The organism is Streptomyces sp. NPDC001348 (genome assembly GCF_053597535.1).
Map to the genome: position 1 here is coordinate 1 of NZ_JBSFIK010000017.1, position 40,756 is coordinate 40,756.

The following is a 40,756-nucleotide window of genomic DNA, read 5'->3' on the forward strand; positions in this document are numbered from 1 at the left end:
CCGTGACGAGCACCGGCACGACTGGATGCGTGCGGCCCTGGACGTCCTCCTCGCCGCCCGCCCGGACACCGTCGTGGTCGAGATGGGCGTACCGCCCCTCGAGGGGCGGGGCGCCGGCCCGACCGGTCACCGGCCGACGCCCGGGAAGAGGTGCAGGAACGGCTCCGCCGACGCCGCGATGCCCCGGCTGTAGGGCGCGTCGAAGTCCCAGATCAGGAAGAGCAGGAAGGCGATCAGCGCGGAGAACAGTCCGGCGAGGACCAGTTCCCGCGCCGTACGCCTGATCTGCAGCGCGAAGACCATGCAGATGGTGACCACGGCACCGGTCAGCAGCCCGAACCAGACCACGCCCGGCATGGTCGCCCCGGTCGAGTCGGCCCGGGCGTTGCGCGCCTGGTCGGCTGCGGCCACCTGATCGAGGAGCGGCTGGTAGGCCTGTGCCTGGAAGTCCGTCTTCGGCTGGTAGTCCGTGACGTCCTCGCGGACGCGCTGCAGCAGTTCGGTGCCGCGCTCGGTGACCCGGCCGTGGTCGGCCATGGTCTTCCACTCGGTGGTGACGACGTGTCCGACATAGGCGTTGACATCCGCCCGAACGCGGTCACGGACATCCGGCGGGTACACCCTGACCCGCTCGGAGATTTCGTGCAGCGCCTGGGCCTCCGCCTGCACATGGTCCTGGGCGGTGCTGCGTGCCTCCCACACCCCGGCGATGGCCAGGCCCAGGACGATGGCGTACACGACGCCGATCCACATCGTCATGTACTCGATGACGTCCGGCGTCTCGTTGGGGTCCTCGTCATCCGGTGCCCTGCGGTGCCGTACGAGGGTGATGACGATCACCACGGCGCACGCGGCCAGCATCGCGAGGGCGAGAACAAGCCATTCCGACAACGGATTCCTCCAGGGTCTCGGCGCGTCAGCGCGGGCGCAGCGCGGCGACGGCGACCACCGCGGGCGCGGTGATGAGCAGGACGTAGACGACGGGGGGCGTGCCGCCGTGCGACGGGTGGTGGGGCGGCTGCGGCCGGTACCGCGGATAGCCCACCGGGGCCGCCGACGGGCGCGGCGTGGGTTTGGGGCGCGGGGCCGGCTTCGGCGGTGCCGGGGGTGGAGGCGGCGGTGGGGGTGGGGGTGGTGGGAGCAAGTGCGCAGGACTGGGCGCGGGCTTCGGCGGGGGTGGTGCCGGGGCGGGAGGCGGCGGCTTCGGCTTGGGTCTCGGGGTGGTCCTCGGCGGGGGCGGCTTGGTCGGTGTGGGCGTCGGTGTCGGCGTCGGTGTCGGCGTGGGTGTCGGTGTGGGAGTGGGCGTGGGACAGGGTGGGGGAGGGGGCTCCGGGCAGGCCGGGGGCGTCGGCCAGGAGTCTCCGGCCACCGCCACGGCCTGCACGCCGTCCGGGCCCGTCGAGGCATACGCACAGGCGTCGGCCGCCGCCGTGCCGACCGGACAGCCCACGAGACCCCAAGTCACCACCACCAGGGCCAACGCCCTCGTAGCACGCGTGAGTCGGGTCGGTTCGGGTCCATGCACGACGGAGATCATGAGGCGCCGCGGGGCCCCGTACGCCGGAGAGGGGACGGATTGCCCCGAAGGGAGGAGAAACGGCGCCGGGTGGTTTGACTGCTTCAGGTGGCCGGTGCGGGCGACGCGCACACGTGTACGGGACCCCATGCGGGAGTTACGGACAGGAGACGGGCCGGGGACGCCGCAGGATTCCGAAAGAAATTTGTGCGCCCGTTGAACACTTCCGCCACCCCCGTCCGTACCCAGTGTCGTGCGGCGGCGCAGCAGGCGCTGCAATATCCAGGCGATTATGGGGAGTTAGCAATGAAGACCTCCTGGCGGAGCGCCTCACTGGCGGCGACAGCCGTGTCGATGCTGGCGCTGACGACGGCGTGCGGTCAGGGCAATTCCACCACCCCGTCGTCGGCGGCCCAGAACGTCGGCGCCACGGCACCCGCGACGACGGGCGGCGTCGGTGCGACGACCGGCGGAACCGGCACCGGTACGGGTACGGGCACGGGTACCGGCGCGGGCAACGGCTACGGCGCCGACGGCCAGCAGAGCAGCGCCTCCCCGAGCACGCCGGAACCCGCGGGCAAGCTGACGGTGGCGAGCAACCCCGACCTCGGCAAGGTGCTGACCGACGGCGCGGGCCTGACCCTCTACCGTTTCGACAAGGACACCGCCAACCCGCCGAAGTCCAACTGCGAGGGCGACTGCGCCACCACCTGGCCGCCGGTCCCCGCGGACGACGCCCAGGCCGGAGCCGGCATCGACAAGGCGCTGCTGGGCGAGGTCACCCGTCCCGACGGCACCAAGCAGCTCACCATCGGCGGCTGGCCGGCCTACCGCTACGCCAAGGACGTCAACGCCGGTGACGTCAACGGCCAGGGCGTGGGCGGCAAGTGGTTCGCGCTGGCCCCCGACGGCAAGAAGGCCACCCTCTCGAGCCTGCCCGGACTGTCGGTCCGCAAGGACGCCAAGCTCGGCGACATCATCGTCGACAAGAACGGCATGACGGTCTACCGGTTCATCAAGGACAAGGCGTGGCCCAAGCCCGTCTCGAACTGCACCGGAGCCTGCCTCGAGAAGTGGCCGGCCGTCGCCGAGGTGAACATCAACGACACCAAGGGTGTCGAGAAGAAGGGCCTGATGGGCTTCGCCCGTACCGACAACGGCCAGAAGCAGATGACGGTCGACTGCTGGCCGATCTACACCTTCTCCGGCGACAAGAAGGCCGGGGACACCAACGGTCAGGGCGTGGGCGGCACCTGGTACGCCGTGTCGCCCACCGGAAAGCTGGTCGGCGCGTCCAAGTAGAGGTCACCTCCCCAGGGTTGTCCGACTGACGCACGGCCATCCGTCCGCCCCCTCCGCACCGCACGGAGGGGGCGGACCTGTGCGCACGGGCCGTCACGGCGCGGCACGGCACCGACACTCTCCGCAGGCCGTGACCGGGAACGGATGGTCAATTTCCGTTTCTGCTCGCCCCATTGGCGGGCGATCAGTAGCCTCAGCTCGAACACCGGATCGTCACATCCTTGGAGAGACACATGGAACGTCCCGCCTGGGCTCCACGGAGCATAGACATCTCGGTGCCGAGCGTCGCGCGCATCTACGACTACTACCTGGGCGGTTCGTACAACTTCGAGGTCGACCGGGAAGCGGCCCGCAGGGCCCTGGAGTTCATGCCGGGACTCCCCAAGATCATGCAGGCGAACCGGGCGTTCATGCGCCGGGCCGTGCGCTTCGCCGCCGCCGAGGGCATCACCCAGTTCCTCGACATCGGCTCCGGGATACCCACCTTCGGCAACGTCCACGAGGTGGCGCGGGAGGCCGCCCCGGGCGCACGGGTGGTGTACGTCGACCACGATCCGGTGGCGGTGGCGCACACCGAGGCGGTGCTGGCCGACGACGACCACGCGGACGTCGTCGCCGCCGACCTCCGCAAGCCCCAGGAGATCCTGGCCAGCCCCCAGGTCGAGTCCCTGATCGACCTGAACCGGCCAGTGGCCCTTCTCCTCGTTGCCATACTGCACTTCGTGGAAGACTCGGACGACCCCTACGATGCGGTGACCCGGCTGAGCGCGGCGCTCGCGCCCGGCAGCCTGCTCATCCTCACCCATGCCTCGTACGAGGGAATCCCGGTTCCCGCGGAGCGGGCCGAGGGTGCGGTGGACGTGTACAAGGGCATCCGCAATCCGCTGGTCATGCGCTCGCGCGAGGAGATCGCGCGGTTCTTCGGGGGGTACGAGATGGTGGAACCCGGACTGGTGCCGATGCCGCTCTGGCGGCCTCAGACACCCCAGGAGGAGGAGGATCCGTACGCCTTCTCCGGGTTCGCCGGAGTGGGGCGGACGGCGTGAGCGCGGAGCCGGACGGGCCGGAGGGCAGACTCCGCCGGTTCGCGACGATCTGGAGCCGGGCGCTCTTCCCGGTGACCTCGACGTCGCTGACCCGGCCGGAGTTCGAGGAACGGCTGCTGCCGCTGGCACGCCGGCTGAGCGAACTGCTGCGGGCCCGCAGTTTCGACGCGGAGGAGGCCCGGGCGGTCGGTGCCGCGCTGATCCGCGTGCACTGCACCGACCCCGAGACGCTCAGCCGCACCCTGGACTGCGTGGACGCCTATCTGGTGCTGTACTGCGGTGCGGACGGTCCGCAGGACGAGCTCAGGATGCGCTCCTCGCGGCTGCAGCACGCGATGGCCGCCGGGTTCGCGCAGGCGCTCAAGGAGCGGACCCTGGCCGAGCAGGAGGCCATAGCCCAGGCGGCGCTCAGGGCACAGGGCGTGGTGGCGCAGGCGCTGCACGCCAGCGAGGCCCGCTTCCGCGCGGTCTTCGAGGGCGCCGCCATAGGGATCGGCATCGCCGACCTGGAGGGCAACATCCTGCAGGTCAACACCGCGCTGCTGCGCATGTTCGGCGGCTCCGAACAGGCGGTGCGGGGCCGCAAGGTCCTGGAGTGGACCCACCCGGAGGACGCCCCCCACGTCTGGAGGCTCTACGAGGAACTCGTGCTCGGCGAGCGCGAGCACTACCACGTGGAGAAGCCGTTCTACCGCCCCGACGGCACCGTCCTGTGGACCAACCTGACGGTCTCCCTGCTGCGCGACCCCGACGGCAACCCCCAGTACCAGCTCGCCCTCATGGAGGACACCACCGAGCGGCGGCTGCTCAACCTCCGCCTGCGGTACGAGGCCACGCACGACGCGCTGACCGGCCTGCCCAACCGGACGCTGTTCTTCGAACGCCTGGAGAAGGCGCTGAACGCGGGCGAGGGACAGCGGTTCGGGCTGTGCTACCTAGACCTGGACGGGTTCAAGACCGTCAACGACAGCCTCGGCCATGCCGCCGGTGACCGGCTGTTGGTGGAGGTCGCCGACCGGCTGCAGTCCTGTGCGACCGCGCCCGGCGAGATGGTCGCCCGGCTCGGCGGTGACGAGTTCGTGGCGCTGACCACCGGGCCGGACACCGAGCGGGGCGTCGACGAGCTCGCCGAGCGGATCATGCACGCGCTGGTCAGCCCGGTCAGCATCGACGGCCGCGACCTGCTGGTGCGCGGCAGCATCGGCATCGTCGAGGGCCCGGCGGGGGAGCGGACCCCGGCGGAGGTCCTGCGCAGCGCCGACATCACCATGTACCGGGCCAAGTCGGCCGGCGGCAACCGCTCCGAACTCGCCGACCCCGAGGCCGACGCCCGCGCCATCACCCGGCACGGACTCACCACCGCCCTGCCGACGGCCCTGGACCGGGGCGAGTTCTTCATCGAGTACCAGCCGCTGGTGCACCTCGGCGACGGCAGCGTGCGCGGCGCGGAGGCGCTGGTGCGCTGGCTGCACCCGCAGCACGGCGTGCTCGGCCCGGACCGGTTCATTCCGCTCGCCGAGCACACCGGGCTGATCGTTCCGCTCGGCCGCTGGGTCCTGGAGGAGTCCGTCCGGCAGGCCCGCGACTGGCGAGAACGCCACGGTGACCGGACGACCGCGGGACCGCTGCGGATCAACGTCAACCTCTCGCCCTGCCAGCTGACCCACCCCGGCCTGGTGCAGGACACGGTGGACATCCTGGAGCAGGTCGGCATCGCCCCCGACGCGCTCTGCCTGGAGGTCACCGAGTCCGCCCTGATCGGCGCCGACGACGACCTGCTCAAACCGCTGCGCCGACTGCACGAGATGGGCGTCGACATCGCCCTGGACGACTTCGGCACGGGCTACTCCAACCTCGCCAACCTGCGCCGTCTGCCGGTGAGCATCCTCAAACTGGACCGTTCCTTCACCCAGGGCATGCAGCGCTTCCCCGCCGACCCGGTCGACCTGAAGATCGTCGAGGGGATCGTGTCCCTCGCCCACAGCCTCGACCTCGCCGTCACGGTGGAGGGTGTGGAGACCGGTGCCCAGGCCGAACAGCTCCGCATCCTCGGCTGCGACACCGCCCAGGGCTGGTACTACGCCCGCCCGGGCCCACCGGAACGGCTGCACGAGCTGGCGCTGGTGGACGCGACAGGTTGACGTGACAGGGGGCACTGTCCGGTGCCGGGCGGGAGAGCGCGCCCCGATAGGGGCGCGGGGAACTGCGCGAGAAGCGACCACGCACCCGCACTCCCGTACGGCGCCGCCATGGCAGACGCAACCGGGCAAAACCCCCTCACCGCTGAAGCAGCATCCGCTGCAACTCCCGAGCCGCCCGAGGCGGAGCCACATCGCTACGGTGCGCCAGCGCGATCGTCCGGTGCAGGCCCGGGCGGGCCAACGGAGTGACCCGCAGCTCCCGCCCGGACTTCGTCGCGACCATGCGCGGTACCACGGCAACCCCCAGCCCCGCCCGCACGAATCCCAGGACGGCGTCCATCTCGCCCCCCTCCACGGCGAAACCGGGCTCGAACCCCGCGGAGCGGCACGCGGCCACGGTCAGCTCACGCAGGTCGTAGCCGTGCCGGAACATCACCAGCCGCTCGTCCGCCAGGTCCGCGATGCGCACATGGCGGCCGTCCCGGCCAGGCGCCGGTGCCTGCGGTGACGACACGACCACCAGGTCCTCGCGCAGCAGCTCCACCGTCGTCAGGGCGGGCGACGGCGTCGGCAGCGGGAGGACCACCAGGGCGAGGTCCAGGGCGCCGCGCGCGAGTTCCCGTACCAGGTCGTGGGAGCCTCCCTCCTCGACCAGCAGCCGGATACCGGGATAGCGGTCGTGGAAGGCGCGCAGCACGTCCGGCAGCAGACCGGTGCACAGGCTCGGCGTGGCGCCGAGCCGGACCCGTCCGCCGCGCAGCTGCACCAGCTCCTGCACCTCGTGCCGGGCGGTGTCCGCGTCGGCCAGGATCCGCCGGGCCAGCGGCAGCAGTGCCTCGCCCGCGTCCGTCAGTGTGATGTTGCCCCGCGCCCGCTGGAACAGATCCGCCCCGAGCTCCCGCTCCAGCGCCTTGATCTGCTGCGAGAGCGAGGGCTGCGCCACGTGGACCAGATCTGCGGCACGGGTGAAGTGCCGGGTCTCGGCGACCGCGACGAAGTACTGGAGCTGATGGAACTGCACCCGACCAGCATAGGCTCTGTCTATCGAAACGAGCCGGACCATGTCTTGGACCGATGGGACCGTTCGGCCCTAGCGTCTTGTGCCATGGCTCTGGCAACGCGGACGGACCGACGGCCGTCCATGGCGCGTACCGTGTGGGACTCGACCGTCGGCAAGAAGACGGTGATGGCCGTCAGCGGCATGATCATGCTGCTGTACCTGGTGGCCCATGTGATCGGCAACCTGAAGATCTTCTTCGGGCCCGAGGAGTTCAACCACTACGCGCACTGGCTGCGCACCGTCGGCGAGCCCTTCATGCACTACGAGTGGACGCTGTGGCTGGTCCGCGTCGTGCTGATCACCGCGGTCGTCGCACACGCCGTCTCCGCCTACCAGCTCAGTCGCCGCGACATCAGGGCGCGCCCCAGCAGGTACGTGCACACGAGGCCCCGGGCGAGCTACGCGACGCGCACCATGCGCTGGGGCGGGATCATCCTCGGGCTGTTCATCGTCTGGCACATCCTGGACCTGACCACCGGCACCGTGCACTCCGGCGGGTTCCAGGCCGGCCACCCGTACCAGAACGTGGTGGACACCTTCTCCACCTGGTACGGCAACGTCGTCTACATCGTCGCGATGCTCGCGCTCGGCCTGCACATCCGGCACGGCTTCTGGAGCGCCGCCCAGACCCTCGGAGTCGGCAGCCGCGCCCGCGACCGCGCCCTGAAGACCGTTGCGAACGTCCTCGCGCTGCTGCTCACGGCCGGCTTCGTCGCCGTACCCGTGGGCGTCATGACCGGAGTGGTGAGCTGACATGACCTACACCGACTACGTCACCGGCGAACCCGTCGCCGACACCAAGGCCCCGTCCGGACCGATCGGCGAGCGCTGGGACAAGCGCCGTTTCGAGGCAAGGCTGGTCAACCCCGCCAACCGCCGGGGGCACACAGTCATCGTGGTGGGCACCGGCCTCGCGGGCGGCTCCGCCGGTGCCACGCTCGCCGAACAGGGCTACCGCGTCGTCCAGTTCTGCTACCAGGACTCACCGCGCCGCGCCCACTCGATCGCCGCGCAAGGAGGCATCAACGCGGCGAAGAACTACCGCAACGACGGAGACTCGGTCCACCGCCTGTTCTACGACACCGTCAAGGGCGGCGACTTCCGGGCGCGCGAGTCCAACGTCCACCGCCTCGCGCAGATCTCCGTGGAGATCATCGACCAGTGCGTGGCGCAGGGCGTGCCCTTCGCCCGCGAGTACGGCGGCCTGCTCGACACCCGGTCCTTCGGCGGCGTCCAGGTCTCGCGCACCTTCTACGCCCGCGGCCAGACCGGCCAGCAACTGCTGCTCGGCGCCTACCAGGCGCTGTCCAGGCAGATCGCCGCGGGCAACGTCGAGATGCACCCGCGCACCGAGATGCTGGACCTGATCGTCGTCGGCGGGCGGGCCCGGGGCATCGTGGCCCGCGACCTGATCACCGGGAGGATCTCCACGTACTTCGCGGACGCCGTCGTCCTGGCGACCGGCGGCTACGGCAACGTCTTCCACCTTTCGACGAACGCCATGAACTCCAACGCCACCGCGATCTGGCGGGCCCACCGGCGCGGCGCGTACTTCGCCAACCCCTGCTTCACCCAGATCCACCCCACCTGCATCCCGCGCACCGGAGACCACCAGTCCAAGCTCACCCTGATGAGCGAGTCGCTGCGCAACGACGGCAGGATCTGGGTGCCCAGGACCAAGGGCGACAACCGGCCGCCGGGAGAGATCCCCGAGGGCGAACGCGACTACTACCTCGAGCGCCTCTACCCGTCCTTCGGCAACCTGGTCCCGCGCGACATCGCCTCCCGCGCCGCGAAGAACGTCTGCGACGAGGGCAGGGGAGTGGGCCCCGGCGGACAGGGCGTCTACCTCGACTTCGCCGACGCCGTCGAGCGTATGGGCCGAAAGGCGGTCGAGGCCAGGTACGGCAACCTCTTCGACATGTACCAGCGGATCACCGACGAGGATCCGTACGAGGTGCCGATGCGGATCTACCCCGCCGTGCACTACACGATGGGCGGCCTGTGGGTCGACTACGACCTGCAGACCACGATCCCCGGCCTGTTCGCGATCGGCGAGGCCAACTTCTCCGACCACGGCGCCAACCGGCTCGGCGCGTCCGCGCTCATGCAGGGCCTCGCCGACGGCTACTTCGTGCTCCCGGCGACGATCAACGACTACCTGGCCCGCAACCCCCACCAGGAGGAGGTCACCGCAGGACACCCGGTCGTCGAGGAGGTGCTGGCTCAGACCGAGGACCGCCTCAACCTGCTTCTCGCCGTGGGCGGCGACCGCACCCCCGACTCCTTCCACCGCGAACTCGGCGAACTCATGTGGGAGTTCTGCGGCATGGCCCGCACCGACGCGGGACTGCGCAAGGCCCTGGAGCGGATCCCGCAGATCCGCGAGGAGTTCTGGCGGCGCATCAAGGTGCCGGGCACCGGCGAGGAACTCAACCAGTCCCTCGAGAAGGCCAACCGGATCGTCGACTACCTCGAGCTCGCCGAGCTGATGTGCCTCGACGCGCTGCACCGCACCGAGTCCTGCGGCGGCCACTTCCGCGAGGAGTCCCAGACCCCCGACGGCGAGGCCGCCCGCAAGGACGACGAGTTCTCCTACGCGGCCGCCTGGGAGTTCACGGACTCCGCCCCCGTCCTGCACAAGGAAGACCTCGTCTTCGAGTACGTCCACCCCACCCAGCGGAGCTACGCATGAAGCTCACCCTGCGCGTCTGGCGGCAGCGGAACGCCGACGCCGAAGGCGCCATGTCCACCTACGAGGTGGACGGCATCTCCTCCGACATGTCCTTCCTGGAGATGCTCGACACCCTCAACGAGGAACTCATCCTCGAGGGCGAGGACCCGGTCGCCTTCGACCACGACTGCCGCGAGGGCATCTGCGGCGCCTGCTCCCTCGTCATCAACGGCGAGGCGCACGGCCCGGAACGCACCACCACCTGCCAACTGCACATGCGGTCCTTCCAGGACGGCGACACGATCGACATCGAGCCGTGGCGGGCCGCCGCGTTCCCGGTCGTCAAGGACCTGGTCGTCGACCGGTCCGCGTTCGACCGGATCATCCAGGCCGGCGGCTACATCACCGCGCCGACCGGCTCCGCCCCGGAGGCGCACGCCACACCGGTACCGAAGCCGGACGCCGACTTCGCGTTCGAGCACGCGGAGTGCATCGGCTGCGGGGCGTGCGTGGCGGCCTGTCCGAACGGCGCGGCCATGCTGTTCACCTCCGCCAAGATCAACCACCTGAACGTCCTGCCGCAAGGCGCGCCCGAACGGGAGACCCGGGTACTGGACATGGTGGCGCAGATGGACGACGAGGGCTTCGGCGGCTGCACGCTGGCGGGAGAGTGCGCCACCGCGTGCCCCAAGGGCATCCCCCTGATGTCCATCACCAGCATGAACAAGGAGTGGCTGCGGGCCACCCGGAAGGCGGCGTAGCGGTAGCACCGGTTCACGGTGTGCGGCGTTCAACAGCCGCACATCCGCTCTCCGGGCCGCGGTCACGCGGGCGCCACCGGTGTCGGAAGAACTTGAGGAGCGGACCGCGTCCGAGCGGTCCGCCCGCCGCCCCCGCCGACCCGGCACGTCACCAGGAGACAGCCATGACCGGCGCCATCACGCTCGATCGCGCTCCGCAGCCCGCCGCCCCCGCCCGTTACACCGTGACCCTGGCCCGCGACGAGGCCGACGTGCGTGCCGCGCAGCGGCTGCGGCACGACGTCTTCGCCGGGGAGATGGGCGCCCTGCTGACCGGCCCGCAACCCGGCCACGACATCGACGCCTTCGACGCCTACTGCGACCACCTGCTCGTGCACGAGACCCTGACCGGGCAGGTCGTCGGCACCTACCGGCTGCTGCCGCCGGAGCGGGCGGCCGTAGCCGGCCGGCTGTACTCCGAAGGAGAGTTCGACCTCGCCCCGCTGGACGCGCTCCGGCCCGGCCTGGTCGAGGTCGGCCGGTCCTGTGTGCACCCCGACCACCGCGACGGGGCGGTGATCGGGCTGATCTGGGCCGGCATCGCCCGCTACATGGTCGACCGGGGCCACGAATGGCTGGCAGGCTGCTGCTCGGTCCCGCTGGCCGACGGCGGCGGACTCGCCGCCGCCACCTGGGACAGGGTGCGCGCCAAGCACCTGGCCCCGCCGGAGTTCCGGGTACGGCCGTTGCTGCCGTGGGCACCGAGCGCGCCGGCCCCCGACTCCCATCCGGAACTTCCGGCCCTGCTGCGCGGCTACCTCCGCCTCGGTGCCTGGGTGTGCGGGGAGCCCGCGCACGACCCGGACTTCGGGGTCGCCGACCTGTACGTGCTGCTGTCGATGCGCCGGGTCAACCCGCGCTACCTGCGGCACTTCCTCTCCCTCGTCCCCGCCTGATGAGCGTCTGGCTGCCCGGCGCCCCCTGCACCCCGGGGGCGTGCGTGGAGCGGGCGGGGTCCGCCGCGGCCGTACCGCGTGCCGTGCTGCGGCTGGCGGGGGTCACCGCCCTGCTGCTGGCCGGGATCGCGCTGGTCCCGCTCGGCGGGAGGATCCCCGCCGAGTGGGTCAGACGGTGGAGCCGGGCGGTCGTCCGGGCCGCCGGGGTGCGGCTGCGGATCACCGGTGCGGCCGCGCCCACGGGCGGGCTGCTGCTCGTCGCCAACCACATCTCCTGGCTGGACATCCCGCTGCTGGCCGCGGTGCGCCCGGCCCGCATGCTCGCCAAGACGGAGATACGGCGCTGGCCGGTGGCGGGCCCGCTGGTGGCCCGGTCCGGCGTCCTGTTCATCGAGCGGGACCGGCTGCGCGCCCTGCCGGACACGGTCGCCCGCATCGCCCAGGCGCTTCGGGCCGGGGCGGCCGTCGTGGCCTTCCCCGAGGGCAGCACCTGGTGCGGGCGCGCCCAGGGCCGCTTCCACCGGGCCGTGTTCCAGGCGGCCATCGACGCGGGCGCACCGGTCCAGCCGGTCCGTGTCGGCTACCGCCTCGCCGGCGGACCGGCCACCACCACCCCGGCCTTCGTCGGCGAGGACACGCTGCTCGCCTCGGTGTGGCGGGTGGTGTCGGCGCGCGGCCTGGTCGCCGAGGTGCAGGTGTGCCCGGCGATCGAACCGGGCAGCCACCCCGACCGCCGCTCCCTGGCCCGTGCCGCCCAGCAGCCGGCCACCGAGCCCGCCTGGACCCACGCGGCCCTTGTACGCGGGGTCGCCGAAGCCGCCTGAGGATCAGCGGGCGCGCGTCAGTTCCCGCGCCAGATACGGTGCCGTCGCGCTGCCCGCCGCCTTTGCCACCGCCGCCGGGGTTCCCGCCGCCACGATCCGCCCGCCGGCGTCGCCGCCGCCCGGCCCCAGGTCGATCACCCGGTCGGCGCCCGCGACCACGCTCGTGTCGTGCTCGACGACCACCACCGTGTGCCCGGCGTCGACCAGCCCGTGCAACTGGCGCATCAGCACCTCGACGTCGGCCGGATGCAGCCCGGTGGTCGGCTCGTCCAGCAGGTACAGGGTGTGGCCGCGGCGGCCGCGCTGCAGTTCCCCGGCGAGCTTGATGCGCTGGGCCTCCCCGCCGGACAGCTCCGTCGCGGGCTGCCCCAGACGCAGATAGCCGAGGCCCACATCGAGCAGGGTGCCGAGGCTGCGGCCCGCCGCCGGGACGTCCGCGAAGAACTCCGCCGCGCCCTCCACCGTCAGGTCGAGCACCTGGGCGATGTTCCGTCCCCGGTACATGACCTCCAGCGTCTCCGGGTTGTAGCGCGCCCCGCCGCAGTCCGGGCACGGCGCGTACGTGCTCGGCAGGAACAGCAGTTCGACGCTCACGAACCCCTCGCCCTGGCAGGTCTCGCAGCGCCCTCCCGGCACGTTGAAGGAGAACCGGCCGACACCGTAGCCCCGCTCCCCGGCCTCGTCGGTGGTGGCGAACACCTTCCGCACCACGTCGAACAGACCGGTGTAGGTGGCCAGGTTGGAGCGCGGGGTGCGGCCGATCGGCTTCTGGTCGACGGAGACCAGCCGCCCGACACCGGGGAGTTCCTCGGTGATCGCGCCGATCAGGGTGGACTTCCCGGAGCCGGACACGCCGGTGACGGCGGTGAGCGCGCCGAGCGGGAACTCGGCGGTCACCCCGCGCAGGTTGTGCCGGGTCACCGGGCCGACCTTCAGCCACCCGCGCGCGGTGCGTGCCCGGCGCTCGGGTACGGGGGCCTGACGGAACAGGAAACGGGCGGTCGCCGACTCCGCGACCGACTCCAGCCCCGCCACCGGGCCGCTGTGCAGCACCCGACCGCCGTGCTCTCCCGCGCGCGGGCCGACGTCCACCAGCCAGTCGGCGGCGCGCATCACGTCGAGGTGGTGCTCCACCACGAACACCGAGTTGCCCGCGGCCTTCAGCCGGGCCAGCACCGTCAGCAGGGCCTCGGTGTCCGCCGGGTGCAGTCCCGCGGACGGCTCGTCCAGGACGTACACCACCCCGAAAAGCCCGGAGCGCAGCTGGGTGGCGAGCCGCAGCCGCTGCAGCTCGCCCGCCGACAGGGTCGGTGTGGACCGGTCGAGGCTGAGATAGCCGAGGCCGAGCTCGACGACCGGAGCGATCCGGGACCTGAGGTCCTCGGTGAGGACCCGAGCGGCTTCGGAGGTGCCGGTGAGCAGGCCGGCCAGCTCCGTCAGCGGCAGTGCGGCGAGCTCCGCGATCGTACGGCCCGCGAAGGTCACCGCCAGGGCCTCGGGCCGCAGCCTGCTGCCGCCGCAGGCCGGGCACGGCTCGTTGGTCAGGAAGCGTTCCGCCCTCGCCCGCAGGGCCGGGCTCTTCGAGTCGGCGAAGGTCTTCAGCACATACCGGCGGGCACTCATGTACGTGCCCTGGTAGGGCCGCTGGATGCGGTCCGCGTCCCGCACCGGGTGAACGGTCACCACCGGCTGCTCGTCCGTGAACAGGATCCACTCCCGCTGGCCGGCCGGCAGTTCACGCCAGGGCCGGTCCACGTCGTACCCGAGCGCGTCGAGGATGTCCCGCAGGTTCTTGCCCTGCCAGGCACCCGGCCAGGCGGCGATCGCGCCCTCCCGGACCGACAGCCCGGGATCGGGGACCAGCAGCTCCTCGCTGGTCCGGTGCACCCGGCCCAGCCCGTGGCACTCCGGGCAGGCACCGGCCGCCGTGTTGGGGGAGAAGGCGTCGGAGTCGAGCCGCCCGGCGCCCGGCGGGTAGCTGCCGGCGCGGGAGAACAGCATGCGCAGCGAGTTGGACAGGTTCGTCACCGTGCCGACGGAGGAGCGGGACGTCGGCGCCGCGCGACGCTGCTGGAGCGAGACCGCGGGCGGCAGCCCGGTGACCTCCCCCACCTTCGGCGCCCCGACCTGGTGGATCAGCCTGCGGGCGTAGGGGGCCACCGACTCGAAGTAACGCCGCTGGGCCTCGGCGTAGATCGTGCCGAAGGCCAGCGAGGACTTCCCCGACCCCGACACGCCCGTGAACACGGCCACCACATCGCGCGGAACGTCGACGTCCACCCCCTTGAGGTTGTGCTCTCGGGCGCCGCGGACACGGACATACGGATCATGGGGGCTGTGCATTCGAGCTACTCTACGGTCCCGGCAGCAGCCGCGGCCGGGACCGGTTCAGCCGATGTGGAACTCGAGGTCGGTCACCCACCACGCGTCCCCGATCTTGCTGGACTCCACCTTCACGTCCACCTGTCCCTTCGACACGCCGGTGGAGTTGGACAGGACCACATCGTCGAGGTGCTGACCGTCGACGGTGATCCTGTCCGCGGGCACCAGCACCTTGTCGCCGGTGGGCGGGACCTCGGCGACCTCCACCTGCGGGTCGCCCGTCAGGTTCTTGGGTCTGAACGACTCACCCATGCTCGTCAGGCTCTTCTGCATCTCCCGCCCGGTGGGATCGCTGCTGTCGCACCGCTCGGCGCTGCCCACCTGCGCGGGTTTGGATCCGTCGGCCGGCTGCGCCATCACCTGGCACGCTTTCTGCGGCTGCCCCTTGATGACCGCAGTCATGAACGTCGCGACGGCCTCCTGCGCCGAGGCCTGACCGGTGCCCGACGACGGTGACGCGGTAGAGCCCGCGGACCGCGACGCCGACGCGCCCGCACCATGGCCCTACGACGCCTTGTGCGCCGGCTTCCTGGCCGCGCCGGAGTCCGAGCCGCTACAACCCGCGAGACTCCCGGCGACCGACGTCGCCACAACGGCTGCGGTGATCCAGCGGATCGTCCGCATGCCGTGCTTCTTCGACACCATTTCCCAAACCTTCCGTCGGTCATACACTGCACGGCGGCGGGGGTGCCCTGACGGATCTCACCGCGAACTGTGCCTGTGCATACAAGGACGGCTGCACCATCGGGCGAACCACCCGTCGCCAGAGGCCGGATGACACGCGATGCGCCGAATCGGTCCCCACACCTGCGATACGTTGCACTGCCTGCGGCGGTGTGCTGCTCATGTGCACGAACGCCGCATCATCGTGGTGTGCCCCGAGGAGGACGACGATGACCCTTACCCTTGATCTCCACCCGCTCTTCAGGAACGAACGCGACATCGACCGTGCCGTCCGCGCGATTCTGTTCAAGGCGGCGGCGACGAAGGCCGACCGGGTCGAGATCATCCCCGGTAAGGGCTCCGGCAAGCTCAAGGCGAGGGTGCTGGCGACCCTGAGGCAACCCCATCTGAAGAAGCTTTACGTCGGATTCGAGGTCGATCCGTCCAACGAAGGACGCATCGTCGTCCGTTTCTGAGCACACCTGGCCAGTCGGGAGAGCAGGGCGCCGACGCCGGACGACACGCCCTGCGGCGAGCCGGAGGAGGCCGGCGGCGGTCGTTCTCCCGTACGGCGGAACCCGGCCCGCATCCGTCCGGAGGAACTTGCCCCACCGTGCCGCCCCGGTCCTTCCCGGTCCCCGGTCCGCGGACGATGCTGAGGCCGTATGGACATCCTCCTCGTCGCCAGCGCCTTCAACAGCCTGTGCCAGCGCGTCCACGCCGAGCTCACCGACCGGGGACACCGCGCGGAGGTGGTGCTCGCCTCGCACGGCGACGAAGCGGTCCGCGCCGCCGTCCGGGACACCGCGCCCGAGCTGATCGTCGCGCCGATGCTCAGGACGGCCCTGCCCGAGGACGTGTGGCGCGAGCACACCTGCCTGATCGTGCATCCCGGCCCGCCCGGCGACCGGGGCCCGTCGTCGCTGGACTGGGCGGTGGCCGAGGGCGCCGAGCGGTGGGCGGTGACCGTGCTCCAGGCCGAGGCCGGCATGGACGCCGGTGACATCTGGGCGTCGGTGCCGTTCACCGTGGCGCCCGTCGGCAAGAGCGACCTGTACCGGGGCGAGGTCTCCGACGCCGCGCTGACCGCCGTACTGACGGCGGTGGAACGCTACGCCGGCGGCTCCTGCAAGCCCCGCCCGCAGAGCGACCCCGGGATCCCCGTCACCTGGCGGGACTTCTTCCGGCAGGAGCGGCGGCGCGTCGACTGGCGGTACGACGACACCGCCACCGTGCTGCGCAAGCTGCGCGGCGCCGACTCCCAGCCGGGTGTCCTCGACGAGCTCCTCGGCCAGGAGGTCTTCCTGCACGGCGGCCACCCCGAGGACGAGCTGCGCGGTCGCCCCGGCGAGCTGCTCGCCACCCGCGACGGCGCCGTGTGCCGGGCCACCCGGGACGGCGCGGTGTGGATCCCGGAACTCCGCCCGCGCCGCGGCTCCGGCGACCCCGCGCCCTTCCGGCGTCCGGCGGCCGACGTCCTCGGCGACCGGCTGCCCGACGTACCGGAGGTGCCCGCCCCCCTGGAGCCGCCGCCCGGGCGGCGCACCTGGAGCGACATCCGCTACCGCCGGCAGGGCGACGTCGGCCTCCTGGCCTTCTCGTTCCCGGGCGGCGCGATGAGCACCTCACAGTGCCGGCGCCTGCTCACCGCCTACCGGCACGCCCTGACCCGGCCCACGTCCGTCCTCGTCCTGGGCGGCGTGCGCGACTTCTTCTCCAACGGGATCCACCTGGGCGTCATCGAGGCCGCCGCCGACCCGGCGGAGGAGTCCTGGGCCAATATCAACGCCATGAACGACCTGGTCGAGGCGGTGCTGCGGACCACGGACCGGCTGGTGGTCGCGGCGCTCGGCGGCAACGCGGCGGCGGGCGGTGTGATGCTGGCGTTGGCGGCCGACGAGGTCTGGTGCCGCTCCGGCGCCGTCCTCAACCCGCACTACCGCCGGATGGGCCTCTACGGCTCCGAGTACTGGACGTACAGCCTGCCCCGGCGCGTCGGTGACGCCACGGCCGAGCGGCTGACCCGCGAGGCGCTGCCGGTGAGCGCCGCCACGGCCGTCCGGCTGGGCCTGGCCGACCGGCTGGTGGCCGCATCCCCGGGCAGGTTCCCGGAGGAGGTGGCCGGCCTCGCCGCCCACCTCGCCGGATCGCCCGGTGTGCGGGAGCGGATCGCGGCCAAGGCGGAAGCACGGTCCCGTGACGAGGAACGGCGGCCGCTCGACGCGTACCGGCAGGAGGAGCTCGCCCGCATGCACCGCGTCTTCTTCGATCCCGGGGCGCCGTACCACGCGCTGCGCTCCGCGTTCGTCCGGAAGGTACCGGGCGGTTCGCCCCGGCCGCTGGCGGAGGCCCGATGACAGCGCCGCGTCTGCTGGTCGCCGGGATCGGCAACATCTTCCTCGGCGACGACGCCTTCGGCCCGGAGGTGATCAAGGCACTGGCCGGACGGCCCCTGCCCGCGGAAGTCCATGTGCGGGACTTCGGCATCCGGGGGATGGACCTCGCCTACCGGCTGACGGACGGCTACGACGCCGCCGTGTTCGTCGACGCCGCCCCACGCGGGCTGTCGCCGGGCACGCTGTCGCTGATCGAGCCCGAGCTTCCGGACGGGGCGGACGCCGCACGGCACGCCCCCGAGGCGCACGGCATGGACCCGGTGAAGGTGCTGGAGCTGGCCGCGCACCTCGGGGATGGCCCACTGCCCCGCGTCGTCGTGCTGGCCTGCGAGCCCCAGGCGGTGCCGGACGTGGACGATCCGGACGTCGCCGTCGGTCTGAGCGCGCCGGTGCGCGACGCCGTTGAACGGGCAGTGCCGCTGCTCCACACGGTGGTGGGGCAACTGCTGGCCGACGCCGGCGCCGCGCTCGCGGCCGGGTGACCCGGGGGGTGTCGTCTGGACCAGGCCGGGTCCGCGACGCCCGGCACGGCGCCTCGCCGCGTTGTCGGATCACCCGAGTACACCCAGTACGCGGGAGATCCTCCGCCTTGCGATACCCCCCCACTGCCTTAAGGGCGTGGGGGACCCCCAGCACCGGACGCCGCGGCCTGATCCGACCTGATCCGGACGACACCCCCCGGAGGATCAGCGGCGGTGCCGGATCCCGGAGGAGGAACCGGCCATGCGCCAGATCTTCATCTCGCGCCTCAGGCCGGGCAGCTCCCAGACCAGCAGGCCCAGCACCGCGCTCCCGAGGAGCACCGCCTCAGCCGTCAGTACGCGTTTGGCCGTCATCGTTGCCATTTCTGCTCCCTGCCGCTCAGCCCGGCGAAATGTTCGGCATGATCTTCATGATCGTGTCGTGCTTCTTCCAGTGGATGCCGGTGGACCGGCGCGCGTCGGCGGTGCCGTCCTCGTGGTGCCCGGTCTGGTGCTGGTACGGGCCCCTGTTGCCCTGGTGAAGACCCAAGACGTGGGTGGGCGTGTCGGGCTTCGCCTGTGGTCTTCCGACCCGGATGCTCCCCATGGGGTGTCCTCCTCACGGTCGTGCGGCCGGTGTCCCCGGCTGCGTGGCGGCCAGCTCTGCGAAGAACTGCTCCAGTGCCGGCCAAATCGTCTCTCCACCGGACATACCCCGCCATTCCTGGCGTACCACCCCGACGGCGCGGAAGCAGTCGTCGACCGGCACGATCCAGTGGTGGGCGAGGCCCCGGGCGGTGTTCACCAGCAGCGCCTCCACCTCGGGCGCCAGGGTCGCCAGCTCCGGACAGCCGGCGACGACCTTCCGCCAGGCCTCCGGGTCCACCTCCCAGCGGGTGGCGCCCGCCGGGCTCGGGTAGTGCGCGAGGACCGTGCCGTCCGCCCGGGGGACGAAGAAGGCCAGTCCGACCGGCACGCCCAGCGGCGCGGTGTCCACCGGGGGCAGGCGGAGACGGCGCAGCGGGATCAGCCGGTAGCGCCCGTCGCTCTCGTCGCCCTCGGTGAACAGCAGCGCGCAGGGCCGGCAGGCGCACAGCACCTCCTCCCGCGCGCCGTCGTGGAGATGGCGGTGGTCGTCCGGCACCGGAGCCGCGCACAGGTCGCACAGCTCCTCGGCGGCCGTCCGCCGCTCGGCGGCCGAGCGGATCACCCGGGCCAGCGCGCCGCCGGTCACGGTGCCCCCTGCGGCTGCCGGACACGGTGGGTGAGCGTGTCCAGCGGTACGAACGCGGGGGCCGGGGCGTCCTGCACCTGCTCCACCGCCCGGAGCTCGGGCGCCACCCCGAGCACCGCCGCCCGGACCGCCTCCAGGATCCCGGCGGACGACGAGCCGCAGCCCTTGACCGCCAGGCGGACCCGGACCACCGCATCCTCGATGCCGGCCAGCTCCAGATCGCCGCCCCGCTCGCGCAGTTCCCCGGCGATCCGCTCCACGGCCCGGGTCACCCGGGTCTCCACCGGCTCCGGATGGACGTCGTGCAGCACCATCAGATGGCCCAGGAGTTCGTCCTCGGCCAGAGCCCCGGCCAGGGCGGTGTCCGCGCGGTCCAGGATCCTGGCCAGTGCCTCGCCGTAGACCTCGGTGAGCGCCCGTACCGCCTCGACGGCCTCCCGGGCGGTCGGGCCCGGGGTGCCCTCCAGACGCTCCAGCAGACCGTCCAGGCGATCCAGCCGCGCGGTGAGGGACGCTTCGTCGAGCCGGGTGCCGTCAGCCATGGGCGGCGGCTCCGTACGTCGGCGAGTGCAGTGTGGTCAGCGTCTTCCCCTTGCCCACGTACATGTGCACACCGCACGGCAGGCACGGGTCGAAGCTGCGCACGGTGCGCATGATGTCGACACCCTTGAAGTCGTCCGGGCCGTTCTCCTCGAAGATCGGCTGGCCCTGCACGGCGTCCTCGTAGGGACCGGGCGTGCCGTAGATGTCCCGGGGACTGGCGTTCCACGGGGTCGGCGGGTACGGATGGTAGTTGGCGATCTTCTTGTCCTTGATCACCAGGTGGTGGGAGAGCACACCGCGCACCGCCTCGTGGAAGCCGCAGCCGATCGCCTCGTCCGGCACCTCGAAGTTCTCGAACACCTTGGTGTCGCCGGCCCGGATCAGCCCCATGGACTCCTCCACGAACTGCAGGGCCATGGCGGCGGCGTAGGCGATGAAGTACGGCCGGGCACGGTCCCGTTCGATGGTGTTGCTCCACTTGGGGATGTGCCACTCCAGCGTCGTCTCCGGCAGGCTCTCGCCCTTGGGCAGCGAGATCCGCACGCTGTGGCCGGTGGCCTTGATGTACGGGGTGTCCACCAGACCGCTCAGCGCGGTCGACCACAGCCGGGCGAGCGGACCGCCGCCGGTGTCCAGGGCGAGGTGGTCGCCGGTCCGCTTGTCGAACCAGCGCGGGCTCATCACCCAGCTGTACTTGTCGGCGAAGTCGCGCTTCTGCGGCACCGGGACGGTGGTCTGGTTCCACGGGTGGCGCATGTCGACCGGGTTGCCCAGCGGGTCACGGGTGACGAACGGCTGCTCGTTGACCCAGTCCTCGTAGTAGGAGCTGCCCAGCATGATCCGGATGCCGAGGTTGATGTCGATCAGGTTGTTCGTGACCAGCTCGCCGTCGACGATGACGCCGGGGGTGACGTACATCGCCTTGCCCCACTCGTTCATCGTCTCGTAGCGGTAGTCGACGACGTCCGGGTCCTGCCAGGCACCCCAGCAGCCCAGCAGGATGCGGCGCTTGCCGACCTCCTCGTAGCCGGGCAGCGCCTCGTAGAAGAAGTCGAAGATGTCGTCGTTCATGGCGACGGCCTTCTTCACGAAGTCGATGACGTGCATCAGCCGGCTGAGGTAGTCGGTGAAGGTGGTCGGCTGCGGCATCGTGCCGACGCCACCGGGGTACAGCGTCGACGGGTGGACGTGCCGCCCCTCCATCAGGCAGAACATCTCCCGGGTCACCCGGCTGACCTTCAGCGCCTCCTTGTAGACCTCGCCCTCGAAGGGGTTGAAGGCCTTCATGATGTCGGCGATGGTGCGGTAGCCGTGGATCTCGCCCCGGGGAGCGTCGGTGCGCTCGGCGCGGGCCAGCAGGCCGGGGTTGGTGGACTTGACCATGGCCTCGCAGAAGTCCACGAACACCAGGTTGTCCTGGAAGATGGTGTGGTCGAACATGTACTCGGCCGCTTCACCGAGGTTGGTGATGTACTCGGCCAGTCGCGGCGGCTTGACGCCGTACGCCATCTGCTGGGCGTAGTTCGAGCAGGTGGTGTGGTTGTCGCCGCAGATCCCGCAGATGCGCGAGGTGATGAAGCCGGCGTCGCGCGGATCCTTGCCCTTCATGAACACCGAGTAGCCGCGGAACAGCGACGAGGTGCTGTGGCATTCGACGACTTCCCGGTTGGCGAAGTCGATCTTCGTGTAGATGCCCAGGTTGCCGATGATCCGGGTGATCGGATCCCAGGACATGTCCACGAGCTGGGCGGGCTTGCGCCCCGTGGACCGGGCCTCGGTTGTCGTCATCTGGCTTGCTGCCCCTTGCTGTTCGGTTTCCGGTGAGTGGTGGGTCCCCCCGCCCCCCGGGGTGCCGCGTCAGGCGCGCCAGTGCGGGTCGTAACCACTGGTCAGCTTGCGCTTGTTGTGACGCCACTTGGGCTCTTGGTTCACGATGTCGTTCGTCAGACCGCGCAGCCGGCGTACGACCGCGCCGTAGGGCTTGATGACCAGCGACGACAGGGTTCCGCCGGGCGGCTCGTCCATGAACGGCATGAACGCGTCGGGGAAACCGGGCATCGTGCAGCCGATGCAGATGCCGCCGACGTTGGGACAGCCGCCGATGCCGGCCATCCAGCCGCGCTTGGGCACGTTGCAGTTGACGACCGGGCCCCAGCAGCCGGTCTTCACCAGGCACTTGGGGGAGTTGTAGTCACGGGCGAAGCTGGCCTGCTCGTAGTACGAGCCCCGGTCGCAGCCCTCGTGCACGGTCTTCCCGAACAGCCACTGCGGACGCAGCATGTGGTCCAACGGGGGCGGGGGAGCGGAGCCGGCCGCGTGGTAGAGCACCCAGACCAGGGTCTCCATGAAGTTCTCCGGCTGGATGGGGCAGCCCGGCACGTTGACCACCGGAAGGCCGCCCTGCGACTTGAAGTCCCAGCCGAGGTAGTCGGCGAGGCCCATGGAGCCGGTGGGGTTGCCCGCCATCGCGTGGATGCCGCCGTAGGTGGCGCAGGTGCCCACTGCCACCACGGCCCAGGCCTTCTGGGCCAGTTGGTCGATCCACCAGTTCAGGGTCAGCGGCTCGCCAGTCTCCAGGTCGTTGCCGAACGACGTCCAGTAGCCGTCGCCCTTGATGATGTTCTGGTTGGGGATCGAACCCTCGATGACCAGGATGAACGGAGTGCCCAGCTCGCCGTTCGCCGCCGCCCGGTAGGGGGCGAGGAAGTCCTCGCCGCCCAGGCTCGGGGACAGCACCTTGTTGACCAGGTTCACCTTCGGCAGGCCGGGGATCAGACCGAGTACCACGTCCTCGATGGAGGGCTGCCCGGCGGCCGTCATCGAGACGGTGTCGCCGTCGCAGCTCATGCCCTCGGAGATCCACAGGATGGTGATCTCGTCGAAGCCCTCGCGCGCTTCGGACCGGCTGGTGTCCTGGCTGACTTCGGTGGTGCCGCTTTGGGTGGTCATGTCCTCGGCCTCCGCTGCAATCGGTCCCTGAGTCGGTCGTACGCCGCGGCCACGGGCCCGGCGAAGGTGAGCGCGGGAGGTTGGTCCGGCGCGTAGGGGTGGGGGCGGGTGGGTACGCTCTGTCCGGCCTTCGCCAGCAGCTCCCCGAGGTCGTCGAGCTCCCGCTGGGAGACGGCCGCGCGCAGCCCGGGCATGAGCACGTCCTCCTCCTCGCGTACGTGCTCCTCGACCTCGTGGCGCAGCCCGGCGACGAGTTCGTCCGTCTGCTCGTCCCCTTCGCCGAGCCGGTCCAGGGCGAGCAGCCTCTCCTTGACCGCCATGTGCTCGCCGAGGTGCTCGTCGATCTCGCGTCCGCCGTCGGCGAGGACCTTCTTCGCCAGGGGGTAGACGTACATCTCCTCCAGGGCGGCGTGCCTGGACAGCTCCCGCACGAGCAGTTCGACGACGCCCCGCCGCTGCCGGTCGGAGGCGGCGCAGTGGTAGTCGCGGAACAACTGCTCGACCCTGCGGTGGTCGTGGGCGAGCAGCTCAAGTGCGTCCATGCGGCGCTCCCTCCTGCGCGGCGCCGGCCAGTGGCTCCAGCTCGTGGGGGCGGAAGTAGAGGTACCGGCCGTACCAGGCGTTGAGTTCCGCCGCCGGGTCGTCGTCGAGCGTGACGGCCAGGTGCATGCTGCCGTCCACGTCGTGGAAGACGGCCGCCACGTGGGCCGTCCGGCCGGCCAGGAACATGTCCTGCGCGTCGGCCCCCCGCCCGGCCGGCCGCAGCCGCACGGCACTGCCGGCCGCCACGGGCACACCGTCCACCAGGACGCTGTCGGTCGTCGGCGACAGGCCCTCGTCACCGCCCTCCTGCCACCAGGGAGCCGGCCCGCGCAGGGCGGCGGCCGCGGACGGCGGCCCGGAGGTGGCTGCCGGGACGCCGGTCACCGGCCGGAGGGAACGGATCGCGCCGTGCAGGCGGGCGAACATCTCCGGAGGCATGGATTCGACCCGGTCGAGGATGTCCGCGGCCCGCTGGTCGGTGGCCCGGGCCTCGCGCTTCTCCTCGTCCGTCAGCAGCAGGGTGCGCAGACTGAGGATCTCGTCGATCTCGGCGGCGTCGTGCAGGTCGCCCGGACTCTCCGGGGCCACCTGGGGATGGTCGGGCAGGATGATCGGCGCGGAGAGGACCGCGTCGCCGCGACCCGCCTCGCCGCCCAGGACGGGGAACGTGTGCACGTTCCGGCACTCGCGTGCGTACCGTTCGTCGGCCTCGGGCGGATCGATCAGGGACCGGAACTCCACGCCGTCGCCGCCGATCAGCGTGTGGGTGGCCATCAGCGCGTGCCGCAGTGCCTGGGCGCGCGGCACCGTGGCATCGGGCAGGGATCCCGTGTTCTCGGTGCGCACCCGCAGCCGGTAGAGCGCGGTGCCGTCGTCGCCGTCGTCCCCGAGCCGTTCGGCCCGGACCGTCGTCACCGCGTGGACCGGGTCGCGGCGGCGGACCACCCGGGCCGCTCCGCCGTCGAGCTGTTCCGTCCCCGCACCGCCGGGCGACCCCACCGTCGTACGGTGGGCGCCCCGCAGCAGCCGGGCCAGCGGCACGTCGATCTCCGCCTCGCGGGGCACCGCCTCGTCGAAGGTCAGATGGAGGTCCGCCCCGATCCGGAGCTCCTCCACCGGCCGGTGGCCGCCGTCGCCGGTGGACCGCTCCACCTGTTTGCGCTGGAGCTGCAGGTAACGCACCGTCACCCGCAGCCGGGCGTCGCCGGACGCCCGCAGCAGGCACTCGGTCTGCTGGTACCAGGAGTCCACCGAGCCGGAGACACCCGGCGCGCTCGCGCCGTCCCGCTCGGCCCACTCCCGCGGGGTGAGGACGCCGAACTGCCAGCGCACCCGGTTCTTGGGGGACGACCGGCGATAGGGATACAGGAGGTAGCCCTCGTAGAGCACGGCGTCGGCGACCGTGCGCAGCCGCTGGAGCGCCTCGTCACGTGATGCGAGCGCAGCGCATCCGCTCCGAGCGGTACTGTCCACCATCCTGTCTCCTGTCACGCCGGTCATCCCTTCCACCAGCGTCACATCGCTCACACCGCTCGGCCTCCGGTGAGCCACCGGGATTGGGCCACTCGGGCGAACACCGGCTCGCGGGCGCCCTTTTCACGGGCGCAGACCTCCGGGGGTGCCGACGCCCGGCCCGCGATCGACGCGTTGCCGTGGCGGCACGGGGACTGCCAAGGGCCGGGGCTGTCCGGCAGGTCGCCGGCCGACAGCAGCCGCCGTCCGACCCGGCCCCGCCGGAGCCCCCTAAGGTGGGCCTGTGACAGACCGCGGCACACGCCCGCTCGCCGTGTTCGACCTGGACAACACCCTCGCCGACACCGCGCACCGGCAGAGGTTCCTCCAGGCGGCACCGCGGGACTGGGACGCCTTCTTCGCCGCCGCGCCCGCGGACCCGCCGCTGTCCGAGGGCGTGGCGCTGGCCCGGGCGCATGCCGAGGAATGCGAGATCGTCTATCTCACCGGGCGGCCCGAGCGCTGCCGCCGCGACACGCTGGACTGGCTCGCCGCGCACGGACTGCCCGAGGGGCGGGTCTTCATGCGGCGCGACGCCGACCGCAGGCCCGCCCGGCACACCAAGCTGGAGATCCTGCGCCGCCTGGCCCGTGACCGGGAGGTGCGGGTCCTCGTGGACGACGACGACTTGGTGTGCGCGGACGCCGAACGGGCCGGGTTCCGCGTGGTCCGGGCCCGCTGGGCCGAGCGGTCGGCCGCGCTGGCGGACGCCCAGGAGCGGGAGGGCCGGACCTGAGGGGACCGGGCGGGTCAGTCCTCGTCGTCGAGGCGGAAGCCGACCTTCAGGCCGACCTGCCAGTGTTGGATCTCACCGTCCGCGAGCGCGCCCCTGACCTGTGTCACCTCGAACCAGTCCAGGTTGCGCAGGGTTCGGTGGGCGCGTGCGATGCCGTTGCGGATGGCCTGGTCGACGCCCTCGGGGGAGCTGCCGACGATCTCGGTGACCCGGTAGACGTGATCTGACATGGGAGGCTCCTCTCCACCGTGACGGGTGTGTCACGCGTCACTCCACCGTGCCGTATGCGAAGTCGGAACGCGAGGCGTCGAGGGGGCCCGTGAACGGGCCCCCTCTCCTCACCGGACCGTGCTCAGCGACAGGGCGAAGCGCCCTGCCGAATCCGTCCACCAGTGGGTCAGCCCGAGTCCGGCGGAAGCCAGTTCGGCGGTGATCCCGTCCCGCCGGAACTTCGCCGACACCTCGGTGCGCAGTTCCTCGCCCGGCGCGAAGTCCACCGCGAGGTCCAGCGCGGGAATCTTCACGGTCTGCGCCGCGCGGGAGCGCAACCGCATCTCGATCCACTCGTTCTCCGCGTCCCACAGCGCCACGTGCTCGAAGGCACCGGGATCGAAGTCGGCGCCCAGCTCGCGGTTGACGACGGACAGCACGTTCCTGTTGAACTCGGCCGTCACCCCGGCCGCGTCGTCGTACGCCCGGACGAGCACCTCCTCGTCCTTGACCAGGTCGGTGCCCAGCAGCAGCGCGTCGCCCGGCTCGAGCAGTGCGCGCACGGCGGCGAGGAACGCGGCCCGTTCGGCGGGCAGCAGATTGCCCAGGGTGCCGCCCAGGAACGCCACCAGCCGGGGACCGGGCGTGTCCGGGAGAGTGAGCGCGGCGGTGAAGTCGGCGATCAGGGCGTGCACTTCGAGCTCCGGCCGCTCCTCGACGAGGGCCCGGCCGGCCTGGGTCAGCGCACTCTCGCTGACGTCGACCGGGACGTAGACGCGCAGATCGGTGAGCGCGTCGATCAGGTACCGGGTCTTCTCCGAGGAACCGGAGCCCAGCTCCACCAGGGTGTGCGCACCGGTCGCGGCGGCGATCTCGCCGGAGCGGCCGGTCAGGATCTCCCGTTCGGCACGGGTCGGGTAGTACTCGGGCAGTTCGGTGATCCGCTCGAACAGCTCGCTGCCCCGGGCGTCGTAGAACCACTTCGGCGGCAGCGTCTTGGGATCGGCGGTGAGGCCGTGCCGGACGTCGGCGCGCAGCGCGGCGTCCGTCGCGTCCTCGGGGAGGGTGCGGGTGACGTGCAGGGGACTCACGTGCAGGGCTCCTTCGGCGGTGCTACGGGGGCCAGGTCCTTCAACGGGGTCAGCCGCACGCCGGCCCGGTCGGCCGCGAGCAGGGTGCGGTCGGGGACCTCGTGCCAGCGCGGGTCGTCGTCGTAGGGCTCGGAGGCCACCACGGCGCGGCCGGGCTCGGCGAGGTACCAGAGGGTGTCGCCCCAGGCGGTGGCGGTGACGGTCTCGCCGTCGGTGAGCAGCAGGTTGAGCCGGGAGGCGGGGGACGCCTCCGCGACCTGGAGGACCGTTTCCCCCATGGCACGGCCCGGATCCTCGCCGGAGTGCAGCCGGTGCAGGACCAGCGCCCAGACGAACGCCGAGTCGGTGCGCGCCTCCAGGGACAGCAGATCGACCGGGGGCAGCGCGGCGGCGAGCGGCGCCACGGAGTGCGGCCAGCCCTTGAGCGCGCCGTTGTGGCTGAACAGCCAGCGGCCCGCCGCGAACGGTGCCGCCGCGGCCTCCGCGTCCGCGCCCGCCAGGGTGGCGTCGCGCACCGCCGCGAGCAGCGCGCCCGTACGGACCACCCGGGCCAGGTCGGCGAAGGACTGGTCCGCCCAGATCGGCCCGGCCCGCCGGTAGCGGGCCGGCACCGGGTCGTCCGGGGCGTACCAGCCGACGCCGAAACCGTCGGCGTTGACCGTGCCGAAGCGCTGCCGCCGCGGTTCCCACGACTGGCGGTACAGGCCGTGCGGGGGCTCCGTGATCAGCCGGCTCAGGGACTCGGACGGACCCACGTATGCCAGGTGGCGGCACATCAGACGTCCTCCGAGCGGGCGGTGCGGAAGCCGGAGAAGATCTGCCGCCGGATCGGGTAGTCCCAGTTGCGGAACGTGCCCCGGCAGGCCACCGGGTCCACGGCGAACGAGCCGCCGCGCAGCACCTTGTACTCCGGTCCGAAGAACACCTGCGAGTACTCCTTGTACGGGAACGCGGTGAACCCCGGGTAGGGCAGGAAGTCGCTCGCCGTCCACTCCCATACATCGCCGATCAACTGCCGTACGCCGAACGGCGACTCGCCCTGCGGATAGCTGCCCGCCGGGGCGGGACGCAGATGACGCTGGCCCAGGTTGGCGTGCTCGGGGGCCGGGTCGGCGTCGCCCCACGGGTAGCGCCGGGAGCGCCCGGTGGCGGGGTCGTACCGGGCCGCCTTCTCCCACTCGGCCTCGGTGGGCAGCCGGCGCCCGGCCCAGCGGGCGTAGGCGTCGGCCTCGTACCAGCACACGTGCAGCACCGGCTCGTCGGGCGGCACCACCTCGGTGATCCCGAACCGGCGCCTGAGCCAGTGCCCGCCGTCGCGGCGCCAGAACAGCGGTGCGCCGATGCCGTGCTCGCGTATGTGCGCCCAGCCCTCCGGTGTCCACCAGCGCTCGGTGTCGTAGCCGCCGTCCTCCACGAACGCCTGGTACGCGGCGTTCGTCACCGGTGTGGTGTCGATACGGAAGGGTGCCACCTCGACCTGGTGCGCGGGACGTTCGTTGTCCAGCGCCCATGGCTCGGTGGAGGTGCCCATGGTGAACGGGCCGCCGGGCACGAGGACTTCGGCGGGCCCCGCGAACAGGGGTGCGGGGTCCGGGTCGGGTGCGGTCAGGGCCTGCGGGCCCTTGCGGAGCTGATGGGTGATCAGCATCGTCTCGTCGTGCTGCTGTTCGTGCTGGGCGATCATGCCGAAGGCGAAGCCCGCCTCGGTCAGCCGGGTGCCGCTCAGCGCGGTGCTCTCCAGCAGATCGAGGGCCCGCCCGCGCACCTCCGCCACATAGGCACGGGCCTCGGTGGGCGGCAGCAGCGGCAGGGAGGGACGTTCGGCACGCGGGTGCTCGAAGGCGTCGTACAGGCCGTCGATCTCGGGCCGCATCGGCTCCCGGCCGCCGACCGCCCGCAGCAGCCACAGCTCCTCCTGGTTGCCGATGTGGGCGAGGTCCCACACCAGCGGGGACATCAGCGGCGAGTGCTGGGTGGTGAGGTCGGGCTCGTCGACACAGCCGGTCAGCAGGGCGGTCCGGTCGCGCGCCGCTGTCAGGGAGGTCAGCGCGCGTTCGCGGACGGCCTCGAGGTCGAGGTCGGGGGCGGTCATGGGCGGATGTCCTTCCCGTGGGTGCGCGCGGCCGTGCCGCGCAGCTGGTCCAGCAGGTCGTCGGCGGGGCAGCGGCCCCGGACGACATAGCGGTCGAGGTACCCCGCGACGGCGTCCGTGACCCTGGTGGTCGCGCCGAGCCGGGGGAGCGCCTCCAGGGCCGCCGTGAAACAGGCGACCGCCGCCTCCCGCAGCTCGGGGTCACCCGGCCCGTGCCGGGCCGCGTCGGCCCACAGCGGGTTGTGCGGGGCGGGCTGCGCGAGCGCCCGTTCGGCCAGGGGCTTGACGGACCGGTACGCGCTCTCCGCGGCCTCGGGGTCGTCGAAGAGCGCGGCCGTCACCGCGAGCGGCACGATCCACCCGTCGTCGCCGGGCTGCGCGTCGATCATGCGCAGCTCCAGGTGCCCGCGCGGTCTGACCGGCGGGAACAGGGTGGTGAGGTGGTAGTCGAGGTCCGCCCGGGTCGGCGGCCTGGGCTCACCCTTGCGGATCCAGTCCCGGAAGGTGAGCCCGTCGGGCACCTCCCAGGGGGCGCCGTCGAGCCGTACGCACATCACCGGTGCGTCCAGCACGTGGCGTGCCCAGGCGGTGCGGGGCTCCCCGTCCTGCGGGGGAGCGCCCGCCCGGCCCGCACCGATCCTCATCCACATCAGCTGCCGGGTGGACAGCCAGCCCGTCGGCCGCCCGCCGGCCAGGGGAGAGTTGGCGAACGCGGCCACCAGGACCGCGCCCAGCTGGTGCGCCAGCCACCAGCGCCGCTCGTGGCCGAGCGGGCCGGGCTCCTCGTGTCCGGCGTCGACGCACACCTGGACGGAGGCCGAGGCGCACATCATGTGGCGGCCCGCCGCACCCGTGCGGTCCAGGCAGGTCTCCATGGCGTCGTAGCGGGGCTGGCGCAGGAACCTGCGGGGCTCGTGCCAGGGATCGTGGCCGGCGCCGACGAGGCTCAGGCCGTCATCCGCCAGGACCGCGCGGACGGCGTCCAGGTCGGCGGAGACGGTGCCTATGCACTCCATGAGGGAGGCGGCGGGCGGCGAGCTCAGTTCCAGCTGGCCGCCGGGTTCCACGGTGAGCGCCGATCCCAGGGGGACCGCGCGCAGTGCGGCGTAGGCCGCTTCGAGTCGTTCGGGTGTCACCGGGCGCTGCGGCGTCCGGAGCTCGTGCACGAGCCATTCCACTTCGACCCCGAGCGTGCGGGGCGGTCCGGTCTTGAAGCAGATGCCCCGGACCAGGGCTTCCACCTCGGGTTCGGTGACGGCGGTGCGGTGCTCCGTACAGTCGCCGCGATCGCCGGCCGAACCGGTACCAGATGTATCGGACATGTAGGGATCCTCCTGAGATTCCACCATGCCGCCGGCCTGGCCGGGGTGGGCCGGGACGGCTTCGTCCGTCCCACCCAAGACCTTCTCGCCGATCCGCACAAGGGTGCAAATCGGGGCAGTGATCTTTCGCAGCCTCGCTTTCCACTTCCGGGAAATCCTGTTGCACCGCAGGACCAGCATCGCTCACGATGCGTTCATGAGCACGACGGGGGAGGCCGCGCGGGCCGCGGTCATGGCGCCGACGGGGGTGGCGCCATGAGTGCGCGCCTGCGCGGTGTCGCGCGAGAGACCGAGGAGATCGTGGCGGCGGGGGCCTGGCGCGCGCCCGGCGGGCACGAGGTGCCGCTCGCCGCGGCGATCGAGGCCGCGCGGGCCGGTACACGGATGTACGGTCCCGAAGCGGTGCCGGTGCCGGTGCCGGCGGCTCCCGAGGCCGACGCGGTCTTCGAGGTCACCGGCTTCGAGGTCACCGGCGAGAGCGGTCTCGAGGCCGCTCGTCGCCTCGCCGGACCGGTCGCCGTACTGAACTTCGCCTCCGCCCTCCCCCGGCTCTCGGCTCCGCTCGAGCCGGGGGGACCCCCATCCCCGGCGGCGGGTACCTGAACGGCGCCCAGGCCCAGGAGGAGGCCCTGTGCCGGGCCTCCGCCCCGTACACGTGCCTGCTGCGGGTCCCGGAGTACTACGACCACCATCGCGCCCACCGCGACCCGTTCTGCACCGACCGTGTCATCCACTCGCCGGCCGTGCCCGTCTTCCGCGACGACCGCGGCCGCCTGCTGGACGAGCCGTACACGGTGGGCTTCCTGACGTCTCCGGCCCCGAACGCCGGAGTCGTCCGGCGGACGGCACCGGAGCGTGCGGCCGAGCTGCCGTCCGCCCTGTCGGCGCGCGCCGAGCGGGTGCTGGAGACCGCCGCGGCGCACGGGTACCGGCGGCTGGTGCTGGGCGCCTGGGGGTGCGGGGTCTTCCAGAACGATCCCGTACAGGTCGCGGGCGCCTTCCGGGGGCTGCTCGGCCCGGGCGGGAGGTTCGCGGGAAGCTTCCGGCACATCGTGTTCGGGATCCTGGACCGCACACCGGGGGCCGTGGTGCGCGAGGCCCTCGCACGGGCCTTCCCGGAGCGTCAGCTCCAGCCGTAGCGTTCGTGCAGCCGGTTCCTGACCAGGTTGAACCGGCCGCGGTCCAGCGCGCACGCCTCCCGGCGCATGCCCTCCTCGTGGAGCCGCAGGACGCGGTCCACGTCGACCCAGGAGTCGCGTCCCGAGCGGTCCCAGGGCCCGCCGCCGATCGCCACCCACTCCCGGTCGCCGTCGTGCCGCTTGCTGGACAGCTGCACGGCGAGGAACGTGCCCGCCGCCTCGCGGGCGACCACGAGCACCGGGCGGTCCTTGCCCCGCCCGTCGTTCTCCTCGAAGGGCACCCAGGTCCACACGATCTCCCCGGGGTCCGGGTCGCCGTCGTGCGCGGGGGAGTACTCGGTGCGCACCGGGCCCACCTCGCGGGGGTCGGCCTCGGTGGTGGCGCCGGGGCCGTAACGGCCGGGGACGTTCTCTTCGGTCTCTTCGGTGAAGGCTGTCACGCGTGGCACCTTACGGGGCGTCGGAGGTGGTGGGTCCACCGGTCCGGCGCAGATGGGCGTCGACCAGGGCGAACGTGGCGTCCGGGCGTTCCACCTGGGGGAGATGGCCGGCTTCGGGGACGAGTTCGAGCCGCCCCTGTCCGAAGGCGGCGGCGTAGGCCGCCCCGTAGGCCGGGGTGGCGATGCGATCGCTCTCGCCCCACACCAGGAGGGCGGGCTGCCGCACCCGGCCGAGGCGGCGCAGCAGCTTGGGGTCGTGCATGTACGGGTCCGAGGCGAGGACCCGCATGGTGGCCATGTTGCCCTGGCGGCGGGCGAGTTCCTCGGCGGGGACGTCGGCCGGGTCGACGTGGAAGCGGTCGGGGTCGTGCCAGGAGTGCTCCGCGGCGGCGCGGGCGTCGAGCGCGAAGAAGTCCGTCACCGGCTCCGAAGGGACGTGCACACCCACCGCGTTGATGAGGACCAGGCCGGTGATCAGGCCCGCCGTGTCACGCACGGCCATCTCCGCGGCGATCCAGCCACCGAGCGAGGACCCGACGACCAGGACGTCCTCCAGCCCCCGGTCGTGCAGAAGGTGCAGATAGGCGAGGGCCAGGTCGTCCACGCCGGTCAGCCAGTCGGGGCGGGGGGTGCCGTCCCAGCCGGGGTGCACGGGTGCGAGGACGTGCCCGGTCCCGGACAGCCGGCCGGCGAGCCCGGCGACCGTGGCCGGGCCCCCGCCGCCGTGCAGGACCAGTACCGGCCGGCCCGTGCCGCCTTCGGAGAGCGTGAGGGGCAGGTCGGCGTACACATGGGTGATCTGTTCGGTCAGCATGCGGCGAGTCTAACTAAAGATCTTTATATAAGCTAGCTTAGTCATGCGTTAGGCTCGGTTCATGCGAGATGACCTGCAAGTTCTCGGCCGGGCGGTGAAACAGACCCAGTACCGGCAGCACCGGGCCCTCGACAGCGCCCTCGCCGCCGTCGGCACCACCCTCGCCCAGTGGGACGCGCTGCGCGCGATCGACCGCTCGCCCGGTGCGTCCGCGCGTGAACTGGCCGTGGCCACCTTCCAGACCGAGCAGGCCTTCGGGGCGCTCGTCGCCCGGCTGGCCGCCCAGAACCTCGTCGAACGCCGACCGGGCCGCGGCCGGCGCATGGAACACCACCTCACCCCGGCGGGCGAACAAGTCCTGGCGGCCGGCCACCGGGTCGCCGACGAGGTGCTCGCCGAGTGCTTCGCGGCCCTGCCGGAGACGGACCGGGCCACTCTGCTGGCACTGCTCAGACGCCTGAACGACGAGGGCGGCGCACGCTGACCGCGTGCGCCGCCCTGCGCCGGCCCCCCGGGCTACCTCGCGTCGTCCTCCACCGGCACCTTCTGCGCCGGAGGCGGCGCCGCCACCCCGTTCAGGGGCGGAGCGCCGACCGGGCCCTGCCCGCCCTGGTTCATCGAGGTGAGCAACTGGCGGGCCAGACCGAGGCCCGTGCCGCCCATGGTGAGCGCCTTCGCGAACAACTCGGCCATGCCGTCCGCACCGTTGAGCAGCACCATGTTGTCGACGTTGCCGAAGGCCGACGCGCCTGCCTGGACGATCTCCGGCCAGTTCTCGGCGAGTTGCTGGGCGACGACCGCCTCCTGGTTCTCGGCGAGGGCGGCGGCGCGGGCCTTGATCGCCTCCGCCTCCGCCAGACCCTTGGCCTTGGCTGCCTCGGCCTCGGCCAGACCTCTGGCCTGAGCGGCGGCCGCCTCGGCCTCACCGGTGGCCCGGGTCGCCGCCGCCGTGGCCGCACCCCGGGACTTCGTCGCCTCGGCCTCGGCGCCCGCGGCCGTCTTCACCCGGGTCGCCTCGGCCGCCGCCGCCAGCTCCGTCTCCTTCGCCTTGGCCTGCGCCGCCGAGATACGCGCGTCGCGCTCCGCCTCGGCCAGCGTGCGCTTCTCGTAGGCCTTGGCGTCGGCGGGCTTGCGGACATCGGCCTGGAGCTGCTGCTCGCGCCGGTGCGCCTCGAGTTCGGCGACCCGCGTCTCCTGGACGACGACCTCCTGCCGGGCGGCCGCGTCCTCGAGCGGACCGGCCTGCCTGGACCTGGCCGCCGCCTTGTCCCGCTCGGCCTGGTAGCCGGCCTGGAGGATCTCACTGTCCCGGGTGGCCTCCGCCATCCGGGCGAAGGACTGCTGCTCCGCCTCGGTGGCGAGACGGTTCGCCTCCGCCTGCGCGATGCGCGCGTCCCGCTGGACGGCCGCCGCGTGCGGCATCGCCAGGTTCTGGATGTACCCGGTCGGGTCCTCGATCTCGTGGATCTGCAGCGAGTCGACGATCAGGCCGAGCTTCTCCATCTCCGTACCGCAGGCCGCCCGGGTCTGCCCGGTCAGCTTCTCCCGGTCGCGGATCATGTCCTCCACCGTCAACCCGCCCACGATGGACCGCAGATGACCGGCGAAGACGTTGTGCACCCGCTCCGACATCAGCTTCTGCTGGTCCAGGAAGCGGCGGGCGGCATTGGCGATCGACACGAAGTCGTCGCCCACCTTGAAGATGACCACGCCCCGCACCTTCAGCGGGATGCCCTGGTGGGTCACGCAGTCCACCTGCAGTTCGGTCTCGTTCAGGTCGAGGGAGAGCTTGCGCACCGCCTGCACGCCGGGCAGCACCAGCGTGCCGCGCCCCGTGACGATGCGGAATCCCATGCCCTCCTCGAGGCCCTCGGTGCGGTGTTTCGAACCGGAGATGATGAGCGCCTCGTTCGGCTCGGCAACCCGCCACATCATCTTGAAAAGACCGATCAGTACGAGAACGGCGACGACCGCCGCCCCCGCAACGACGCCGACAACCATCGGCATACGCCCCCTTTGCATGGTGCCCTCTCGGCACCGAACGAAGGGAGTGTGCTCCTCGGCAAGCCCCGGGAGAAGACGCTGACGGTTCCTTGTTGCAATCTTGACGAGTACCGCCCTCACCTGCGGCGCAGCATGCTCAACTGTCGTACGCCGGAGCCACGTACACCGTTCTCGGCGGCAGGTGCTCGACCACCATCACCACCGTGCCCGGCTCGATCCGGCTGCTGCCGTCGGCCGCGTACGCGAGGAAGTGCTCCGCGCCGCCCCGCACCCGGACGATCACCTCGCCGACCAGCCCGGGCCCGATCGTCCCGGTGACCCGTCCCATCAGCCCGACCATCGAAGCATCGTCCATGGCCACAGGGTAGGTCCTCGACGGCTGCCTCACGCCGCCTCGACGGCGGCCGTGTTCGGCTCGGGCGGCCACACTTCGTACCACCGCAGTTCCGCCTCCAGCTGGGCGGCGAGGGAGAGCAGCAGCGGCTCGCTGTCCGCCGGGCCGAGCAGCTGGGCGCCCACCGGCAGGCCGCCGTCGACGAAGCCCGCGGGGACGTTGACGCCGGGCCAGCCGAGGACGTTCCACGGCCATGCGTAGGGACAGGCGGCGATCATGGTGCGGTCGGTGGCCAGGCCGCCCAGGTCGTGGAACGCGCCGATCAGGGGCGGGGGAGCGGCGGTCGTCGGCGCGAGGACGACGTCGTACGACCGGAAGAACACGCCGAATCTGCGGTGCATCACCGCCTCGGCGCGCCGGGCGGCCCGCAGCGGGGCCCCGCCGAGCAGCCGGCCCAGGCGGGCGGCGCCATGGGTGCGCCGGTCGAGCAGCGCGGGTTCGGGCGCCTCGCGGACCCGTTCGGCGATGCCGGCCGTGGCGCGCGGCACGAAGGTCAGCCCGATCTGCCCGTACGGCGGGTCGGCCTCCTCGACGGTATGCCCCAACGAGGCGATTCTTTCGGCGAGTTCCACGACCCGGCCCCGCACCTGCGGTGCGAGGCGGGCGGGCACGGCGGTGAAGGGCGGCTTGAGGGCGAGGGCGACGCGCAGTCGGCCGGGGTCGCGCCCCACCGCCCGGGCGGCTGCGACGGCGGGCGGCCGGTGCGGGTCGAGGGGGTGGTTGCCGCTCGCCGCGTCCAGCAGCAGCGCCGCGTCGGCGACCGTACGGGCCAGCGTGCCGTTGACCGTGATGCCCTGGAAGGACTCGCCGCGCGGCCAGGTCGAGATGCGGCCGCGCTGCGGTTTGACGCCGATCAGGTGGGTCCAGGAGGCCGGGATGCGTACCGACCCCGCGCCGTCCGAGCCGAGCGCGGCCGGCACCAGCCCGGCGGCGACGGCGGCGGCCGAACCTCCGGAGGAGCCGCCCGGTGTGTGCCGCGCGTTCCACGGATTGCGGGTCTCGCCGAAGGCCGGCCCCTCGGTGAACGGCCACTGCCCGAACTCGCAGGTGTTGGTCTTGCCGACGATCACCGCCCCCGCTTCGCGCAGGCGCCGTACCGCCTCGCCGTCCTCGGGCACCGGCGGGAACGTGCCGCAGCAGCCGAACGCGGTGGGTTCCCCGGCCACGTCCATGTCGTCCTTCACCGCGACGGGTACCCCGAGCAGCGGACGCCGGACTCCGGTGGCCAGTTCCCGGTCCGCGGCATCCGCCTCGGCGAGGGCGGCCTCGGCCCGGACGATCCGGAAGGCGTTGAGCGATCCTTGGGTGGCCTGGATCCGTGCCAGGGCCGCCTCGACGAGGGCGCGGGAGGTCACCTCCCCGTCGGCCAGCGCGCGAGCGGACTCCGCCAGGCCTGCGGCACGGTCGAGCGTCATTGCGGGACACCTCCGGGAGCACGTCGTCTACCGAACGGTAACGTCCGCGGGGCGCGACAGACAGCTTTTCCACAGGTGACGGCCCGGCCACGTCACGGTCATGGCGGGTCTCGCCGACGCGAACGGCTGCTCCCCCGCGATGCCTCCGGCAAGTACCTGCGGCACCACGGCTTCCGCGGCCGCTCGGGCGCGAACGACGGCACGAGCGCGTTCGCCGTGGACGCCACCTTCATCGCCCGCACCGGCACGGCCGGCGGCTCGGCCCGCTTCGAGGCCGGGCCTCACGGTCCCGCCACTCGCCCGGGTGTGGCGGTTGTCGTTATTTCAGGTGAACCACTCCCTGGTCCAGGCCAGTTGACCGGAATGTCGGCCTACCCTTTTTTCCTCCGAGTTTTGTCGCAGGCAATTTCCGGCCTGCCGCTCGACGGTCTTGTCTGGGGGTGGCGTTGATGCGGCGGTGGGTGCCGCGAGGCGGGTCCGTTCCGGGGGCGGGCGCCGCGCTCGCCGCCGCCCTGGCGGCCGGGGCCGCGGCAGGCGTGTCCCTGCCGGCCGGTGTGGGGGTGCCGGCCGCCTACGCGTTGGCCGCCGTCTCGCTCTTCGCCCGGGCCCGCACCACCTCGGGAAGGGTGCGGCTGCGCCTGCTGCTGTTCGTCGCAGCGGTGGCGGGCGGCGGTCTTCACCACCTGCTCGCGCACCGGTTCCCCTCGTCCGGCCTGCCTTCCGCCGGCTTGCTCCAGGCCGTGGTGCAACTTCTCGCGGCCGCCGGGATCGTCGGCTGCCTGGGGCTGAGCGTCGCCGGCCTGCTGGTGGCGGCCGCGGACAGCGGCACGGTCACGTCATGGATCCGGCGTGTTCTGGACGGATGGATGATCGCGGGCTCGCTGATCACACTGGGCTGGGTGTTGCTGCAGCACCGCTCCGCCGAAGGCGGGGGTGTGCCCCGGTCCGTGCCGTGGCTCGCGCGCGTGGTGACGGACATCGTCGTACTGGGTCTGCTGGTGGCCCTGCGGTACTGCCAGCACCCGCGGGAGCGGACGGCCGGCACCCTGTCCGCCGTTGCACTCGTCCTCCTCTTCGTGAGCGACACGGTGCGTGCCCTGCCGGCCTCCGCCGGGACCACTTGGTGCGGTGTTCCGCTCGTGGGCAGCTGTGCGATGGCCGGTCTGTTCCTCGTCGCCGCCGTGCCCTGGCTGCCGGGGGGCGCCCACGTGATGAGTGTCGACCAGCGCATGATGCCCGTCGTCGGGGTGGTGGCCTCCTTCGTCCCGGTGGCCGTCTGCGCGCTGGCCCTCGCGGCCCACACCCTGGCCGGTGGCCGCGTGGACGTAGGCATGATGGTGGTGGCCGGTTCCGTGCTGGTCGCGCTCGGTGTCCGGCAGGCCGTCGTGCACGCCGACCACCTGCGGGTCACGTCCGATGCCGCGGCCCAGGGGGAGCGTTACCGGACGCTGGTCGACGGTTCGCGCGACGTGATCACGATCGCGGGTCTGGACTGCCGTGTCCGCTACACCAGTCCCGCCGCGTTCACCGTCTTCGGCTACCGGCCCGAGGACCTGGTGGGGGCCCCGCTGCCCCTGTACTGCCACCCGCAGGACCTGCCCCCGCTGCGGCAGGCCATCGAGAACCTGCTGCGCGAGGCCCGCTCCGGCATCCGCGGGCCGGTCCGCTACGTCTCCTGCCGGGTGCTGGCCGCGGACGGGCAGTGGCGTCACGTCGAGTCGACGATCGGCCACCACCCCGAGGGCATGATCTTCAGCAGCCGTGACGTCACCGAGCGGACCAGGCGTCAGGAGCAGCTCGAACGTCTCGCCTACCATGACACGTTGACCGGTCTGGCCAACCGCGGGCTGTTCGCCGACCGGGTGGCGCACGCCTTGCGGAAGCGAAGCGTGAGCACGCATCCGCCGGCGGTGCTGTTCCTTGATCTGGACGGCTTCAAGTCGGTGAACGACTCCCTGGGACACGCGGCGGGCGACGCCCTCCTCGTCCATGCCGCCAGGCGGTTGCGGACGTCGGTGCGGGACTCGGACACCGTCGCGCGTCTCGGCGGCGACGAGTTCGCCGTTCTGCTCGAGGCGGAGGCGGGCACGTGCCCGCCGCCCGCCATGGAGGTGGCCGAACGCATTCTGTCCGCCCTGACCGTGCCCTACCGCGTCGGCGGCACGAGTGCGGCGGTCTCGGCCTCCATCGGCATCGCGGTGGCCGCCGCGGGAATGACGCCCGAGCAACTCCTGCACCATGCCGACCAGGCCATGTACGCGGCCAAGGCCGCTGGGAAACGCGGTATTCGGGTTGCGGCGGAGCTCCATCTGACGTTGCAGGAACAAAGCCAGGAAGTCGGACTTCCGTAACCCTCGCGGGGTTACGGCCGTACGGCTGCCAACTACTCCTTTCGGGTGACGCGGTTGAGGACCTCTTGTCGCTCGAATGGAGCTGTGCGTCACTGAGAGTGTGAACCGGCGGGCTGCCCATCCCCGTACCGGGGGAACGATGTGACGGGCAGCGCTTGCCGGTTTTCTCTGTGCGCGGGGGAGGCGGCGCAGGCTGCTGTGACTCCCACCGTGTGAGCGGGAGACGTCCCTTCGGTCACCCCGGGTCCGGCACCACGGACAGTGCCCGTCGGGATCGGGACAAGGGCGAGGCGTGCCGTTGACGGCGGCTCGATCCCGGACGGCGCGCCTTCGGTGGCCGGGTGTCCCTCGCCGGTTCCTCGCATGTCCCCATCAAGCAGCGAGGAGCGCGTCATGCCTATCACCCCCAACCAGGGTTCCACCGGTGGCGGGACGCTCGTGACCATCACGGGTACGAACCTGGCCAACACCAGCTCGGTGAAGTTCGGCACCAAGTCGGCCACCAACGTCACGCAGGTGTCGCCGACCCAGGTCACCGCCGTGTCCCCCTCGGGAACCGGCACGGTCGGCGTCACCGTCACCACCCCGGGCGGGACCAGTAACCCGGTGCCGTTCTTCTACGTCGGCGCCCCGTTCAAGTCGTCCCTGGGATCCACCTCCGGGCCGCTGGCCGGAGGCAACACCATCAGCCTCAGCGGCACCGGCCTGTCCACGGCCACCAGCGTGTCGTTCGGCGGTGTGACCGCCACCCCCACCGTGGTCAACGACAACCAGCTCACCGTCACCGTGCCAGCCGGTGCGGCGGCCGGCCCGGTCGGCGTCAGCGTGACCACCGCGGGCGGCACGAACAACGGCCTGACCTACACCTACGTCGACGTTCCGACCGTCGCGACGGTCACCCCGACCTCCGGCCCGACCTCGGGCGGGACCGCGGTGACGATCACCGGAACCCACCTCGACACCACCGATTCGGTCACCTTCGGCGGCACCCCGGCACCGTTCTCGGTGATCAACACCACCACCCTGTCGGCGGTCACCCCGCCCGGCACCGCGGGCGCGGCCGACGTCACGGTCACCAACCCGGCTGGATCCGACACGGCGACCGGAGCGTTCACCTACGTCGCCGGGCCCGGCATCTGATCCACCCGGCGGCCTTCGCACGGCGGAGGCGACGAAACCCCCGTCCGGGCGGCGGCCCCCCACCGCCCGGACGGGCCCGACCCGCGTACACGGACGTGTCCGTACTGAAGGAGTTACAGCGATGGCTGCCCCTGTGGTCTCTTCGGTCAGTCCCAGTCAGGGGCCGGCCTCCGGCGGTACCACCGTCACCGTGACGGGGAGCGGTTTCACCGGCGCCACGGCCGTCCGGTTCGGCGCCGCGTCCGCGACCTCGTTCACCGTCGTCAGCAGCACCCAGATCACGGCGGTCAGCCCACCCGGCAACGGACCGGTGAACGTCACCGTGACCACCAGCCAGGGCACCAGCAGTCAGTCGGTCCCCTTCACCTACCTCACCGTGGCGGCTCCCACACTGACGAGCCTGACACCGACGCAGGGCCCCGTCGGTACGTCGGTGACCCTGACGGGGACGAACCTGACCGGGGCCACGGCGGTGCGTTTCGACGGGGTGGCCGCGTCGTCGTTCACCGTGGACTCGGCGACGCAGGTCACCGCGGTGGCTCCGGCTCATTCGGCGGGTGCCTCGGCGGTGACGGTCACCACGGCCGGCGGCACGAGCAATTCTCTGACCTTCACCTATCTCGCCGTGCCCGCCCTCACCGGTGTGTCACCCGCTCAGGGTCCCGT

At 72.0% G+C, this 40,756-nt stretch carries 40 protein-coding genes and 2 pseudogenes; 19 read left to right on the forward strand and 23 right to left on the reverse strand.

Annotation, left to right across the window (positions count from 1 at the left end; translation table 11 throughout):
* Positions 1 to 193 (forward strand): annotated as a pseudogene (locus ACWC21_RS19235) (hypothetical protein); the annotation flags it as partial.
* Here the strand turns inward: ACWC21_RS19235 and ACWC21_RS19240 are convergent.
* Entirely contained in the window at positions 127 to 891 is a 765-nt protein-coding gene (locus ACWC21_RS19240; RefSeq protein ID WP_450883282.1) for a bestrophin-like domain, read from the reverse strand. The pseudogene ACWC21_RS19235 and the gene ACWC21_RS19240 overlap by 67 nt on opposite strands.
* 25 nt (positions 892 to 916) lie before the next feature.
* Positions 917 to 1,045, reverse strand: coding sequence for a hypothetical protein (locus tag ACWC21_RS19245; protein WP_450883284.1), 129 nt, complete (start codon positions 1,043 to 1,045; stop codon positions 917 to 919).
* Between the two features lie 777 nt (positions 1,046 to 1,822).
* On the opposite strand from ACWC21_RS19245, the gene ACWC21_RS19250 reads away from it, so the two are divergent.
* The 3 genes from ACWC21_RS19250 to ACWC21_RS19260 all read left to right on the forward strand — a co-directional run bounded on the left by ACWC21_RS19250 (position 1,823) and on the right by ACWC21_RS19260 (position 6,005).
* Positions 1,823 to 2,818 (forward strand): SCO0930 family lipoprotein, encoded by a 996-nt coding sequence (locus ACWC21_RS19250; RefSeq protein WP_450883285.1) that lies wholly within the window; start codon positions 1,823 to 1,825, stop codon positions 2,816 to 2,818.
* 233 nt (positions 2,819 to 3,051) lie between these two features.
* Positions 3,052 to 3,864: an SAM-dependent methyltransferase gene (locus ACWC21_RS19255; RefSeq protein WP_450883287.1), complete on the forward strand. Its 813-nt coding sequence runs from the start codon at positions 3,052 to 3,054 to the stop codon at positions 3,862 to 3,864.
* The gene (locus ACWC21_RS19260) at positions 3,861 to 6,005 is read left to right on the forward strand and encodes a putative bifunctional diguanylate cyclase/phosphodiesterase (protein ID WP_450883289.1); all 2,145 of its coding nucleotides are present in this window, start codon (positions 3,861 to 3,863) and stop codon (positions 6,003 to 6,005) included. Before ACWC21_RS19255 ends, ACWC21_RS19260 begins: the two co-directional genes overlap by 4 nt.
* A 136-nt stretch (positions 6,006 to 6,141) precedes the next feature.
* Here the strand turns inward: ACWC21_RS19260 and ACWC21_RS19265 are convergent, their stop codons facing one another.
* The gene (locus tag ACWC21_RS19265) at positions 6,142 to 7,026 is read right to left on the reverse strand and encodes a LysR family transcriptional regulator (RefSeq protein WP_450883291.1); all 885 of its coding nucleotides are present in this window, start codon (positions 7,024 to 7,026) and stop codon (positions 6,142 to 6,144) included.
* Between the two features lie 120 nt (positions 7,027 to 7,146).
* Between ACWC21_RS19265 and ACWC21_RS19270 the strand changes: the two genes are divergently transcribed.
* The 5 genes from ACWC21_RS19270 (at position 7,147) to ACWC21_RS19290 (ending at position 12,259) form a co-directional block, all read left to right on the forward strand.
* A complete protein-coding gene (locus tag ACWC21_RS19270; protein ID WP_450883541.1) occupies positions 7,147 to 7,818 on the forward strand; it encodes a succinate dehydrogenase in 672 nt (223 codons plus the stop codon).
* A gap of 1 nt (position 7,819) precedes the next feature.
* Positions 7,820 to 9,760 carry a fumarate reductase/succinate dehydrogenase flavoprotein subunit gene (locus tag ACWC21_RS19275; RefSeq protein WP_450883293.1) on the forward strand — a complete coding sequence of 647 codons (1,941 nt, stop codon included), beginning with the start codon at positions 7,820 to 7,822 and terminating at the stop codon, positions 9,758 to 9,760.
* Complete coding sequence (locus ACWC21_RS19280; protein WP_450883295.1) at positions 9,757 to 10,500, forward strand: succinate dehydrogenase/fumarate reductase iron-sulfur subunit; 744 nt, start codon at positions 9,757 to 9,759, stop codon at positions 10,498 to 10,500. Before ACWC21_RS19275 ends, ACWC21_RS19280 begins: the two co-directional genes overlap by 4 nt.
* A gap of 164 nt (positions 10,501 to 10,664) precedes the next feature.
* Complete coding sequence (locus ACWC21_RS19285) at positions 10,665 to 11,435, forward strand: GNAT family N-acetyltransferase (RefSeq protein ID WP_450883296.1); 771 nt, start codon at positions 10,665 to 10,667, stop codon at positions 11,433 to 11,435.
* Positions 11,435 to 12,259 (forward strand): lysophospholipid acyltransferase family protein, encoded by an 825-nt coding sequence (locus ACWC21_RS19290; RefSeq protein ID WP_450883298.1) that lies wholly within the window; start codon positions 11,435 to 11,437, stop codon positions 12,257 to 12,259. Before ACWC21_RS19285 ends, ACWC21_RS19290 begins: the two co-directional genes overlap by 1 nt.
* Positions 12,260 to 12,262: 3 nt before the next feature.
* On the opposite strand, the gene ACWC21_RS19295 is transcribed toward ACWC21_RS19290, so the two are convergent.
* Together ACWC21_RS19295 and ACWC21_RS19300 are read right to left on the reverse strand one after the other, a co-directional pair.
* On the reverse strand, positions 12,263 to 14,602 hold the full coding sequence (locus ACWC21_RS19295; RefSeq protein ID WP_450883300.1) for an ABC transporter: 2,340 nt from the start codon (positions 14,600 to 14,602) through the stop codon (positions 12,263 to 12,265).
* Positions 14,603 to 14,647: 45 nt separating this feature from the next.
* Positions 14,648 to 14,998, reverse strand: a complete 351-nt coding sequence (locus ACWC21_RS19300) for a hypothetical protein (RefSeq protein WP_450883302.1) — start codon at positions 14,996 to 14,998, stop codon at positions 14,648 to 14,650.
* A gap of 536 nt (positions 14,999 to 15,534) precedes the next feature.
* Here ACWC21_RS19300 and ACWC21_RS19305 point away from each other — a divergent pair.
* From ACWC21_RS19305 to ACWC21_RS19315, 3 genes are all read left to right on the forward strand, one after another.
* Positions 15,535 to 15,780: a Smr/MutS family protein gene (locus ACWC21_RS19305; protein ID WP_450883304.1), complete on the forward strand. Its 246-nt coding sequence runs from the start codon at positions 15,535 to 15,537 to the stop codon at positions 15,778 to 15,780.
* Positions 15,781 to 15,969: 189 nt separating this feature from the next.
* A complete protein-coding gene (locus ACWC21_RS19310; protein WP_450883306.1) occupies positions 15,970 to 17,661 on the forward strand; it encodes a hydrogenase maturation protein in 1,692 nt (563 codons plus the stop codon).
* Positions 17,658 to 18,182 carry a hydrogenase maturation protease gene (locus tag ACWC21_RS19315; RefSeq protein ID WP_450883308.1) on the forward strand — a complete coding sequence of 175 codons (525 nt, stop codon included), beginning with the start codon at positions 17,658 to 17,660 and terminating at the stop codon, positions 18,180 to 18,182. The genes ACWC21_RS19310 and ACWC21_RS19315 overlap by 4 nt, the downstream gene beginning before the upstream one ends.
* A gap of 204 nt (positions 18,183 to 18,386) precedes the next feature.
* Here the strand turns inward: ACWC21_RS19315 and ACWC21_RS19320 are convergent, their stop codons facing one another.
* The 8 genes from ACWC21_RS19320 to ACWC21_RS19355 all read right to left on the reverse strand — a co-directional run bounded on the left by ACWC21_RS19320 (position 18,387) and on the right by ACWC21_RS19355 (position 24,906).
* Positions 18,387 to 18,545: a hypothetical protein gene (locus tag ACWC21_RS19320; protein ID WP_450883310.1), complete on the reverse strand. Its 159-nt coding sequence runs from the start codon at positions 18,543 to 18,545 to the stop codon at positions 18,387 to 18,389.
* A 16-nt stretch (positions 18,546 to 18,561) separates the two neighbouring features.
* Positions 18,562 to 18,768 (reverse strand): hypothetical protein, encoded by a 207-nt coding sequence (locus ACWC21_RS19325; protein ID WP_388789409.1) that lies wholly within the window; start codon positions 18,766 to 18,768, stop codon positions 18,562 to 18,564.
* A 12-nt stretch (positions 18,769 to 18,780) separates the two neighbouring features.
* Positions 18,781 to 19,395, reverse strand: a complete 615-nt coding sequence (locus ACWC21_RS19330; RefSeq protein ID WP_450883312.1) for a DUF5947 family protein — start codon at positions 19,393 to 19,395, stop codon at positions 18,781 to 18,783.
* Positions 19,392 to 19,937, reverse strand: a complete 546-nt coding sequence (locus tag ACWC21_RS19335) for a NifU family protein (RefSeq protein ID WP_450883314.1) — start codon at positions 19,935 to 19,937, stop codon at positions 19,392 to 19,394. Before ACWC21_RS19335 ends, ACWC21_RS19330 begins: the two co-directional genes overlap by 4 nt.
* The gene (locus ACWC21_RS19340; protein ID WP_450883316.1) at positions 19,930 to 21,726 is read right to left on the reverse strand and encodes a nickel-dependent hydrogenase large subunit; all 1,797 of its coding nucleotides are present in this window, start codon (positions 21,724 to 21,726) and stop codon (positions 19,930 to 19,932) included. Before ACWC21_RS19340 ends, ACWC21_RS19335 begins: the two co-directional genes overlap by 8 nt.
* 69 nt (positions 21,727 to 21,795) lie before the next feature.
* Complete coding sequence (locus tag ACWC21_RS19345; protein ID WP_450883318.1) at positions 21,796 to 22,887, reverse strand: NADH-quinone oxidoreductase subunit B family protein; 1,092 nt, start codon at positions 22,885 to 22,887, stop codon at positions 21,796 to 21,798.
* Positions 22,884 to 23,429, reverse strand: coding sequence for a hemerythrin domain-containing protein (locus ACWC21_RS19350; RefSeq protein WP_450883320.1), 546 nt, complete (start codon positions 23,427 to 23,429; stop codon positions 22,884 to 22,886). Before ACWC21_RS19350 ends, ACWC21_RS19345 begins: the two co-directional genes overlap by 4 nt.
* Positions 23,416 to 24,906, reverse strand: coding sequence for a hypothetical protein (locus ACWC21_RS19355; protein WP_450883322.1), 1,491 nt, complete (start codon positions 24,904 to 24,906; stop codon positions 23,416 to 23,418). Before ACWC21_RS19355 ends, ACWC21_RS19350 begins: the two co-directional genes overlap by 14 nt.
* Before the next feature lie 280 nt (positions 24,907 to 25,186).
* Between ACWC21_RS19355 and ACWC21_RS19360 the strand changes: the two genes are divergently transcribed.
* Positions 25,187 to 25,678, forward strand: coding sequence for a phosphatase domain-containing protein (locus ACWC21_RS19360; RefSeq protein ID WP_450883324.1), 492 nt, complete (start codon positions 25,187 to 25,189; stop codon positions 25,676 to 25,678).
* A 14-nt stretch (positions 25,679 to 25,692) separates the two neighbouring features.
* Here the strand turns inward: ACWC21_RS19360 and ACWC21_RS19365 are convergent, their stop codons facing one another.
* The 5 genes from ACWC21_RS19365 to egtA all read right to left on the reverse strand — a co-directional run bounded on the left by ACWC21_RS19365 (position 25,693) and on the right by egtA (position 30,393).
* A complete protein-coding gene (locus ACWC21_RS19365; protein WP_450883326.1) occupies positions 25,693 to 25,908 on the reverse strand; it encodes a dodecin in 216 nt (71 codons plus the stop codon).
* 108 nt (positions 25,909 to 26,016) lie between these two features.
* A complete protein-coding gene (gene egtD / locus ACWC21_RS19370; protein ID WP_450883328.1) occupies positions 26,017 to 26,979 on the reverse strand; it encodes an L-histidine N(alpha)-methyltransferase in 963 nt (320 codons plus the stop codon).
* A complete protein-coding gene (gene egtC, locus ACWC21_RS19375; protein WP_450883330.1) occupies positions 26,976 to 27,755 on the reverse strand; it encodes an ergothioneine biosynthesis protein EgtC in 780 nt (259 codons plus the stop codon). The genes egtD and egtC overlap by 4 nt, the downstream gene beginning before the upstream one ends.
* Positions 27,755 to 29,071 carry an ergothioneine biosynthesis protein EgtB gene (gene egtB / locus ACWC21_RS19380; RefSeq protein WP_450883332.1) on the reverse strand — a complete coding sequence of 439 codons (1,317 nt, stop codon included), beginning with the start codon at positions 29,069 to 29,071 and terminating at the stop codon, positions 27,755 to 27,757. Before egtB ends, egtC begins: the two co-directional genes overlap by 1 nt.
* Positions 29,068 to 30,393 carry an ergothioneine biosynthesis glutamate--cysteine ligase EgtA gene (gene egtA / locus ACWC21_RS19385; RefSeq protein ID WP_450883334.1) on the reverse strand — a complete coding sequence of 442 codons (1,326 nt, stop codon included), beginning with the start codon at positions 30,391 to 30,393 and terminating at the stop codon, positions 29,068 to 29,070. Before egtA ends, egtB begins: the two co-directional genes overlap by 4 nt.
* A 255-nt stretch (positions 30,394 to 30,648) precedes the next feature.
* On the opposite strand from egtA, the pseudogene ACWC21_RS19390 reads away from it, so the two are divergent.
* Positions 30,649 to 31,532, forward strand: a pseudogene (locus ACWC21_RS19390) (TIGR02452 family protein).
* Here ACWC21_RS19390 and ACWC21_RS19395 read toward each other — a convergent pair.
* Entirely contained in the window at positions 31,517 to 31,981 is a 465-nt protein-coding gene (locus ACWC21_RS19395; RefSeq protein WP_450883336.1) for a type II toxin-antitoxin system PemK/MazF family toxin, read from the reverse strand. The pseudogene ACWC21_RS19390 and the gene ACWC21_RS19395 overlap by 16 nt on opposite strands.
* Position 31,982: 1 nt before the next feature.
* A complete protein-coding gene (locus ACWC21_RS19400; protein ID WP_450883338.1) occupies positions 31,983 to 32,786 on the reverse strand; it encodes an alpha/beta fold hydrolase in 804 nt (267 codons plus the stop codon).
* Between the two features lie 61 nt (positions 32,787 to 32,847).
* On the opposite strand from ACWC21_RS19400, the gene ACWC21_RS19405 reads away from it, so the two are divergent.
* Positions 32,848 to 33,270 (forward strand): MarR family winged helix-turn-helix transcriptional regulator, encoded by a 423-nt coding sequence (locus ACWC21_RS19405; protein WP_450883340.1) that lies wholly within the window; start codon positions 32,848 to 32,850, stop codon positions 33,268 to 33,270.
* Positions 33,271 to 33,302: 32 nt separating this feature from the next.
* Here the strand turns inward: ACWC21_RS19405 and ACWC21_RS19410 are convergent, their stop codons facing one another.
* From ACWC21_RS19410 to ACWC21_RS19420, 3 genes are all read right to left on the reverse strand, one after another.
* Positions 33,303 to 34,793: a flotillin family protein gene (locus ACWC21_RS19410; protein ID WP_450883342.1), complete on the reverse strand. Its 1,491-nt coding sequence runs from the start codon at positions 34,791 to 34,793 to the stop codon at positions 33,303 to 33,305.
* Between the two features lie 133 nt (positions 34,794 to 34,926).
* On the reverse strand, positions 34,927 to 35,145 hold the full coding sequence (locus ACWC21_RS19415) for a hypothetical protein (protein WP_388789360.1): 219 nt from the start codon (positions 35,143 to 35,145) through the stop codon (positions 34,927 to 34,929).
* 29 nt (positions 35,146 to 35,174) lie between these two features.
* Complete coding sequence (locus tag ACWC21_RS19420; protein WP_450883345.1) at positions 35,175 to 36,599, reverse strand: amidase; 1,425 nt, start codon at positions 36,597 to 36,599, stop codon at positions 35,175 to 35,177.
* Between the two features lie 75 nt (positions 36,600 to 36,674).
* Here ACWC21_RS19420 and ACWC21_RS19425 point away from each other — a divergent pair, with 75 nt between their 5' ends.
* From ACWC21_RS19425 to ACWC21_RS19440, 4 genes are all read left to right on the forward strand, one after another.
* Entirely contained in the window at positions 36,675 to 37,049 is a 375-nt protein-coding gene (locus tag ACWC21_RS19425; protein ID WP_450883347.1) for an AbfB domain-containing protein, read from the forward strand.
* A gap of 11 nt (positions 37,050 to 37,060) precedes the next feature.
* Entirely contained in the window at positions 37,061 to 38,950 is a 1,890-nt protein-coding gene (locus tag ACWC21_RS19430; RefSeq protein ID WP_450883349.1) for a diguanylate cyclase domain-containing protein, read from the forward strand.
* A gap of 393 nt (positions 38,951 to 39,343) precedes the next feature.
* Positions 39,344 to 40,090 (forward strand): IPT/TIG domain-containing protein, encoded by a 747-nt coding sequence (locus tag ACWC21_RS19435; protein ID WP_450883351.1) that lies wholly within the window; start codon positions 39,344 to 39,346, stop codon positions 40,088 to 40,090.
* A gap of 121 nt (positions 40,091 to 40,211) precedes the next feature.
* On the forward strand, positions 40,212 to 40,756 hold a 545-nt coding region (locus ACWC21_RS19440; RefSeq protein ID WP_450883353.1), incomplete at its 3' end, for an IPT/TIG domain-containing protein.

Excerpts from the sequence above, each read along its gene's own strand:
- ACWC21_RS19250 (WP_450883285.1), top strand. The coding sequence starts at position 1,823 with ATGAAGACCTCCTGGCGGAGCGCCTCACTGGCGGCGACAGCCGTGTCG.
- ACWC21_RS19255 (WP_450883287.1), top strand. The coding sequence starts at position 3,052 with ATGGAACGTCCCGCCTGGGCTCCACGGAGCATAGACATCTCGGTGCCG.
- ACWC21_RS19270 (WP_450883541.1), top strand. The coding sequence starts at position 7,147 with ATGGCGCGTACCGTGTGGGACTCGACCGTCGGCAAGAAGACGGTGATG.
- ACWC21_RS19275 (WP_450883293.1), top strand. The coding sequence starts at position 7,820 with ATGACCTACACCGACTACGTCACCGGCGAACCCGTCGCCGACACCAAG.
- ACWC21_RS19280 (WP_450883295.1), top strand. The coding sequence starts at position 9,757 with ATGAAGCTCACCCTGCGCGTCTGGCGGCAGCGGAACGCCGACGCCGAA.
- ACWC21_RS19285 (WP_450883296.1), top strand. The coding sequence starts at position 10,665 with ATGACCGGCGCCATCACGCTCGATCGCGCTCCGCAGCCCGCCGCCCCC.
- ACWC21_RS19290 (WP_450883298.1), top strand. The coding sequence starts at position 11,435 with ATGAGCGTCTGGCTGCCCGGCGCCCCCTGCACCCCGGGGGCGTGCGTG.
- ACWC21_RS19295 (WP_450883300.1), bottom strand. The coding sequence starts at position 14,602 with ATGCACAGCCCCCATGATCCGTATGTCCGTGTCCGCGGCGCCCGAGAG.
- ACWC21_RS19300 (WP_450883302.1), bottom strand. The coding sequence starts at position 14,998 with ATGGCGCAGCCGGCCGACGGATCCAAACCCGCGCAGGTGGGCAGCGCC.
- ACWC21_RS19305 (WP_450883304.1), top strand. The coding sequence starts at position 15,535 with ATGACCCTTACCCTTGATCTCCACCCGCTCTTCAGGAACGAACGCGAC.
- ACWC21_RS19310 (WP_450883306.1), top strand. The coding sequence starts at position 15,970 with ATGGACATCCTCCTCGTCGCCAGCGCCTTCAACAGCCTGTGCCAGCGC.
- ACWC21_RS19315 (WP_450883308.1), top strand. The coding sequence starts at position 17,658 with ATGACAGCGCCGCGTCTGCTGGTCGCCGGGATCGGCAACATCTTCCTC.
- ACWC21_RS19320 (WP_450883310.1), bottom strand. The coding sequence starts at position 18,545 with ATGGCAACGATGACGGCCAAACGCGTACTGACGGCTGAGGCGGTGCTC.
- ACWC21_RS19325 (WP_388789409.1), bottom strand. The coding sequence starts at position 18,768 with ATGGGGAGCATCCGGGTCGGAAGACCACAGGCGAAGCCCGACACGCCC.
- ACWC21_RS19335 (WP_450883314.1), bottom strand. The coding sequence starts at position 19,937 with ATGGCTGACGGCACCCGGCTCGACGAAGCGTCCCTCACCGCGCGGCTG.
- ACWC21_RS19340 (WP_450883316.1), bottom strand. The coding sequence starts at position 21,726 with ATGACGACAACCGAGGCCCGGTCCACGGGGCGCAAGCCCGCCCAGCTC.
- ACWC21_RS19345 (WP_450883318.1), bottom strand. The coding sequence starts at position 22,887 with ATGACCACCCAAAGCGGCACCACCGAAGTCAGCCAGGACACCAGCCGG.
- ACWC21_RS19350 (WP_450883320.1), bottom strand. The coding sequence starts at position 23,429 with ATGGACGCACTTGAGCTGCTCGCCCACGACCACCGCAGGGTCGAGCAG.
- ACWC21_RS19355 (WP_450883322.1), bottom strand. The coding sequence starts at position 24,906 with ATGGTGGACAGTACCGCTCGGAGCGGATGCGCTGCGCTCGCATCACGT.
- ACWC21_RS19365 (WP_450883326.1), bottom strand. The coding sequence starts at position 25,908 with ATGTCAGATCACGTCTACCGGGTCACCGAGATCGTCGGCAGCTCCCCC.
- egtC (WP_450883330.1), bottom strand. The coding sequence starts at position 27,755 with ATGTGCCGCCACCTGGCATACGTGGGTCCGTCCGAGTCCCTGAGCCGG.
- egtB (WP_450883332.1), bottom strand. The coding sequence starts at position 29,071 with ATGACCGCCCCCGACCTCGACCTCGAGGCCGTCCGCGAACGCGCGCTG.
- egtA (WP_450883334.1), bottom strand. The coding sequence starts at position 30,393 with ATGTCCGATACATCTGGTACCGGTTCGGCCGGCGATCGCGGCGACTGT.
- ACWC21_RS19400 (WP_450883338.1), bottom strand. The coding sequence starts at position 32,786 with ATGCTGACCGAACAGATCACCCATGTGTACGCCGACCTGCCCCTCACG.
- ACWC21_RS19405 (WP_450883340.1), top strand. The coding sequence starts at position 32,848 with ATGCGAGATGACCTGCAAGTTCTCGGCCGGGCGGTGAAACAGACCCAG.
- ACWC21_RS19410 (WP_450883342.1), bottom strand. The coding sequence starts at position 34,793 with ATGCCGATGGTTGTCGGCGTCGTTGCGGGGGCGGCGGTCGTCGCCGTT.
- ACWC21_RS19415 (WP_388789360.1), bottom strand. The coding sequence starts at position 35,145 with ATGGACGATGCTTCGATGGTCGGGCTGATGGGACGGGTCACCGGGACG.
- ACWC21_RS19420 (WP_450883345.1), bottom strand. The coding sequence starts at position 36,599 with ATGACGCTCGACCGTGCCGCAGGCCTGGCGGAGTCCGCTCGCGCGCTG.
- ACWC21_RS19435 (WP_450883351.1), top strand. The coding sequence starts at position 39,344 with ATGCCTATCACCCCCAACCAGGGTTCCACCGGTGGCGGGACGCTCGTG.